This window comes from Ktedonospora formicarum (assembly GCF_016587355.1).
GTDB lineage: Bacteria > Chloroflexota > Ktedonobacteria > Ktedonobacterales > Ktedonobacteraceae > Ktedonobacter > Ktedonobacter formicarum.
The window spans coordinates 1-57348 of record NZ_BNJF01000012.1; the positions used below are offsets into that span (position 1 = coordinate 1).

Sequence of the window (57348 nt, forward strand, 5' to 3'; positions counted from 1 at the left end):
TCAGCCAGTTATAGAGCTTTTGAGCCATGCCCGTCAATGCGGGGCGCACGCGGTTGCGCGCCTGCTCTCCTCGCAATGTTGCCAGAACGTCCTGGTGGCGCGTTCCAGCAGATCATAGGGAATCGGTCCTGGATCAAGCCGTGTTTTCGCGCGTGCAGGCAATCATGGCATACAGGGTGCGAATGTTCTTTTCAGGTTCACTGCCATCATCTGGATAGAAGCGCCAGAAGTGGGCGTCCACCGAGCGCTCATAGCGACGAAGATACCAGGCCGAGCATCCCGTTGCGATGTACCGTTTCCGCTGTGGATGCCCTAACGTATTTCAGCAACGACGCGCTCGCCGATTTGTTGAAATATAATTGATGAGTGGGAACTTCATTTCCTCAGTTGATACCAGCTTCTGCTGGCGCTCCAGATCTTGCAGCAAAGTTCTGGTCGTTACGATGCAACTGCCGTAACTGCTCCAATGAGCGCTGCGAAATGACCTCACCCAGGACACTTCGCATCCAGTCCCACTGTTTGATCGATTTGTGCAATGCGTGTTGAGAGTTTCTGTATCAGACCAAGTAGACTCTCCAAATCCGCCTCTGGAAACACGTTGTAGAGCATGATGTGTGCGAAGGAACTGCCGATACGGTCAACGCGTCCAGCTCGCTGGATGAGGCGCACAGGATTCCAGTGCAGATCATAGTTAATCACGACGCCTGCGTCTTGCAGGTTCTGTCCTTCAGAGAGAACATCAGTGCTGATGAGAACCTGGATTTCTGCCCCATCTGGTTGCCAGAGTTGATCACTGGGATCTCCGGCGGGCGGTTCGCTATTGGTGCAAAACGTTCGATCAATTTACGGCGCTCCTCAGGCTTCGTGTTCCCACTAATGAGGCCAAGCACAGGCTTTCCTGCCTGTTCCTGCCAAGTAGTATCGTCAAGGAGCTGCTGATGCAGATAGGCCGCAGTGTCATGATAGCTGGTGAAGATCAACACCTTTTGCTCCTTGAGCGTACCAGCCAGCACCGTTTTCACCTGACGGACCTTATCGTCACCGTTCCCACCAGACCCATTCTCGCGTACCCTTTTGAGCATCAAGAGAATACTGTTCAGGACCGTAATGTCACGATTGACGCCCTCCTCGATGCGCTGCATATTGTAGTCTTGCGTGAGACAACAGGGAGCGCACTGATGATTTCATCGGCGCGTTCTGCTCGCTCCTCACCGGCTTCAATTGCGAGCAATTTTCGGTAGCTTGCAGCATCCAGGAGCTTCCCTTCGCGAAGCATTTTGAGAAAACCGCTCTGGAAGAGTGCCTGGCGTTTGACGCTTTCCTCAAATGCTGCGGCAGAGCTTTCGAGGCGCTTGAGATAGAGCATCTTCATCAACGCAATGAGTGCGTTGTTACGCTGCTCGTCTTGCTCACTGGCTTTTGTTTTATTGTGGGCATAGGCGGCGAGGTTATACGTGACAAGATGCAGACGGTCCAATGCACTTGTGATTTCGTGATAAAGCCCTCTATAGGTGCCATCCAGGTCGTAATCAATCCGTTCTAGCATACGCTCGGGAAAGCGTACGGGCTTTCCGCTAACAACCACTTCTTCACCTGCATCCTGGCGGCGGCGAATATCGGCCCTGCTGCGTCGGACAGTTGTCTCCTCCAGGAGATCAAAGATTTCTAGCCCTCCCTCCATCGCGGCTTTGAAATACGAGCGGAGATTGCTAATACCCATCTGTCTATAAAAGTGTTCTTCGCCTCGTGCCAGCAGAAGCAACTGGTGGTAAAAGTCGTAGAGGCTGTTGTTCACCGGGGTGGCAGTCATCAGGATCACGCGTTTGCGTCTTCCCCCGGTCAGCAATTTCATCAGATTGCGATAGCGGTTGGTGTTGGGGTTGCGAAAATTATGGCTCTCATCTACCACCACCACATCGAGATCGCGATAGCGTTTCCAGTCAAAGTCAGCGCGGCCAATCTCTTCCTGACTCAGGACGTCCACAACTGGAATCCCATATTCGACCAGGCGTGGTCGCCAGACCAGATCGCGTAGTTGCGCTGGACAGACAACTAGACCACGTGGTATCCGCCCGCGCTTGCGCTTGGTGAGTAGTTCTCGCTCCAGCAAACTCAGGCCAATATAGGTCTTTCCCAGGCCGACGGCATCAGCAACAAGCACGCCACCCCATTTGTCCAACAGCCGGAGAGCCTCCGCTTTTCCTTCTTCCTGGAAACGGGCTAGATCCACTGTGGCCACGCGATCCTGCTCGAGCAGAATGCGCTCTTTGAAATACTCATAGAGTGCTTTCATGAAGACTTCAAAAGGAGTATAGTGCTTCGAGCCGAATTTAGAGGCTCGGAGTGTCTCGATGAGATCAGGCTTATAGTCCTCACTCTGCAACCATTTGCCATCAAACCACTCACGTAGTCCTTGGCAACTGCCTGGCTCATACTGGTCAGCATCAATTCGGAGTTGCGTGTCAGACCAGAGGGTGTGAAATTGCTAGAGCCAACAAAACTGATCTGGTCAAAGATATACGCCTTGGCGTGCAGGAATGGGCCACTGAATAGCCGTACCTGGACCTCATCGCGCATGAGAAACGCTAAGAGTGTATCCACTAACTCGGCGTGCTGACGATCAAAGTTGAGGCGGGCCAGATCATCAGCAATCTTGGCGCGATAGTAGCGGCGCAGATCCACGGTCTGTGGGCCTCCAGTTGGTACATCTGGGCGTTCGCCGAGGAGCAGACGAAACGCATACAGTTCGGCAAAAGCATTACCGACAATGCGCCAGACATCCGGGGCAAAATACCCAGTGGCAATGTCCAGATGTTGCTGCTCTGCCTTCAGGATGGTCTGAGACAATGCTTCGGCAAAGATTGTCGAAGCATTGTCAATAATATCTGGCGGAAAATAGGTCATACCTCTACCTCCTTGTTCACAGCGTCCCGCTGCCCACGCCGTCCTGCACCTAACTGTGCCCGGCGCCCTGCATGCCAGCGTTCAATTTCAGCAATCTCTTCTTCCGAGAGACCGTAGGTCTGATAGACAATCGTGTCCACTTCACGTTCCATCACAACGGCTTCAGGTCCCTGCCCCTCTAGCGCTTGCAACTGATCTACCAATGCTGCCAATCGCGTCTGATCCTCCAGGGTTGGTTCGACAATGGGCAATTGCTGCATGTACAAATTCTTATATCTAAAGAATCCCCCACGTATCACTGGCGATATTTGCATAAGCACAAAATCTAGTAGGTTAGAGTTGAGCATAGCTGTAAGATAAACTGCATGTGTGGGGATACAAAAAAGAGTTGCATCGGGATAGGCACCTGATCTATCAAAGCTAAATTCCGCTCTCGGCGCGATGTCAGGATAAATAATCTTCGGCATCTTAAAATGTCCATAATAGTCCACTGAATCTTGAATTTCATACCACTGATAGTTTCCCGGCTTGCGTCCTAGGCCTTCTTTTCCTGGCTGTCGAGGTTGTAAATCTTCTCTAAATTGGCTCAAGTAGCGCTCAATAGCTGGATATTGTTTGATGTCAATTCCTCGGCGGGTGAAGATCAGTGACTGTCCCATTGAATTGATGACATAGCGTCCCACATTGCGCCCGCGCAATAATGGCTTGATTATCTCAGCACTACGTGGGTCTTCAGCAACGAGACGATTTCTTGTTTCCTGATCGATCATAAATGCTTTATTCAGGCCAGTCTTGATGCCAAAATACATTTTGTTGTTGACATAGCGGCCCAATGGCGTGCCCATCAGCATTAGCTTTTGTACCAATGCTGATACCGCACTGTTACTCGCCGGAGGCTGGACACCTTGGGCCTGGAGTAGCGTCTGGGCTGAGCTTTCAAAGATAGTATTCAGCCTTTCCAAATCAATGTGGTTATCAGTCACCAACCCACGATAGAAGTAATCCGGTGCTGGCTTGCCCTTGGTTGTTAGCACGATGCAAGGATAAGCGGCAGCATCAAAGACAGGAGCATCACCAAAGTCCAGAATAATCTGCATCTGCGTCTGACTGGCCAGTAGAGCACGTAGGCTCTTGCCATAGCCAGCACGGAAGAACTTGTTAGAGGAGATAAAAGTTAATGTCCCCCCATCGTGCAACAGTTCCAGCGCGCGGGCATAGAAATAGACATAAAGATCAGCCATGCCATGTTGTACATTTGGATAGGTGGCCTTCAATGTGCGCAATGTTTCCTGTGGTATACGTTCGTGACGCACATAAGGCGGGTTAGCGATGACAATGTCAAAACCATCCTTCTCCTCAAATATGCTCGCAAAATGTAGTCGGTAGAGGAAGAGTGGCAGCTCCTTGCCTGCCTCCAAGTTAGCCATCGCCTGCTGAGTGATCTGGATGATGTGGCGTAGTGCCTCGATCTCAGCGCGGTTAGCCTGTGTAGACAGGACATTCACCAGCGATTTGCTCAGGTGGTCGAGCCGCTCCTGATTCTGCTGTTCTCGCTCTCGTAATGCTGCTAATACTATGGCACGCTCTGTCTGTACAATTTCTTGCTTGATCACGTTTGCCGATCTGCTCCCTGATGGCTGAAAATACTCCTCCTTCAATGTACGCAGGTTGTGTATGAGCCGCTGCGTCTCACTCTCTACCAAGGAAAGCTGATTCGCCTTGCGATCAGGGCGCGTAGGATAGATTGCTGTGCCATCGATCGTCTCGATCAGGGAATCGCCAGCCATCAGTTTGAAGTCGAGGTTAGGCAATGGCTCCATCTCGAAGGGGTCGGCATCCACCACCAGCGAGAGCCAGAGCCGTAACCGTGCAATCTCGATAGCTTCATGTCTGACGTCTACTCCGTACAAACAGTCACGGATAAAATTACGCTTCCAGCCTTCTACCAGTGGCGTCTGGTGCTCTACCGAGACACCACCCACACGGAAGAGCGCTCTGCGTACGCCCACAAGCAGCGCCAGCATGCCCAGCGGAAAGGCACCTGAGCCCACGGCAGGGTCAAGCACACGGACCTGCTCTAGCGCTCGGTCTACCTGTTCCCGAAGGGAGCGCGGAAGGCTATGGGTGTTCAAGAATGGCTGACCGTTTTTGTCACGTACGGGTTCACCCGTCTCAGCCTCATCCAGTAGCCAACCTAATGGCTCATTGGCAATATGAATCTGACGAGTTAGATAGGCAGCCAGGGCCTCGCGACACATAAAAGTCACAACCGGGCGCGGAGTATAGAACGTACCACTTTTGCCACGTTCCTCTTCTTCCAGCAGGTTCTCAAACACCTTGCCTAGCATTTCTGGATCAAGGGCTACCTCTACCTCTAATGGGGTATCCTCCTCAATCGTAAAGTTGTGATTCTCCAAAAAGTAGAGCAGCCCATCCTGGTGGCGGATATCAAAAAGTTCGTTTGCAAGCACGACTTGACCAACATAGTCTTCTTCATCTGGAGCAAAAAGACCGCCATTGAGATAGGGCACCCGTCCAAAACGCGATCGTGCTTCTAGCCGAGGCATATTCAACGTTTGAAAGAATAGTGGCTCCAGCACAAAACGATAGAAATTCTCTTCCTGCTCCCATGCTGCTTCATACCGGCTCTTGATAAACTGGTGGTCGCCATTGAGCGCGCCCTTCTTCTGCAAGAAATAGAGGAACATCACTCTACCAAAGAGTCGTTGCGTGAAGGTATGTAGCCGTGTAGGTTCAGCAAACGCTGCAATAGTTGGGTTATCCTGCCTGATGCGTTTCTGTGCCAGCTGGAAACGCCGGGCATATTCGTGGTAAAAGGTATTCGTGAGTCGTTCAACATCGAATGCCTCACATTGCAGTTTGTAGAATTGTCCAGCGGAGATGCCATTGGCAGGAAACACGATACGGTTGAGAGTATCAAGGTCATGACGTGTGGGGTTGCTCCGTTCCACCAGTAGCTTATGCAATTTAACGCGCACATGTGCCCTTCACCCAGTCGTCGTGTGTTCACAAAGGCTAAATGCTCAATCACCTGTTGACCACGTGCATCATTCATCGTAAAGACCAGCAGATGCTCACCAGTGAAACGTCTCGTCCAAGCCTGAGCGACTCCACGAATGATAGCACTTTTACGTGCTCCACCTTTCAAGTCAAAAAGGGTGACCGAAAGCAGTGACTCGCCAGGTTGCGAACCGCCTATCTGAGCGACAGGATAGCGTCCATGAATACCATCGCGCAGGTTTCCAGGTAAATCACCTATATCAAACGGAACATGAATGGGCATCGCTTCGACAGGATAGCGCAGTTTGCGAAATAAGGTAAAAACGGAGGTTATATCGGTGCATGTTTCCAAGTCGCGTTTGGTAAGGGTGGGAGATATAGAAGAGCGGGCTGCCATAATAAAAGATCCTTCTTCTAGTGCAAAAATAGCTCTTGGGGATATAGATAGAGTGAAGCACAATAGATGAACGAGTGTCAATATTGGAATTTGTATAGTAGTATTTATGTGGAGAGGCTAGGTCTAGCTGGATAGATCTGATAGCATATATTCAGTATCTGGTGCAATAAGAGGTTCGGGTAGCTCTCCATTAATTGGTGAACGTTCCCAGCCTTCTCGCCTCAGCGAGGACCTGAGCCAAAACATACTTGGTAGGACGCCTGCGTGAGCGTTTCGGGTGAGTCTGCTGAGCGTTGGCTTGCTTTCGAGGACGACCACGTGGCCGTTGAGGCTTGGTTGCTGACCCTTTACTCCAGCACGCAGGAGCCACTTTGTACCAGAGCAACTCATGGACACTCCAAAGATGATCGGTGAGCGCAGCAGCCATGGCAGGCGTCGTCGAACATCCAAAATAGGCTTTCTTGGAGAGTTCCTGATGGGAGAAGCAGAAGTTGTAGGTACATCCAACCAGATACATTCCCTCTTCGAGCGTTTCCATGCGAGCTGCCCCATGGCGGCATTTGCGCGTCAAAAACGCAAGGCGCTCGCGGAAGGTCCCATTCAAGCGCTCGATAAAAGCCGTATTCAACTGGGTACCTCCTTTGCTCATCAGCAAGAGCTCTCTCGCTTTCTCCTGGGTTCCTCTGGTTACCTTCCGTGTGATTTCTACGACGCGTTTTTTCTCGGTGCGCTTGATAACGGTGGCGATACACAGATCAGGCCACGTCTCAAGGCGGCATCTTCCTCGCCCTACATGCGTTTTCACTTTCTCTCGAAACGCTCGGACGATACTTTTGGGATAGGCTGCAAACCCATCGGTGCACACAAGCAAGCCTTGGATGAATTGACATCCTGCACGAACCTGCTCAAAGAGCTGATCAATGAGACTTCGATTTCGGTGGTGGCTCACAACGCCAGCCAGCCACAGGCGCGACGTGACCTCCATCGCCAGAGCCATCTATATGATCATGCTCCTTCCTTTGGCTCGGATCTCATCGGCTTGAACATGCCGAGCGTTGACCCGCCCTTGCTCCACGACGGCACTCTGCACCCGTTGGCACTGTTTGCCTGCCCGCCGTCGCCATGCAGCTACGGTTCGTTCGTCAAGTTCAAATGCATGGACAATGGCTTGAGAAGGACATCCATAGGCAAGTAAGGTCACCACCTGCTCCACCTGGCATTCCTCGGTACGCAGCCCTTCCAGCATCGTCCCTTTACGGGCACTAAAGGTCTTTCGACATATCTGACATCGGTATCGTGGCCGCTTGCGTCCATGAATACTGATGTTTCCTGCCCCCTTTTTGCCTCTTGCGGAACACGTCTCGTTGGGGCAAAATTGAGAGGACGCGTCCATTGGCTCTGTACTCTTTTGCATAAGCACAGCATGTCTTTGGACGCTGACTTTTTCAAGCCCCTCTGACCTTTTCACCAGTTAGCGCGGTGCTACCGAGGTTCGTAAAGCCGAATTTAAATTCGTATCTTAAACAAAGAAATTGGCTCAAAATCTCCTATTTTTTATTGCAAAGGAAGCTGCATATAATGTCCATACTCATGTGGTTGAGCCTGGGGAGATGCAAGTTCAGCAGAAACAATCGCCACTCCCTGATCATGCTTGATCGCAGTAACGATTGCTCGCTCTGTTTACTGTTTACCTGTTTACCATATCGGTTTATAAATGTTACCTGTGTTGCGGAACCACATTTGTAGCCCGTTCACTTTTATCATCAGATCCAGACGATGTATATCTCCCGAGAAGGTTAGTATCACGGGGGCAAGATCAGTAGGTGGGGACCTATCAGCAGGTGCGTATGTTCCGCGCCTCCCCCTGGCACCTCAAAAATAGAGATTTGCCCTTTGAGGTTGATTGCCGTGAAATGGGTTGGAATCGCTGCATCGCGTTCATGCCCCACTAAGTGATCGAGCGGGGTGGTGCGCGGTCGACCATATTGTATATCGTCCTTGAGCGTTATGCTCCACTCCATCAGGAATTGCCCGCCTATAGCAAGAAGGAACGCACAGAGCATTCCTATCCCTATGGGTAGCGGCCAGGAGCCGCTTTGCTTTCGCACGCTCGTGTGCGAGGAGGATGTGGTTTGATGTTGCAAGGGAGGAACGTCGAGGGATGACGTTGGTCGCGGCTTGGTCTTTGTCAGTTGAGATGCTCGTGCGACCTGCACCTTCTCTGCTTTCTGTGTCTCGCTCACAGGCTGGCGACGAATGACCAGGCTTCGGGGAGCGAGACGAGTCTCCTCTTCAATGGCGACGGGCATGGCAGGTCCTCCTTCAGGCTGTAAGGCACAACTAGACAAGGTAAGAAATAGAGGGGCCGGAAACGCATCAGGAGAGATACGGTTTAACAACGGAAACATACCTGATCCGAGAGAGATGAAGCAAACCCAGTTATCCACGACCTTTCCAGGCAGATGTGGAAAGGATGTGGATAATTCAGCGAAGAAATGAAAAGCAATCGTCACTACCTAGTGCGCGGCTCAGCAGCCCAGCGGCTAGGAGGCTGACAATGGCTAACGTGAGGAAACGCTAAAATTAGTGATAGAGGAAATAACACTAAGGTTTCTTGGCAAACTCAACTCTCACCACGGTCTCACCTTGGCTGTACACGATATACACTTCATTCCCATTCGTTTTGACCAGACCTGCATCAATCGCATTTCTCATCCGCTGAGGGACGGAGCTATGGAACCGCTTCTCTGTCGCACGAGGAAACGGCTTATTCCCCTTGTCAGCAATCCAAGCCCGTGCTAGCTGATGACGCTTCTCTTTGTCCTGCTCTTCATAGGCCGATACCTTGCCCTTCTTACTCAGAGCATAGAGATAGTTATCCAGAGTACTCCAACACTTCACGCACAACGTCAGATCATCAGGCGTCACATCATGCATCCCTGCATAACCGTACCAAATATGCCCACAGTGTACACACTCAAAAGGCGCGATGGTGCTACGATGCTTCGTTACCTTCTCTGTCTGGTTCATATGCATTCCTTTCGTTCAAATACCTGGTGCTTCCCTTCCAGATGTACGAATACCTTACCAGCTATCTACCCTACGGTGGAAGACCATCCAAGCTCTTAATGTAATATTCCAACTCATTAATATTCAGCAGTCCAGCGCTCCTCTATCGCTAGAGGAGTAGTGTTACCCCTGTATTGAAGCAATATTCTTAGCTTTCCTCGTTTGGGAATGGTTACGAAAGAAACTTTTCCCAAGTGCTCTCAAAAGTGATGGAGCGATCTGGTTGGAGCACCACATCGGCATACCCTTCTTCTTTTTGAGCGCTGATAACAATAACCAATTTCATCTGATGCGCCCCGTGAAGAGATAACGCTTTCCCAGCCGCCTCCGGCGCAGTAGCGGCTTCAAAAGCATACTCTGGAATGGGGCTATTGATTGGCCGCACACGGGAATCTTGGAGCTGCACTCGATACGAAATCAGTTTCTGGAAAGCTTCCTCTGGTGACCCGCTAGCGTGTTGATCGGTCTGGGCTTCAATGTTTTCGGGTTGAAGAATCCGCAGAAATTTGGCACCTAACGACTCTTGCGCATCTCCTTGCTCAAGAATATCTTCAAGTAGAAGAAGGAATGAAAGGTAGTGTTTCGAGTGTCCTTGTGCTTGCCAGATTCGTAAAACGCTTTTCAGTTGGCTTAACGCCGGGCCTGTTGGTTGGTCGAGCTGTTTTCTATAATAATCGCCTGAATTTTCCATTTCACGCTCCTTGTACAATGCAATGCTTACATGCTGGTTTCTTATACGCGATGCATATCAGCATAATGACGTTTCCGAGTCTCTATTTCGTGAAGAGCATAATAGACAGTACGATATTCATCGGGCATACCGAGGAAAGAAGCGTCATAGGTCTTCAATCCTTGCTCATCCTCTACAAGAGGGTGGACATGACCAAGCCTCGCATCCAGTGACAACCAGAAGCCCGCTGTCCCCAGGAGTGCCTGTGCCTGCTGCTCTGTCAACTTCTCGTCGACTAGGCACACATGGGCGCGATCTAGAATCTCCCACAACGCGCTGTAGAAACCCCCTTGTAGGAACTTCAAAAAACTAAAGGCATATAATAAGTCGGAGCGAGCAGCATCAACATCGATGATTGACGCGCCATCAACAATTTCGGCCAGAGAGGTGAGTTTCGTAGCAAGCGGCCCATTCTCCAATTGTTGTGTACTCATATGACGTTTCTCTCCGAGTAAGGCCATATCGAGCTTATCGGCCGCATAGGCGAGACCTGAAAGAGCAGTGTTAAGGCTGAGTTGTGTCTCTTTGTTCATAATTTGCATCCTTTCTTTTGCTGAGTCAGCGAATCTCAAGGCGGTCAAAGTACGCGAAAGAAGCGTTCGAAGCGATACCATTTCCAAAGATGATACCCTGACCAGAGCAGGGTAAGCACAAAACATGCTCCCGTAACAATCGCGAGCCATACCAGGGGTGGAGTGAAGGTTGCTGTCACCAGGGACAGAACATCGGGCAATACGGGCAAAGAGAAAAAATCTCTATAAGTTCCGCACTTCATTTTGGAAAGAGTAATTCACCCTTTTTGCCTATTTGTTTTATATATTCTTGTGCTTGAAGCATGAAGGCGGGTATGCTTATCTTTGAGGAAAAAGTGCCGACTCCATCACTTCTCGGTACTTTTCCTATCTAAGTGGCAAGGATGTGAATTTACCTCATGAAACGACAATGGCAACAAGAAGAACTTCTCCATGAATGGACGCTCCACCTCGAAGACAAGCTGCTCCTTGAGAACAAGTCAGGAGCCAATCGCCTCGGTTGTGCCCTCTTGCTGAAGTATTTTCAGCGTATGGGACGTTTCCCCCAGCACAAACATGAGATTTCAAGCAATGTCATTTCTCATGTCGCTGCGCAAGTTGGGGTTCCTGCTGCTGACTATCTCCAATACGATTGGGCTGGGCGCAGTATTAAAGAGCATCGCGCACAGATTCGCACAGTGCTCAAATTTCGGGAAACGACCGTTGCTGATGGAGAAGCAGTAAGCGCCTGGCTTGCTGAGCATGTGTTACCTCATGAACATCAGGAAGATGCCGTTCGCCAAGCATGTTACCATCATTTGCGCACCCAACGTCTCGAACCTCCCACCCCTCAGCGCGTCACACGCATTGTCCGGTCTGCCTATCGAACCTTTGAGACAGCCCTCTATGAGCAGACCTATGTCCAACTTGATGAGACAACACGTCAGGCGATTGACGCCTTGCTGGTTGATGAAGCACCAGCGCCCGATTCGCTTCAAGAGGGACGCGAGGATGAACCGACCACCCTGCATGAATTGCGTATGGACCCTGGGCGAGTCGGGGTGGAAACTATGTTGACTGAGATCGCCAAGCTGCGGCGTATTCGTCGGCTGGGCTTGCCTGCTGATCTCTTTCATCATCTCTCTCCCAAAGTGGTTCGTGTGTACCGCCAGCGCGCAGGGACAGAAACTCCCAGTTTGCTTCGTGCTCACCCCGAGCCAATTCGCTTGACATTGCTGGCTGCGCTTTGCTGGCAACGGAGCCAGGAAATTACGGATAGCCTGGTTGACCTGCTGATTCAAATTGTGCATCGAATAGGGGCGCGCGCTGAGCGGCGCGTTGAAGACGTGTATGTTCAGGAACTCAAAAAGGTTGCAGGCAAGGAAAGTATTCTCTACCAGATTGCTGATGCCTCGGTCAGAAATCCAGATGGGTTGGTGCGTGAAGTGGTTTACCCTGTTGCCAGCGAAATGTTGCTGCATGATTTGATCAAAGAGTATGAGTCAAAAGGGCCTCTTTTCCGTCGCCAGGTCCATGTGGTCATGCGCTCTTCCTACCGATCTCACTACCGCCGTATCCTTCCCCATTTGCTCGATGTCTTAGATTTTCGCTGTAACAATGACCAGTATCGTCCCATGATTCGTGCGCTCACGCTTGTCAAGGATTATGTTCATAGCCCTCGGCAGTTTTATCCCCAGGAGGAAATCATCCCCATCAAAGATATTGTGCGCCCTAAGTGGCGTGATCTGGTCGTGGAGAAGGATGAGGATGGGGTGGAACGGGTGAACCGGATTAATTATGAGGTGTGTCTGTTACAGGCACTGCGTGACAAGGTGCGGAGCAAGGAGATCTGGGTCAAAGGAGGCTCGCGCTATCGCAATCCTGATGAAGACTTGCCCAAGGATTTTGAGGAGCAACGCCTGGAGTATTATGAGGCGCTCAAGCAACCAACACAGGCGCAAGAGTTTACCGATACGCTTCAAGCTGCGATGCAGCAGGCGCTTTCTTCTCTTGATACAGCCATGCCTCGCTTAGCTCCAAAGGTCAGGGTTTCGACGCGCCGAGGCGGCTGGATTCACCTCTCTCCCCTGGATGCCCAGCCTGAACCAGTGAACTTGTCACGGCTCAAGCTGGAGGTGAGCAGGCAATGGCCGATGACAAGCCTGCTTGACATGCTCAAGGAGACCGATTTACAAGTGAATTTTACTGAGCAGTTGACCAGTATTAGCCAGCGTGAAGTGCTCTCGCGAGAGGTGCTTCAGAAGCGCCTCCTTCTTTGCCTGTACGGGTTAGGGACTAATACGGGCTTCAAACGGCTCACCAGCGCAGATCCTGGAACGACTGATGCGGATTTGCGCTATGTGCGTAGTCGCTATATTCACAAAGAGCAGTTACGCAATGCGATCTCGACAGTCGCGAATGCGATTTTTCAGGTCCGCAAGGAGGAAATCTGGGGGAAGGAACAACCGCCTGTGCCTCCGACTCAAAAAAGTTTGGAGCCTGGGACCAGAATCTGCTCACCGAGTGGCATATTCGTTATCGCGGCCCTGGCATCATGGTGTATTGGCACGTCGAAAAGAAGTCCACCTGTATTTATTCGCAGGTCAAAAGTTGTTCTTCGTCAGAAGTAGCAGCCATGATTGAAGGGATTTTGCGCCACTGTACGGATGCTGAGATCCAACAGAACTATGTAGATAGTCATGGGCAAAGTGAAGTTGGGTTTGCCTTCTGTCATCTGCTTGGGTTTCGTCTCCTCCCTCGCCTCAAAGATATTGGCTCCCAGAAACTGTACCGGCCAGAGCTAGGCAAACCAGAAGTTTATCCCAACCTTCAGCCGGTGCTTTCGCGCCCGATCAACTGGGACCTCATTCGCAACCAGTACGATGAGATGGTCAAGTATGCAACAGCTCTGCGCCTGGGAACCGCTGATGCCGAATCCATTTTGCGCCGTTTTACCCGCAACAATGTACAACATCCTACCTATCAGGCCCTAGCCGAATTAGGAAAGGTCATCAAGACCATCTTTCTCTGTGAATATCTCCAATCCGAGCAGCTCCGACGCGAGATTCATGAGGGTCTTAACGTCGTTGAGAATTGGAACTCAGCCAATGGCTTCATCTTTTATGGCAAAAGTGGAGAGATTGCGACCAATCGTCTTGACGATCAAGAGGAGGTAGGGCTAGGATCACTGTAAAAATCGATCATAAAACAATTTGTTATATTTGTTCAAGAACAGGATCGCCGCCAGGGTTGTTCTGGCCGCGATCCTCCGTGTTTGCCTCATGTAGAGTGTGCCACTCTCATGGTTCTTGAACAGGCTCGATGGGAGCAGGTTCTGTCGGCGCTTCCAGGGGAAAAGTCAAATCGTCGGCAATGAGAGCAGGAACGGCTGAGAAATCAATCTCATAATTGCCAAAACGCTTGATGTGCCGGGTCTGGTAGGGGGAGAGAGCAGCCAGTTCATCAATGGTTGGGATACACCCTTCACGTGCCAGGGTATTGAGTGCAGCACTGATTTCTAATGTGTTATCCAGAATAATACAGCTGGTGAGCAACCCGGTATACTTGACAAGTTTTTCTTGCTCCTCAAAAGCGCGTGCATACATGGTTCCGCCTTCAGCGAACCGCACCCAATCTTCGAGCGCGTTATATTGCTCCACTTTATTGGTGGCGCGGTGAATCACCTCCCGCAGTTTCACATCAGAGATGAGCGTGAGCAAGAAGACGGTCCGATTGACACAACCCAGTGCATGAAACGCCTGATAGAGACGGTTCTTGTGGCTGGACGTAGTCAACTTGCGCAGCAGCATAGATGGCAAGACTTTTCCTTCCTGGATCGAAATGGCAACTCGTAGCAGATCTTGCCAGTGCGTCTGGAGGAGATTCCAGTCAATCACGTTGTCATGGAAGAGGGCATCAATATGTTCGTAGACGGCCTCTCTGGAAGGACGGTAGAACTTGAGATCCTTCCAGTTGCGGATGCGGGGCAAGAGCTTGATCCCCAACATGTATGAGAGTCCAAAAACGGGAAGGTTCTGCCCCTGGGTATCCGCATGAATCGTGGTTGGCGACACATCGGACCGGTTACGGATCAAACCATCGAGGATATGGACGGCCTCCCAGACCCCGCAGGCGATGAATTGCGTAAAGAGCATGATATACATATCGCTGACATGATGGTAGGCAATTCCGCCGAACCCGCCATAGCGAATGTGCTGCTCTGCCAGAAGATTCTCCTCTGCCAACTCGTACTGGGTTCCATCCGCAGCAGCACGTTTCTCATCGCCCCAGTAGTGCGGGAGGGTATAACGATTGAAACAATTAATCACATCGCGCAGCGCGGCATCCAACTTCTCAGCGGTCATATGTCGGCGGTCAATATGCGCAATCTGATCGGCAGAGAGCTGGCCTCGCAGATGCCTCGCCATCTGCTGCGGTCCCAAATTTGTTCCATACGCAAAGATCGCCAACGCTTGCCGTTCCCAGGCATCGTCCGTTTTGGGCTCATTGCCAGAAAGTGGCCCAAGATGACGACGAAAGCCGGTCAAGTGCTCAATACGCACAATCACATCCAGCAAGTGCCGCTCTGGAATCTTTTCACGCAATGCTTCTTCTAATTGGGCCAGCCCGTCGGGCGGTCCTTTCGTCCGCGTTCTCCTGAGTGAGGGTTCACCCTTTTCATTGATCATCAGGGAGTGATTCTCCGGTCTGGTCCGGTCTACTTCGGCGGCCATTTCCGTCAGCCAGGTGCGTAGATGGGAAACAAAGCCTTCCGCCGTTGCGGGAAGATTCAACTGATGACAGTAGGCCACGACTTTGGGTTCACATGCTTCCCAGGACAGCAACTGGTCTCGGTAATCCGCAAACTGCTCTGAACCCGCCACACAGAGATCGCCCGATTTCAGCTCTTCCGCCAGATAGGAAAAGACGCAGGTCTCCAGATGGTGGCGTGCGAACCACGTTTTCCCTTTGCGCCTGGCCAGGACCGTTCGTTGCCATTTCTTGCTGGCAAAGGGAAGATCAAACGTTGCTTCCAGATATTGTTTGGGATTCTGCTCGTGGGCTATGATGAACTGCATCGCCTCGATTAATGTGAGATCTGAGGTGGTTGAACGAAAATCCAACGTCTTGATTACTTGGAAGAGAGCACGGCGATGACTGCCATAAAATTTTTTGAGAAAGGGCTGGTAGCGGTCCCCATGATGGGCGCTGACCTGCTCACATTGCTCCAGGAGTAACGCTTGGCCCCCAGCTCGCTCCAGAATCGAGCTGACGAGACTTCCTCGGTCTGCTGCATCTTTCGCGTCCGCGCTTGCCTGCACCACGTCAGCTAGGACCTCGACGAGATGTTCGGTGATGGTTCGTTCCTCTTTTCGCAACCGTTCCAGTTCCTGCTTAGTGGTGCATCCACCAAATTAACGGACATTGGCCGGGATGGCAATCCCAGATGAACGACGATGGCGATGACGCCGCCTTCGCCCCCAAACGAAAGGATGACGATGAGCGTTCCAGTAAACTGTCGCTCGATCAATAGCATCGCAGACCTGTTCCCAGGTCTCGAAGCGCCGCCCTTTGAGCGCCAGGGAACGCAGCGTTTTCCACCAGGGCTCAATCAGGTTCAAGTAAGCGGCATAGGTCGGCTGGAAGACGAATTCCCAACGCGGATACTGCAAAGCAAACAGCAGAACATCGGTTGCCCGATGCATTGCCAGATTATCCAAGATCGCGTAGATGCGTTCGACGCTTTGGGGAACCCACTGCTCAACCAGGTTGAGAAAATCGATCCAGTTTTCCGTCGTTCGCCGGTCGTAGGGCCTCGTCAACGCCTCGCCAGTGGCAGGTTGAAAGGCACCAAAGATATACCCCTTGGCCCGGCGTCCATAGTCGATCTCCTGGCTGGCCCGCTCGGCGGGCTTGCCCTTCTCTGGAGCGGGATGAGCATGAACCAGTTTCTTCCCCAGAAAACTTTTCGCCGACTCAGGGCCCATTTCATCGAGATTCACGACGGTGCTCCTCTTTGGTGGAACCGTGTAGAGGGTGGTAATGAGCCCCTTTTTTTGGCGAAGTCGGGATCGACCCGTTCGCCAAACCAATGCTCATCTTTGCGCCATCGCAGCCCTTCCGCCTGCAAGATTTCGTTGATCCAGCTACGCTTGATGGCGATCCCTTTTTCCTCATTGAGGTACACCTCAAGCCGATCTAGGGTCCAGTGCCCAAAGGGCAAACCGAGGTCATCGGGCTTGGTAAGAGCGGTCGCCACCACGACTGAGACCTCCTGGGGACTATATGTTGGCGGTCGCCCGGTTCGGTCCTCATCAAAGAGTCCAGGTAATCCTGCCTCGTTAAAGCGATGGAGCCAGTTGCGCACGGTATTCTCCGCGACTCCTAACCGGGTTGCGATCTGGGGAACACGCTGTTGTTCGCTCGCCCATTGCACTATCTTGGCTCTTTCTACCTGCCTTGCTGGCGCTGTTCTAGAACGGCTCAAATGCTCTATCATCTTGCTTTCTTCGTCAGTCATCGCTCGTACTTGTAAAATCTTTGGCATGGAACACCTCACTTTTGAGATGTTCCTATTTTACCATTACTTGGTGGATGCACCACTTAGCCTTCTCGGTGAGTCGTGCGATTCGTTTGAGAAACATCTGGACAATCTCGTCGCGCGTGGAGACGGTAGACTGAAAAATAAGGCACGCCAGCAGGGTGAAGCGCTTGGCCTCGGCGAAATCCAGCAGGTCAGACGGGTACAAGCTGCTCGCTTCTTGTGCCAGATGGGTGATTTTCGCAGGGCGCACCTCTTCTAGCAGTGGCTGCATATTTCCCAGTGATTGAAGCCAAAGCAGACGACTCAACCATTCATCCAAATGAGTCAGGGTCGCGCTCTTAGGTGCTTCTTTGATGCGATCGAAAGTGGTAAAGGGAGAGGTTCCATCTCGTTGGAGTAAGCGCGAGAAGATCTGCTGCTGCTCGGTGGGAGAGTGTGCAAGGACACGCTGATAGATGCCAGTATTGACGAGGCGACGAATGCGCCAAGCCATACGGTCCAAGGTGCTAAATGCGGGAAGCTCATAGTGCTCGATGAGGAGCGTTTGTGTGGCTGCATTAATCAAGTCAGCAGGACTCTCCATCACCTGAGCGGCTTGGTGCATGGCATGGGCAGCACTATGGCGCATCTCCTTTCCCTGGCTTTTGATTTCAAGATGGGTCCGAATTGCAGCATAGTACCGATAGAGCGTGGCAGAAGCGATATCGGGTACAACATCGGGAGGATACTCCATCACCGAGCGGATATGACTGATGACGGCTCCAGGGATCGTCTGCAAATCAGGAAAATACTGTAATCGTTGATAGACCTTGAGTAAGATCATCAACGCGAATTTCTGTGCCGGTCCACGAGCATGGGTAGCGACAAAGGCAACATCTGTTGGCGTCGGAGTGAAAATAGTGCGCAGTTCTTTCACCGAAGGGGCGCGAGTGAAACGAGGATAGGCGGTTCGTTCAATCGCCGTCATAGGCGCATCTCCTGCCCGTCACAGATTTCTATGAGACTGGCCCATAGATGCGGGCGAATACGCTTATCTTAACGGAAAAACTGCCTCATCAACCAAAAAAGGCATACCACGCTAGGACCATCAGCTAGGTACCTGGCTATCCAGAAAACGGGCATTTGTTGGACTCTGCCATACTCTGCACTCTCCACGCACGATCTCCCCGCCTGATCTGTCCAACAATCCGTTCATCAAACAATGTCCAGCTACTTGTCGAGAAAGATAAGTTCCTGTACACTCTGGACAGAGAACCGAGACCCAGGGAACAAGGAGTGCAGGCAATGAAGATTGGCTATATCCGAGTCAGCAACGATAAGCAGACAACCATCTTACAAGAGGACGCAATGAAGCACGAGGAATGCAAGCGTGTGTTCACGGACAAGATGACCGGGAAGCGGTTTGACCGCCCGGAATACCTCAGGATGTTGGACCTTGCGCGGCCTGGAGATGTGATTGTCGTCTGGCGGCTTGATCGTCTTGGCCGGAGTCTCAAAGAGTTAATCGAAACTGTGACGGATCTGGCCGCGCGTGGCATTGAGTTGAAAAGCCTGAAGGAAAATATTGACACCACCACGCCTACTGGCAAGTTCATGTTTCACATCATAGCAGCGCTGACGGAGTTTGAGCGCGATCTCATCAGCGAACGCACCCAGGCCGGATTGGAGGCCGCCAGAGCGAGAGGGCGTAAGGGCGGCAGACCTGCCGCCACCAAAAAGATGAGCGTGGCCAACCTAGAACGCGCAAAGGAGTTCTATGCCAGCCGAACGATGAGCGTCACAGAGATTATGAAACGTACAGGGTTTCGCAGTCGGACCACATTTTATAAATACGTTGTGCATGTTTGAATCCCATGGCTGATCTGGACCAAAAACCAGGAAACAATATCACGAAAAAGGAGCCAAAGAGATACATGCTTGCTCTCTCTGATCTGCGTCATGCCTGGAAACTCTCACCTATTCTCTCCACATGGACACCTGCAACCGGGACCATCCATCGCACACTCTTGCTCAAGACATCTAATGGGAACTACGCGCTACGTGCCTATCGATATACATCTGATGAACACTGGCGCATCCTCTGCGAACATGCCCTCACCACTTATGTGAAAACTCATGGCCTTCCGGCTCTCACCCCTTTACCTTTAGCAAATGGAGAGAGCATTCTTGAGCATGGAGGGTGTTTTTATGCGCTGTTTCCGTTTGCTCCAGGATACCAAATTGCTCGTGGTGACCTCACGTTACATGAGGGAATGCTTATGGGGCGCTTCTTGGGGCAACTTCATCAGATTCTTTCTGATTATCCTCATGACCGAGTTCCCCACCGTTCGTTTTCAATCGATCTCACAACGACGCTCACAACCATGGAGGTCATTGAAACGGCGATTCGTTCCCAATCACATAAAAGCGATGAGGACAGACAAGCATTATCTCGCTTAGCCGAGCGTCGTGCCTACCTGGCAACCGCGCCATCAATCAATATGGAAGATCTTTCATCGCTTGAGCAGCAGGTCATTCACGGCGACTATCAGGAGACCAATCTGTTCTTTGAAGATGGCCAGGTGAGTGCGGTCATCGATTGGGATCAATCATACGTAGCTCCCCGTGCCTGGGAAGTTGTACGAACCCTCCATTATGTTTACAAACTTGAGGGAAACGCATGCAATGCCTTTCTCGACGCGTATCGCTGCATCTTCCCGCTCACCTCAACAGAATTGGAAGTGGCGGCTAGCGCCTATGGGTGGATGCGGGCACATGATCTCTGGCATTACAAGGCCATCTATCTCGAAGGGAATCAACGCGTACGAGCGTTTTTACAGCCGGGGCCTTTCCTTCCTTTTGCGCAGCGATGGGCCGCACTCCGAGATTTCTTGCAAGAGAGATAACAGAAAGACGCATGGACTACTCGTATCTCGGCAAAATGGGATTGGTGAGGAAATGTACCTCTCTCTACACAAACAGCAAATGAAGAAAAGTCCGCTTCCCTCCAGTCAAATGAGCCAAGAGGACCCAGAAATATAACAAATTGCTTTATGATCGATTTTTACAGTGATCCTAGCCCTACCTCAAGAGGTGGCGGTGCTCTGCTTGCACCTCTTGCAGATTTGCCTCGTCTTTGTGAACACCCTAATGATCCAGCAGGTCTTGGGGCGACCAGAATGGACAGACAAGCTGACGGTTGCAGACTATCGGGGCCTCACACCGCTCTTTTACACCCACGTCAACCCCTATGGAACCTTCCGTTTAGACATGAGCGAGCGTCTTCGCCTGGGGCATAATCGATGAATGAAGAGCGCATGCAACGAACACCTGCACAGAAGAAAGCAAAAGAGCTTGCGAAGTACCTTCGTAGTGAGCGACCAGATTATCACTATCTCAAAAGTGTGTTTCGTGAATTGCGCCAGGAATTGGACATTGAAGTTCCACACGCTCCCAAGCGATTGCCCTCCATTCCCACAGAAGATGAGCTTCAACGGTTTTATGAAGTCGTTTGGAAGTGTCGGCACTTCAAAGATATGATCTTGATCAAAACCCTGTTTTACACGGGCATCCGTGTGAGCGAGCTGGTTTCGTTGCGTTTGGTAGATGTAGACCTCTCTCGCTGTCAAATTCGGGTGAATCGAGGGAAAGGGGACAAGGATCGTCTGGTTCCCTTTCCTTTGGCATTCCGTGAGCTTCTGGGCTTGCATATGCAACAAATGCAAGCAATATCAGCAACCTATCTCTTTGAATCTTCCCGCCGCCACAAATACAGTGACCGAGGCGTGCGCAAAATGTTGGAACGTTATGCTCATGCGGCAGGCATCACGCGCTCCATGTCGGCTCTCCGCTACGTTGCGTGTCACCAGCCGCAAGGTAGCGGGCATGGAATGCGTAACCTGTATATCCGTATAACCTTAGTTCCTCTTGTCGTTGGAGTCGGCACTCTTCACTTACGGCTGAGTATATCGAGAGACATTCATGAGCACAAGGGACTAAGAGAAAAATAGCCAAAAGAGGGAAAGTTCACTTTCCCATGAAGAAGTCGGCACTCTGTTCTTTTCCGATGCTACTTCGCGGCTGGTGACAGTAACCTTAACTCCACCCCATATGGCTTGTCCATATGTGGGTCAGTTTCGGAGAACGGAATAGTGAAATAGGTGTGAATTCGCGTGGTGAATGGATGTTCTTCAACTAGATAGAAGGACAACAAGGGCATAGCTAGATGCTACGCCCTTGTTGTTTTAATCTTCCACGTGCTCAGGCACTACCGACACCTGTGAAAGTGTCAGGAGCAACCACAGTGACCACTTTCGTCGATCGCCTGCCCGCACGAATAGCAGGTGCCGCCAGGGAGAACGACGCGACGGTTCTGGAGCTTCGTGAAATGCGACAAAGCAAATCCTCCCATAGAGAAGGGATAGCTACTTTGGGCATAAGGCCCACTGCTGGATCCCAGAAATCTGTTCTCCAGCCTTAACATGCTTACATCATTGGTAAGAGATGTCGCATGCCAAGTCGTTGTGCCATGTAGGCAAAATGTCCTCATCCCTGACTGGTTCAGCGAGCCTCAAGGTGAGAGGCGCGATCCATTGCGGGAAAGAACAGTTCTCTCAGCAAGCATCGGTTCAGCGAGCCTCAAGGTGAGAGGCGCGATCCATATGCTTCACAGAGAAGCAGAACTTCAATTGATTCCATGCTTGATCATTGAGCAGATCACCAGTGCGCGATCCTAAGGCGTACCCTAGGTTCAAGCTGCGAACCCAATGAACTGTTCACAGAGAGCAAAATCAATCTTCGCTTCTGCCAGATTGTCAAGTAACTCTAGTATGCAAGAAAAAGAACTTCATTCCCAGGACAGACCCAGGACAGAGATAGGTCACTTCCCGGTCAAAATACATTGATAGCCCCTCAATCTGTTTTTTTTCGGTTGTACTTCTGATGTTTTTACTAAAAATGAAGGAGGCCAATGGGGAAGAGTTACGTTTTCTCCGGTAGGAGGGGTGGGAAGAGGAACAACCATCACGGGATCGTGAGCTGGGGTGCGGCAAGTTTTTTTGCGCGAGGAGCCTGGTCAAAGGCTGCTTTTTTAGCCCGCTACGTTGCGGCTGGTGACACGCAACGTAGCGGAGGGCCATGTCGCCACATAAATGGCGGCATTTTCTCTTTACCTGGCTCAAGAAACAAGGGGTCGATGATGCCCTTATCCAACCGTATTCTGGTCATGAAAGTCGCCAGTCACTGGAAATCTACTCACGCCTCTCCCTTGTCGAAGCTCAAGAGGCTTACGAACAGGTTATGAAGCAGTTTCCTCTCCAATAACAGTGTTAAGATGTGATAACATCTAAACACCAATAGGGAAGAAAGTTTTCAGGTAAAAAATGAAAACTTTCATTTCTAGAGAGGAAATAGAATGAGGCTCACCAGCTGGGCTGATCCCAGCCTAGATCAAGAAATGTTGCGGTCTTTCATCGACACAACCTTTTCAGCCGACGTGACTTCTGTTCAAAAAAAGGCTGAAGGAGCTTTTGGGATTATCTATGTGGTCCAAACGACCCGCGATCCTGGGCAAGTGGTGATCAAAGCACATAAATTCCCAGGCCGTGGTCTCGTAGAACAACGACAACTTGAAGTATTACGTAAATATGCTCCTGTCCCAGTCCCGCACGTCTATGCTCTTCACATCGCTCCAGATACCTCCTATGAAGTCCTGATCATGGAGCATCTCCCTGGGGTTGAGGGCGGCAACTCGGAGAGCTTAATGAGAAGGCACGTGAAAAGGTTGCGCGTCACATGATCGAGGTCCAACGCGCTCTCCACACTGTTCGTAGCCCCAACGGGTATGGACGTTTCGATGGGCCTTACTATGATACATGGTGGGACTATTACGGTCAACGGGTTAGAGCCATTAATCAGCTGATCCAACACCCTCTCTCTCCCGCAGAAAAACTTCCCACTCTTATTCGGGAGGTCGCTCAGCATGCACTTGATCGGGCGAAAGATATTCTGGGTCATCGTCAAGGGGAAGCTGTGCTTATTCATAGTGATTATTGCCTTGGCAATCTCCTCTTTCATCCCTCAACCTATCAGGTAACTGGTTTGATTGATCCTCTTGATGCCGAATGGGCAGATTATGAGCTTGATCTCATTCACCTAACCAAGAGTCACGGCAAGAGATTTCATTTACTTGAAACCTACCAGCAGATGATCTCTCTGGATCAGGACTTTGAGCTGCGGTATTGGTTCTATATGTTCTGGACATGGCTCTATTACTATGCACTTATTGGCCTCTATGATGCACAATGGTACCCTATTTGCGCAGAACGATTGAAAAACGTGATGATGGAAAGAGGACTCATGTAAAGATTATGTGAGAACCTCAATGTTGCAAATCAGGAAGGAATCTATTATCCATGATCGTTTCTCCGGAACAGGTCACGCCTGTGTGGTTGACGAGCATACTACGCCAGGCTAGCCTCCTCTCACGTGGCAAAGTGTTGGCGATTGATCAACAGCCAACTGGAGCTTTTAACTCGGCTACCATACGTTTATTGGTCACTTATACCCCAGACACGTTGGAGGGAGTACCACACTCTTTCATTCTCAAGTGCAGTAATGGTACCGCATGGGGCAATCAGGCTAACCGCAAGGAGGTGCAATTTTATCAATTTATTGCCACACTACCAAACTATCCGCCACTGATGGTGCCTTGTTACGGCGCAGCCTTTGACGAGATGAGCGATGCATCATATCTTCTGCTTCTTGATCTCTCGCCTACGCATCTGGTGCCGGTTCCCCGAGATCAGCAGATTGCGATTGAGAAAGGGGAGAATGTGCCGGCCGAGGTCTATATCGAGCGAGCTATCGATACGCTAGCGGCTTTCCATGCCTACTGGTGGGAGCATGAACTGCTGGGTAGCGAGCGTGTCCCAATTGATTACAATGACATAGATTTCGTAGGCTACTGGCAACGGCGGCGTGAGGCGGTCGAATGGTTGTTGCATCATGAGCGTGAGTTCCTCTCTCCCCAAGTGCAAACCATGTGTGCTCAGACAGCGGCTCACTTTGATCACTGGTGGACCGACTATCTTGCACCACGTATGCAAGAGAAGTCGCGCATAACGATGATCCACGGCGACGCCTATTTTGCGAATATGCTCAGTCCACGCGAAGGCACCATGGGCGCAACCTACCTTATCGATTGGCAGTCAGCAGAACCCCACGTGGGGGCATTTGATCTGGTCAATCTCTGTGCCACATTCTGGACGCGAAAACAACGTCATGAGAGACAGCGTGAACAGCGCATCCTCCAACGCTACTTCACCCAGCTCCAAGCGCGCGGCGTGCAGAACTATAGTTGGGAGAATTTGCTCCTTGATTATCGTCTGGAGATTATCGAGTGGCTACTGATTACTGTTCAAGATGCCCGTAATGGCTCGAAACGTAGCTACTGGCAGCCCAAGCTACAATGCATGACAGAGGCCTTTGAGGATTGGCACTGTAGCGATTTGCTGATTCCTGGCATGCAATGATGGCAAGATAATTGCCATTCAAGTCTGATACATGCTCAGAGAAAGCTTTTTAAAGCAGTGTATTCAATGGCTCCGTTTTAACACGACCTGTGACACTTCCTTCAACACGAAGACGCGACTCAATTTGCTTGAACGATCTCAAGAACGAGGGGAAGCTCAAATAATATTTTGTTCTTCCTCTCTGTTTATACATTTTACGCCCGATACCCCGCCCCTGGTGACAGCAACCTTCACTCCACCCCTACCACGGGGAAGACATTGAGTGCGAAAAGTTCAATAAGCACGATCGGAGCAGGGAGAGGTGAATGCTCCTTTTGTGGTGACGGCTTATGGCCAGGAACGCTCTTCGCGTTCCTCTGCGACCGGAAGAGAAAGCAGCGGCGCATCCTCTTCCTGACGTTCTTCGCGTTCTTCCTCCCAGGAAGGAATGGAAAAACCAAGCTCCAGACGAGCCTCACGAACCTCAGTGCGTGAGGGTTTACGAGACACGCCCGCGATACCTCGTTTTTCGTCGTCCTCTCGCTCTTCCCGTGACTCATCTTCAAGTGCCAGCAAGGTGCTGCGCATCACGGTGGCAATCTGGCGCAGGCGTTGGTCAATCAACGCAAGGTCACGTTTTTCCCGCGGCCGATCCACCAGGTCTTTGATGAGGCGCATAGCAATCTCCACATCGCGATCTCCATAAAAGTTGAGCTGCTGGAGATGCTCCACCAGATTCTTGAGCTGGACGACAGCACGCGGCTGAAGGCGCTCACGCGTTTTCAATGAGGCTAAGACATTGGTCGTAGCATCATAGAGCAGCCCACGCAATTGGCTGATGATGGTGGTAAAGAAGAGGTCAATCTGTTGTTCTTTCTGTTCGCGGGCGCGCCGTACCACATCCTCATTCATTTCACGCATCATGCGCTGTCGCTCTTTGGTTCCTGCTTGCAACCAGCGTAGCTCCCGCTGCTCCTGCGGCGTGATGCCTTCAATCGTCACTTTATCCAGTGGTGCTTCCGCCCCTGGCATTGCCTCCATCTCCGCTCCGGCCAGGAGTGGGAGATCAATATAGGTTGGGCTGACGGTAAACTCAAAGGTGTTCATAATGTCCTCGGCCGAGGGAAGCATCTGACGGATCTTATGGCGCACGCCAGCAAGATAAAATATCTCGCGCAGCCGCTCCCGCTCAGTCAGAGCATCTGGATGGAGTTGGTGCAATATACGATACGACTGCCGTGCGGCTAGCACATAGTCAGTCAGAATCTGCTTACGGATTGCAGGATAATCGCGCAGTAAATCATCACGTACCTGGTAATAATCGAGCTCAAGTTGGCGCATCTCTTCGCGCCAGGGAATATAGGCAGTAACAGGGATAAATGGCCCCCAGATGGTCTCATAGGAGCGCGCGGTGACGAGTTTGCGAGCACGGTACTCGATCTGCTCAATGCGGTCCAAATAATTGCGCGGCAAGAGATTCTTCATCCCCAGGCGAAACATCTCATGCATTTTGTGGCTGATCTCTTCTGTCGGGAAGTGCAATCCCAGATCGGCAAAGGTGAGTCGCTTGCGGAAGCGTACTCGTCGGATATGAACGCGCACCACCACCCCCTCGCCCATGAGTGCGGCCCAATCCACCGACTCCATGTCAGGTTCATCGAGAATGGCAGCTATAATCTGTGCCTTGGTTGGCTGAACGTCCTCCACCGCTGGCTGCGGCGTCTGCTCACGATCCTGGATCTCGCTTGTCTTCTTCATCACGCTTCCCCTGGAGCCAGTCTGTGAAAATTTCATGTTCTGGATTTTTTCATTTACCAGCTGCGATCTTCGCGATCCTCACGCTCATCCGGCTTTTGCCCCACGCTTTCGGCTTCAGCCTGGCGGATCTTATTCTTCAGCGCGTTACGATCTGCCAGTTCGTTCGCATACTCTGGTGGTAATAACTCGGCATCATTGCAAGCGTCGATGGCAAGAAGCGTATATTTGCGCGCAATCTGTGGCGTCGCCGGACGAATATAACTGAGCGCCGCTCGCACATCGACAACGTCAATCTGGTCGCGAGCAGCGCGGCGAGCCAATTTCTTGGCTTTGGCAACGACCGCAGCGATGTCGGCTGCGCTATAATTGATGGTCCTGGCAGCAAGGTGCGCAACCGCCTCCTCGTCAATATCCATCGCCTGCCCTTTGGCTTGTGCTCTGGCAATACCTGCACGTGCGCCTTCATCTGGAAGAAGGACAGGAATGATGGCATCCATACGGCCGAAACGCAGGAGAGCACTATCGATCAAATCAGGCCGATTCGAGGCGAAAAAGGCAACCATCCGACCTCGTAGCGTCTCATCACTCATGAACTGGAGCATCTGGTTAAACAGGTTACTCCCAGCGGGATTGCCAGAACTATTGCCGCGGCTCGACATATCCGATTGGTCCAGCTCATCGAAGAAGACCAGGCAAGGTGTCAGGGCTCGTGCGAACGCGAAGAACTTTTTCAGCTTGGCCTCTGATTCGCCCAACCACTTCGAGAGAATATTCTCGCTGCGCAGCATGACCGCATTGAAGCCAACCTCCTTCGCCAACGCCCGCACAAAGTAGGTCTTCCCTGTTCCAGGCGGGCCAACAAGCAGCACTCCCTTGGGCACATCAAGACTCTGCCCCTGCGCCAGCGGAGCAATCAGTTCGGTCTGCGCCCAGGAAGTCAGGTGATCCATGCCCCCAAGGGCATCAAATCCGCCCTCTAATGGCTCGATCATCTCGGCGATCTCGCTATACTCACTGGTGATAATGGCATCTTTACGGCTCTTGACAAGCGCACGACTGACACCTCCACTGCGATAGGCGAGCAGGAGGATATCTTCTACATTACGCAGATTAAGACCAGCCGTCAGATTTGCCAGCTCCGGTGTCGTCAGATCCAGAAGCTCAATCGGCTTTTTCCGCTCCTCACGCTTGGCAAGATAGCGTGTGATGTAATCCTCGCGCTCCTCCCGTGTGGGCAGAGGCACATCGATGACTTTGTACCCGGAGCCACTGGAGCGCAGATCTGCATGCAGCTCCGGCAATTTCGCAACCAGGAGGAAGATCGGATTGTTGCACTTCCCTAGATTCACATCCTGCCCCCAACCCATTAAGATACCAAGGATGTCGCGATCTGACGGGCTCATCATGGACTTATCGCCGACGTTAGGGCAAAGCAGTTCGGCAAAGTCGAGGATGACCGCGACTTTGCCCTTTGCCTTGGGAGAGCGCAGAAGCGCTTCAAGGAGTCGAAGTGCTTCGACTGGTTGAGGCTGCCCACGAAAGGGATCATCGCTATTGCCCTCGCCCCACTCCACGCCTTCCTCACCAAAGAACGAATCAATCTCGTCCAGCATCGCCCGCCCATCTTTTGAAAGCTGCTCACGTTGCTGCTGTGGGGCAACGAGCTTCCCCGCTTTCGTACGCATGCTCTCAAGCACGAAGGAATAGCCGCGTGATCGGTCAAAGCGTACAACCACCTCACGCTTCTCCGCCAGCGCTTTTTCAAGGTAGCCGCGTTGGCTAACCCCCCCTGAAGTAAACCCATAAATGTCGCCATAGAGCACAAATCCATGCGCAGCCCCGGCGATATAGGATTCTTTATACTCGTCAAACCAGCTCGGCGCTCCATGCTCAAGGCTGTTTGAAACGTCCTGGGCTGGATCTGCTGTTTTTCGTGGAGTCATACCGGACCTCCTCCCCGTTGATGCGCCTGGCGAACATGAACGTGATCCACGTCGTCACGATGCTGCTCAACCTCGCTCGTCAACTGAACCTCCAGGCCCTGTGCCTGCAAATCTCTGAGGATAACGAGCGTTGCCGTCTTGGCCTGGTTGAAGGTACCAGTATCGACAAAAATCTGGAGTTTGCCCTGGGGGAGTACAAAGACACGTACTTTGAGGTTCGCGATCTGGAGCGAATAGATGGTCGCTCGCTGGGCTCCACCCGCATCCTCAACATCAGAGGTTTGTTTCGCGGTGAGTCTCCCTACCTGTCTCAGTACTCCCTCAACCTCTTGTGTGAAAAGCTGGTCTGCCACCAGGGTAAGAAAGGTACTGGCCTCCTGGCTCAAATCTTCCATATATTGGGCAGTACGCGAGGTTGATACGCCAGTGATCGACACTGTGCCCTGAGCAAGTTCGACCACCAGACCCTCGCCAAGGGTGAGCTTCCCTATCCTGGCCTGATTGCTATCAATCGCAAGCTGTGGATGCCGACGCTGGAGATAGCGCGCCAGCAACAAAGTCACCTGATCAAGATGCTGATCAAGGAGTGCTTTGAGTCGCTCATCTATGAGTGCCGCTTTTGTGATCGCGACCGCAAGATTACATGTCATGCCCTGTCTCCTTCCCGCCTGAGAAGAGAAAATGAAAAAATCTACTTCCTGAATTTATTATAACACCCGCCTGTAGAAAAAGCAATGCATGATAAAAAGAGCTTAAGAATAGACGAGATAGTACTAGGGTCAAGCACGCTCCAATCCGCCATCTTCGCTATACTTTGCATCCTCGCCTTCCTGAGGTATGAGCGTTCGTTGCAGGTGCTCTAACCGCTCTTTCAGTGTGAAGCGATGACAGGGACCCTCAGCTTCATGGCAGAGCAGTGTCACCACTCCATGACGCTGCTCCAGATCGAGCAAAAGATCCGTTGCGCAACCCTGGTATTCCTGGCGCGCAGCATGTGGCAATCGGAGCGTGCATGATGAGAGGAGCTCTTGCTCAAAAAGATAGACACACTCAAAGTCATGCCAGCTGATCCCTGCCTGCTGCCAGGTCTGTAACAACTGGAGCGTTGGTCCGGCCTCTGGAAGCCAGGCATCGATTTCTCGCCAGCTGATCCCCCGTGACCAACGTCGCATCACCAGGACGCGATACCCATAGGAGATACGTTCTTCTGGGGAAAGTGCTCGTAAAGCATAGATACTCAGTTCACGGATCATCTCGTTTGAAACCTCACTTTCGCTCTGCTTGCCGGGAGAAGAGCATCATCGGCGAGCAGTCTCCGCACAATACACACAGAGCCAGCGCGTGCGCAACCAGCGTTTGATCTGATACACCGTGCCCTGTTTTCCGCATCGCTCGCAAGTGCTCTGAAAACAAATACCTGGGATACTCTGTTTCTCTCGCGTTGTTTGTTGTCTCATCTACCTGTTTCCTGTTCCCTTTTGCGCAGGGGAGCTAGAAGAGATCCTGCACACTTGCGTCTGGTAAGAGGCAAGATCGCAGGATCCCAAGGTTACTCCTAAGAAAGAGCCTGCTCAGATGGGGAGCCAACCTCCATTGGCTCCCTGAAGCGCTGTGCCACTGAGGGGCATTGGCATAAACGCGTTTGCTGTCAAGCGGTCGGCCGGTCGAAGATCGCTCCCAGGACCAGCATCGCCAGGAACGCTAGCGCCATACAGGCATAGACCACTCCGGCGGCGCTTTGTCCCAGGTGGAACTGATATCAGGCCAGTGCCCCAAAGATGATGGCGACCAGAGGGCAGACCTTGAGCCGCCAACTGGCCCCTCGGCGCTTGATCATGTTCATACGCTGTTTATGCTGATCTAAAATCACGCCGATATTATGATCGCGCGTCTCTGTTGCCTCGCGGATATAGTCATCTTTCGCGGCCTGCGCGGCCCGTTCGGCCATCGCTTTGGTCAATATGTCGTTGGGCTGTAGGCCAGCATGTTCCAGCCCATCAATATAGCGCTCAGCGGCACGCTCCATGTGGCGCTCAAAATGCTGGTTGGGATTAGGGTACTGTCGTCGTCGCATAACTTGGGTTCTCCTTCTTATGAAAAGAAATGTGATGGTTGGTCAGGCTGCGCATCCTCCTCTGGCACACAGCCTGACGGCTCTTCTCGTGCTAGGATTGCATTGTCACCATGATGATCACGCCTGCCATCGCGACCCACACGCACACAAAGCTCACGCATAATGGATAGCAGGACCGGCACAGACCAGACACCAAGCACCCGATGCACAACCACGCGAGCAGAATCACCCCTATGACAACGAGTTCGCCATCGTGCCACGCATCCAACGTGTAGATCACCTGCCAGAACGGGATCATCATGGTGCGTCTACCTCCTTTTTGCCGTGGCAAGATGGCCATGGTGCTGCTGCCAATGCGTGAAGGCCATGGGAAACTGATTCCAGGTTTGCCCATCCAGTTCACGACCTCCGCTCTTTGCCGTTCTCCCACCCCACTGCTTATGGAAAAAGGCAATCTCACGCTCCTGGCAGCGGTCGCGGAGATCGCGCACCCAGTCTGGTTGGCAGGGTCGCGCGCCAGGCCCACTCTCGCCGCCAGTGATCACCCAGTGGATTCCCTCAAGATTGAGAGAGGGCAGCGGCCCCAGGAGGGGCTCACAGGATAAGAAGCGTACTGTGGCAGGCACCACTCGTAAAGCATCGGCACGTCGAACAACCTGGTCATTCTCAACGCTTACACCTAGCCAGACATTGCTCGGCCAATCGAGTGACGGGGCAAGCTTACGCAGACGCCCGGGGCGCTTGGTCAAGATCTGGAACACATGCCAGTCGGCCGCACGCATTGCCTCGAAGACTTGGCGAATGTAGTCGTCGGGGATCTGGCTATGAAACAGGTCGCTCATCGAATTGACAAAGACGCGCATGGGTTTCTTCTGCCGCAGCGGCCATTGCAGACGCTCTGGCAAGAGCTGAATACGCGAGAAGGGCTGCGCGTACTGTTTGGGCATGGGCTTGCCTGTTGTCTCATACACCCCTCGATATTTCAGGTAAGCCGCATGCCGCTGATCATGGAGCGCGAAGGCATAGCAGTGGTCGCACCCACGCGTCACGCGGGTACAGCCAGTGGTTGGGTTCCAGCTCGCGTCTGTCCATTCAATCGCTGACTTACCGCTCATCGCGTCACCTCCAGCTGGCTGCTCATCTGCTGCTGGATCTCATCCCAGAATGGCGCGGGAGGGGTCCAGTTCCAGAGCCAGAGCGCCCCCTGCACAGGGATCGGGGTCTTCAAGGGATAGATCGCGCTGAAACGCCAGGCGTAGCGACCTGAAGTATAATCCCCAAAGGCGACCTCAGATGCATCGAGATTGGCGACAATCTGTTCAGTGCGTACAATCTCCTCCAGCATGCCAATGGCAAGCACCTTGCCGACAGGAAACAATTTCCATGGGAACATGGTCTTCTCTCGGTAGTGCCCATGCTCCTTGAGCACCTTGGCGAATGCTGGCAACTCGCAAATGGCATCGAGCTGCTTGGGTAAGGTCTTCGCTGCGTGCAACGCAACCGGGCCACGGTACTGCGTGGTCCAGGAGCGTGTCTCGACCCCCTTGGCTCCATAGCGCATCAGGCTGCACCATGGCTCGGTCAGCGTCAGGGCTTTGAGGGTATCGCGCTGGAGGATCGAGGAGAGGAGCATGGTTGGCACCGGCTCCCTTTCCCCTCCTCTCTGCTGGAGCAGAGGATTAGTCATGGCGCAATTCCTCCTCGTGAGCTGAGTGGACATCAAGAGATGCGCTCTCCTGAGCCTCTGGTTGCACCAATAATTGATTGCTCCAGGCATGCAAGAGGAGATAGACCTGGTCCTGATAGCGGAAGGAATCACCAGAAGCCAATGGGAATTGGCCATAGGGATAATCGAGCGCCCAGGTCTGGCGCGCTCCGCCTACATTGACGGTCCAGACAAAGGAACCTCTGCGCAAGAGACGCCCTGGCTGATCAAGGCGCAGGTCACGAATTTTCTCCTCAACTGTGTTAGGCGACCACTGATGCTGGTCGGCGATCTGACATGCAGCCGCGCCAACATCCTGGCGCACGTCTGAGTTGAGGGCATAGAATGCCTCGTCTAACTCTCGCAAACGGTCTTTCGTCCATAGAAACGGGTGCTCCGGCTCTGATTCGACACGTTCCGGAGCGCTCTCAATGAACCCCACCTTCTTGATGCTGCGTGCCTTCCGTGGCTTACCTCGTCGAGCCTCGGTCCGCGTAGGATGCGAAGCGGTTTCTAGCGTCGCAGATTCCTGCTGGGGCTCCTCACGGGATGTCTTCTGCTCTTCCACTGGCTGCGCCTGGTTTGCCTGGCGTTCCGGTTCCGGCTGCGACCTTCCTCCATCTGGAAGCGCAGGGCCCTCTCCTGGCATGCCTCCTTCAGCAAGCTTATGAATTGCATCGATGGGCATACTGTCAGTGGCTTGCACGGGAGCCAGCCAGGCGATCTGCTTCCCTCGCTCTCGTAACCACTGCACAACAATAGCCGTCTCACAGCGCAACAGGGCAGCGATTGCGCGCACCTGAGCAGGTGCAACATTCGCGTCACACCGACCCAAAAGTTCTTCAGTAAATGGATCCAGCCGTGGGCGAGGAAGCGAGAGTTGGTAGAGCGACTGCTCCAGGGGCTCACGAAGTTGTGTTTGGATTGTTTGAAACAGGGAGCGCCAGTGCCGTAAGCGATCCCAAAGCAGCATATTCTCAGCGATCAACTGACCAGCGTCGAAAGGTTGGGGTTGGACCTGCTCCCCACCAAATGCCCTCCAGAGCGCGTGAGGGGTGCAAGCGATGACTCCTGGGTGACCGACAAAACGGATTGAGTCTGGCTCCTCGCTCGACACCTCGATGCTATAGGGCAACCCATCGATAAGGAGACCATCCGGTTGAAATTCGAGTCGCCGGAGCATATCACTACTATCGCGCAATTCCCAAACATAGTCATACATGTCCTGGCTAAGGATGGTTTCTTCCCAGGTGCGTATCTCTTGGCGCAACATCGTCGTTATTGTCCTTTCCGAGTCGTGAGAGCGGATTTTTTTCGCGCCCGGACGCGAGGTACCCAGGGGCACCAGGGCAAGATCGCAATCCAGATGAGGACGATCATTGTCACCAGAGCACTATAGCCTGCCGGGACCACAATCCAGGCCATAAGGGTGCAAACTCCACCAATACAGACATTCAACAGGAAATCGCTCGGCTGCTGCTCTAATAAGGAAGGGGAGAGAATGATCGTGACCCAGGATCCTGTCAGAGCTATGGCAAGGATCGTCAAGACGACCATGCGCGTTATCCACGGTGTCCCTACCTGCTCAGCCACCAGGAGCAACAGGGAGTCAGCCGCCAAGATGCAGAACAGCGTGGTGACGTGGAAGAGTATCACATCAAAGAGCCGAGGCGTCGTCTGCACATCCAGAGCAGCAAGGTAATCCATGAAACCCGGCTTGAAATGGTTGAAAAGCAACCAGCAGATACCCAAGCCCCAGGAGACAATCGTTGCCAGGAGCCGCTCGGGAAGGGCTGCGGCATCAGGCTGTACCCCTGGAAGCCAGACAATACCGGGTAACTGAACAAAGCACCAGAAGGCCACAACGGCAATGGCCCATCGGCGACGTGTACTTCTGGTCATGATCGCGCCCCTCTTTTCTCCACCACGCTGAAGAGAAATGCCTCACGAAAACTCGCATGCACTTCGCTCCATGTCGGGCGCTCCTCAAGCTGCTGATAACTCTTCGAGGCAACATACGTTCGCGCTGCCTGCTCAGCCACCTTCAGACGCTGACGCATACTGGACTGATGCGACACTGCGACCCGCTTTGATCGTCGAGCCAGAGAAAAGAGATAGGCGGCTGCAGCGATCTGGGCATGCAACGCCACACTGGTATGTGTCTGCTTCTTGCGCACCTGTTGAAGCTGTATCTCAAATGTTCGTTTGGAGCGTTTAATCGCTTGCTGGGTAGCGCGCTGTTCATCTTGAATCATTCTCTCAATCAGAGGGCGTAGTTCCTCTGTTCGCTGCTGGTGTTGTCGCTGTTTCCATACCAGGAAGCGCCTTATCAGCGATAGCATGACTTCCCTCCTTCTCTCTCCTCGATCAGGGCATAGATAAATGCGGCCTGGAAGAGTGCTTGAACCTTTTTCGTCCCAAGCCGCTCTATGACTTGTGGAAAATGATCTGCAAATTCTTGCTCTTCCCGGCTTGCCTTCTCGCGAAACTCGCTCGTCTGCTGCCACTGTGACTGAGCAGCACAACCAGGTGGGAAGAGCGGCAACAGAACTAATGCAACTTTGTAGGCGTACTCCGTTACTCCATGCTCCAATTCTTTGGTCAATGCCTGCTCGGTCTGCTCCAGTAGCTTTTGCCAGATTTTTTCTCTTTGTCGTGCTTGCCGACGCTGCTTCCAAAGCTGGAAGCGTGTGAAAAAGCGAAGCATGGTAGTCTACCCCCTCCCTTTCCTTGGCAAGATGGCGCGAAACTCGCGCTTGAAGATCTCCTCAATGCGTTGCATCCCAACCACCTGAAGGACTTCGCGCTGCCGCGGAGTCCCATAGCGCAGCGTATGGGCGTAATCCTGGGCCGCCAGACGTGCCTGCTGCTGCACACGGGGCAAGGATGGGCCAAGCCTGTCATGGGCAAGTCCCTGACGGCAAGCTTCAGCGGCGCGACGAGCCTTTGGCACAACGCTACCCTGCTCTAGTTGGTCCCGATGCTCGTTCTGAAAAAACTGTTCGAGTTCAGCGCGAGCCTCTCGCTCCAAACGAGGATATTGACTGCGCTCCCAGGCCGTGCGTAGCACATTCTTGATCCAGATCATTGCCACCACCTCACAAGATCTTGCAGGTCGGCGGCGTGCCGCAACGGAAACTGTTCGAGGACATGGGCAATGATCTGCTGATGATCAAATGCCAGGGGCGGCAAATGCTGAACGGCATGCCAGGTTGCAGCCGCAGCGTCATCTCCTGCCTGCGTCATCTCTTCGGAGCGCTCTCGGCTGATCAGGCCAAGATAACTCACGCTCACATAGCGCCCCCGCGGATCACGACTTGGCGTGCTAAACACATGGATCTGTTCCAATGAGATTCCTGTGATCCCTGTTTCCTCCGCAAGCTCGCGAGACGCGGCCTCGTCAACGGATTCTCCCTCGTTCACTTTCCCGCCGGGAAGCGCGTACATCCCGGCAAATGGGGGTCGGCCGCGCTGAATGAGAAGAATCTCACAACCTTGCTCTCCGGGGCGCAAAAGCACCATGTCTGCGGTCAATATGACCTGTGCTGGGGTTGGTTTCTGCATCCATTTGATCCTTTCTGGGCAACCTCTCGGCTGCCCATCTGCTGTCAACGTCCTGGCTGACTGAGATACTGTTGCAGATCGCCGACGACCTCCTGGGCGAAACGGCGGGTAAACTGCTGCCGTTGCTGCGCTTCCTGGCGGGCTTCCTCATCATCGTTGGTTGCCTCATCCAGCGATGACGCAGAAGGGAGTCCCTGGAGCTGGGCATGCAGCTGCGAGAGTTTGCGCATCAGATCCTGTACAGATCCAGATACAACTGACTGTTTCATGACTGATCTCCTTGGTGTTGGCGTAAGTGATAGATGGCGTCAGCGACGGCATTGATCGCCGAGGTGGCATGGCCGGCAAGATCGTCAACCTGCCAGGCATACCCTCTCTCGGTCTCCTGGATCTGGAGACCAGCAACCCCCATAGCCTTGATCAGGCGATCCGTGGTCGTGAGGCGATATCCTCGCCGACGGGATGTTTTACGTGTCTGCGCTTCCGCCTGCCGGTCCATGCGCATATGGCAAGATGGGCAGAGAGCGCGAAGATTGCTCAGGCGGCGATCTCGGGGAGAATCCCCAAGATGCGCGGCATGCAGGTAGAGGATGTAGCGGCGACCGGTGTGCCGACTGGTCGCGAGGGTGCCATCCGTCACCCTACATATTTCGCAAGAACTATGTGCTCGCTCGATCACGGCTGCGCGGATCTCGGGCCAGTTTCGCGGATAGAGCTTTCTATCCATGCCACTCCCCTTTCTCGAACCGCTCAGCCTGATGCAGTCGTCGTAAGAGCAGGTGGATCCGCCGATCCAGGCGCTGGAGCTGCCAGTCCACCCGTGTTTTGCCCCGAAGGGTATGGCTCCTGCGTGCGCCTCGACGGGCACGCTTGAGAATGCGTTTGTATCGCGTCAATTGCGCCAGAATAATGCGAAAATTTCTAGATGTGGAATTTATCATTTAAGCATGGCCTCTCTAGGTGTGCTGGCCTCAATCGGCGGCGCGAGAGATCGCTGGCGCTCATACTCAGCCAGGGCAACGGCCGCCAGGTCCACGCGAGTCTCTCGCTCGTCGGCACGCCAGTCTCGTGTGGTATGAGTCCGGCTCAGGGCTGGCACGACCGACCAGCGGAGGCGATAATAGCACCTCCAGATCCATCCCCTCCGGCGAGGCAGCTGCCTCACCAGAGAGAAAAGCACGACCAACAGCGCAGCAATGAGCAGTAGCGAAAAGAGCGCCCATAGCAACAAGAGCTGGCAGAGGATGGCAGTGCAGTTCATGCAACACCTTCTTCCCGTAGAGCCCTACGCGCTCGGCGCGCCTGCATCTGGGCTTGGAGCTGCAATCCCACCTGCGCCTGGATAATCTCCTCCAGCGATGCCTCAATGCCATAGCGCTCTTGCATGGCCTGGATGAGTGAGGCGACATCCGAAAGGGTAACGGCACGGACCTGCTGGCTCGCCGACCCGGTTGCGGTGCTCATCAGGAGCTGGACCTGCTGGAGCTCCTGCATGGTACTGGTGGGAAGGAGGGTCATCATGCCACCACCTTTCCGCTGCGCCAGGTCTCCACCGTCCGAATCACAATCTGGATATAGCCATCAGGATCATTGCTATCTGCTTTGGGAGCATACACCTGGATAATCTGCTCGATGGTGGTGCAGTTATGGCCGACAATCCCCTGGGTGACCCGGCCCTCCACATAGCCATACCGAATCAAGCGATACCAACGCTCCATTCCCTCTGCCCAGGACCCCATGCGAGCAAACCCCTGATCGCAGGCAAGCCCCTCCATACAGCGAATATTGCCAGGATTAAGCGTCTCCTGAGCAAGTGGGCTCTTGCCAAGGGCACTTTCATGGAGCCAGATCGCCAGCGCGTAGTCAGAGGAGATCGTATATTTGCGCCCGAGGTCATAGACCAGTTGCCCCTGACCCGCAAGTGGAGACCCATACGCCGCCAGGATCGCGTTCAGCTGCAGAACCGTTAGCTGTGGATCACCCACAATGCTGTGCTGCCGAGATTGATTGGCAGGCTCATCATGGCGTTGAGATCCCTGAGCGCTTGTCGTGGGAACCGGGCGAGCAAAAGTCAGCGCGCCACTTGCGACGACCAGCCAGGCAACAACAATCAGGATCCCAATGAGGCAGTAGCGGAATGTATTGCTCATTGCTGGCCTCCTTCTGCGGGGGTGAGGACGACCGCAAAGCCGCGCCAGTAGTTTGTAAAAGCGGCAGTACTGAGGGAATACCAATTCCGACTGGATGAATCGATAAGCTGGACTTGCTGCGCATCGCCACCAGTAACGACGAGGAGATGTCCACCCGCTAATGTCTCAGGAGGGAATCCTACAATCACCGGGAGCCCTTTGTTCGCGACCTCCACCAGGCCAGCGACGGAGGTGTGTAACCAGGTAGTCTTCAGGTGGAATTTCGCGACCGTCCGGTCGATGCCAGCCGGTTCGAGCAGGCCCAGTTCTGGCGTAATGGCATGGACCGCAACCTCTTGGGCGAGGATATCCGTGATACGATAGCGCTGCTCACTGCCCCTGGCAGCATTGAAGGCGTTGATGACTTCGGTCATGGCTGCCGTTGAGCAGGCCGAGTACGCCCAGGTGTCATATTCTTGCTGGGACGCATACTGCGCACGAGCGAGCTGATCGATGCGCTCAATCACGCGCGACACCTGGTGCGTCGTTGGCATCTGCTTCGTGGTCAATGATTTTGATGAGCCGTTGCCCGCGGCTCTGGCGGACGAGGATGACGGCTTGGCCTGGCTCAGATTATAGGTACCAATAGCGCCAAGCACGAGAAGGAGCAAAACCGCGTAAAGCATGATTTTTTTCACAAAAGACCTCCCCAGCGCGAGGTCTGTGTGTTATACTAGGTAGATACACACGCAGACCTCTGCGGCAGATGGCGCGCTTTCCTGCTTGTCAAGTTTCCGAGGCTTTGGTGGCAGGGATCGCGCTTTCCTGTGCTCTCAACAGACCGGACACCAGGGTTCTCACCTACAAGAGCTACATGCAATACTGGATGAAACAGTGGGAACAATACGTCTGACGACTTCCAAGCCGATCCACTTTGGCACACTTTCCGCATAACTTCGCGCCACATTTGCAGCAGGTATGAACTGCATGATTGCGACCGCCGCAGTTAAAAAGACCCGTACTCTCGCACTTGTCTCCCTGGCGCTGCTTGCTTCCAAACAAGCTCATGGACGAGACCTCCTTTTGCCGCTAGGATGCCTGGCGGCCCACAACGGAGGCAGGTTGCGCTTGAAACTTCTTCGCGCAGGCCGTACACAACTTGCCAGCGACACGAGATCGTCCATGGTTGTAGCGATACTCGCGCACGTGCGTCATCTTCTGACAGGCTCCGCATGCACCAGTCCCTTTGCGGCGACCAAAGCGGACGATGAGGCTCAAGACCAGGCCCGAGATACTAACGACTGCTCCGACTCCAAGCTGCGCCTGCCACGCAATCCCTGCCTGTGTGGTTTCGGCAACGGGGGACGCGGGAGCGGGCTGAGAGGCGAGAGGAGCCTCCTGCTGATGCTGCTGGCGGACAGCAAGCGTGGTGGGGAGGTGCTGCGCGGGCGTGTCCTGTCCTGTCTTACTGACAGGCGTATGTATTATCGTTTCTGGCTGCGCATGAGCTGTTCTGGACGTGCCCATGAGGTGTGCCAGGAAAGGCCACTGCCAGACCACGAGGACCACAAGCACAATACCAAGGCCAACCAGGAGGAAACTCCGCGGGCTAACACTCTTGAACACGAATGGTGAGAGAAGCAGAAGCAGAATCGCCACGCCTCCGGCGACGAGGGGGTTGAGAGTAAGAAGTTGATTCATCATTGGGATCCCTAGAGGCCCTTTCTGAGTCTCCCCAGAAGGTGTGGGGAGACTCCTTTCTGAACGGAAACACAACACGCGATGTATCTAGAGCACATGCATTGCATAGTGTAGAATGATCCAGGCCAGCATACCCACACCAAAAACGATGGCTGCGAACCCAAGAAACTGCATCCCATCAACTGGTGGTCGCCGACGATAGGTGCGACGATATGGAGTACGTGTGGTCATACGATTGCTATCCTTCCTGCTACACGGCGACAGGGTGGCCTTGCTTATGTGCCGCGAGCTGCGCTTTCCGTCGCAGGTAGCGGTAATAGGCCGCGGGAGACTCCTCACGAATCTGCTCCAGGATCTGGTACGCCTCGCCATGTCCGGCGAGGAGGGCTCCGGTGAAGACCTGCGCCCATGCTCGACCACCCCGTTGCTCAAAATCAAACCAACTTGGAGGGGTAAACGCGTCGTACTCGCGCCCAGAGGGAGAGCTGAGTTCCAGCACGCGCTTGCTCACAATGCTGTCATGTCGGTAGCAGATCACGAGATCAACCTGCTCCGCCAATGGATGCAAATCGACCCGATGCTCCCAGTACTCACGCGTATATCCCTCGATGACTGCCGTATACAGCTTGCCTTTGATCTGGACCTCGTAGACATATCTGCTTCGTGCCGCGACTACTGTCGACTGCAATGCATACAGCTGTCGGCGGAAGAGATCAAGCGTATTATCGCGAGTCCAGACCTTCATAGCGCTACCTCCTTCTAAGATTCACTGCGCGACCGACTAGCGGCGAAGCCGGCGAACATTGCGACCATCGTCATCATCATCCGCGTCGACAATACGACCTGGCGGAAGCTGCATACGATCAAACATCTGGTCCGACATCTCCAACATCTTGGTCCCCATCTTGCCCATCATCTCGGCATTGACAGTATCCATCTTGGACTTGAGTTCCAAGAAGCGCTCGTTCTCCTTTTGCCGCATCTCGGCGCGCGCCGCAGCCTCCTGCTGTTTGTCAAATGCGTCCGAAATCTGCGTGATGGCAAGCGTGACCTGGGCCTGCTGCTTAAGAAATTGATCCAGATTTTTCGTCGTTTGATGAACTGCAAAGACACACGCCGGATCGATGGCAAGCGTACCAATCACACGCAAGACGACATTGATCATAGTCGCGCTCATGCTATAATCGACCACCGCATGGGCACCCTCGGCGAGCTGGTCAACCGTCAACGTGTGGTTAGCAATCGCCAGATTGTCCGCATTTTGCTGCATAAGGAACATAAAGAGCGCGAAACCAGAGACAGCGCTCAGAATCCCCCAGGCCAGCGCCTGCGACTTCGCCCGGTCACGCATCTTGCTTTTATCAGCAGCCTGATCGGTAGCGTTAGCATCATGGACAGTGTTTCCCCATGCATTCGTGACGACCGCTACCGCAACCTCCAGCAGTGCCGTCATCCCGTAGATGCCGACAATTTTCCAATCTTTCATGTCAAAGGGCTTGCCAGCGAAATACTCGCCGACGTCGCTCGTGAGAAAAATGACGAGGAGCCAGGGAATCACCGCGCAGGCAATGCTGGAGATCCAGCGCTTGATCTTGTGATCAAAGGTTTCCTTAACGTCAGTGAATTCCGAAATCATGCGGATGCGCTTATTGCGCTCCTGCTGGAGCAGTTCCTCGGATTGCTCGGGATCGCTTGTCTCCCCAGTATCCTTGGTGAGATCCTGCTCTAGCGCCTGTTGCGCGGTCACCTTCGCTCGCTTCAATTCGCGCTTCATCGCGCGATCTTGCTGCCATTCAGCCACCAGGTTCCCCAGCAGCCCGCTCAAGAAGCCAGGCTTTTTCTCCTGCTCCTCAGCATCGGCCTCCAGGTCAGGGGTGGCTTGCGCTCCTGTAGGCCCCTGTGTCGGCGGCGTTTTTGGCGTCGCCGGCGATCCACTCGCCGCTGGCCCAGACATATTTCCAGGCATATTTGGATCGGGCGGCGTGAACCCACTCTGATTGGAGTCAAAAGGAGTGGTGTTTGACATTCAGTTAGCCTTTCATACGGTCATAAGGGTTAATAAAAATCATCTACGCGCTACAAAGATGGCTAAACCCGTGCGGTATTCTCACTTGACTTCACAAAGCTTCGTCGGATGTACGGAAGACTTCGCTTGCCAAGTGAGAATGATGTGGGTGCTTGCCGTTAGGCGACGCCCTCTTCCGATGCAGTTTCACCTGAGCCAGAATCAGTGGCCCCAACTTCGATTTTGAGTTCGTCCAGGCGCTTGCGGTACGAGGCCAATTTGTCGCGCTCGCGCATGTTGTGGGCCTTCTTGAGCGAGGCGGAGAGATGGGCGCGATCAGTAATAAAGATGTTCGCCATGCGCACGCTTTTGCGTCCCAATGCATCCTCGATGACTTTATCCAGGTTATCGCGTTGGTCACACATATCGTTCCAGTCTTTTTCGCTGATGCGAGCACTGGTGTTCTGAGCTGTTGTCTGCTGATCTGCCATAAATTGCATTATCCTTTAAGCATTTTGAGGGGAGGGAACGCCGCAGGCAGCCATCCTACCCGCGGCCCGGTCATCACTACAAAACTGGCTTCTACAGAGGTTGTACTACTATCGCTGACCTACAAACCAGGGCTACTCATCCGCACTACGAGTTGTGTCTATCTGCTGAGGGTCGGGAGTGCTTTTTATGGCATCCCAAATGAATGCGAACACATCGTTAATGGTGCGAATCCCCAGAGCTTCGTTATGCGTCAGGGGGCGCTCCTCAGCCTGCTGCTCGTTCTGCTCTTGCTCGCTCATAGCCATCCTTTCGGGATAAGCATGTGCAAACCACATTACAGTCGATCGCGCTACGACAGAACCTATAAACCAACATCAAGAGACAAAAGGAGGCAGAATCTGGCTAACACGGCGACTGATACTGCGAACATTGAGGGTTATGGCATGCCCCGCAGTACGAGCACTGGAAATACCGGCAGCTCGTACAGGGACCTGACAGGTGAGAACGGTAGGCACACGAAGATGGGTAAGAGGAGGCCGCAAAGGCGAGCCTCGCATGACGCAGAGAGTGGGCGCGCTGATGGGCGCATATTGCCAGTAAAGCGATAACGAGGGGAATCATCCATGACGCCATGAGTCAAATCCTCCAGATGAGACTTGCCCCCGGCGTTCAGCACTATCTTTGCTGCATTTGCCGCAAAGATGATATACTGAAACGCTGGGTGTTGTAACAGACGCTTGGTAAAGCAAGAGGGGGAGCGTGTCCGGTCGCCAAACTAGAGCATGCTCTCTCTCAAGCCACAGCCACTCAAAACTTCAAAATTCCTGCGCTACAAGATCTACTCTACAATTCTCGCACTCCATATTCCTTACTACAGATACCCACTACAATTTGGTCCTGGCCTAATGACTCTCACATCAAGCCAGAAACTCCAATCCAACATGTTCGCAACCATTTTTAAACTAATTTAAAACTAGTTTCAATCTTGTTGCAATTGGTTTTTAACATATTAATTCCTTGTTGTCAATGGTTTAGCAATTAGTTTGAAATCTTTGCATTATCATGTATAATATGTTTGCCAGAGGATTAATACTTTTAACCTACTGATATTTCAATCAATTAAAAAAAGGGTTATACTATTATAAATAATTTGCTCTGTGGAGAATACATATGTCTCGTGATGGTTTCATGACAATAAATGAGGTTGCTTCTGCACTCAAAGTTCCAGTAAGCAAGATCCGTACAATTATCGCTAGGTTAGACATTCAGCCTCGAAGATTTCCTGATGATATGCGCCGCCTTTACTATAGTGAGGCTGATATTCAACGTATTAGAGCTGTGCTGGGTCTCCAATAAAAAGCATTTATCTTGTCAAAGTTCTAGCAGTGCAACAATCACATGCGGCTTCTGCCAATAATGATACTAGGGCTGAACGCTTAAAAGAAGGTCAATCTGAGGGAACACTAAGGGAATATTAAGAGGTAAATAACAGGTAATTATGAGGTAAACAATTTATGAGGCCGTGAAAAGGCTTGTAAAGCGTAACTGATGCCATGTACAATCGAGTTGTAGATCGTTGAGATAGCATCCCTAGATGGAGGTACGGGATGGATACCAGTAAAACTCCAAACGATCTTTTGAGACAGCTCAGGCGAGAGCGTGGATGGTCTCAAAACAAATTGGCAGATCTACTTCAACAAAGAGGGGGATTTGCGGATGCCTCACTCCTGCGAAAGTGGGAAAGTGGTAAGCATGTCCCTAGTCCTTTTTATCAAGAGAAACTTTGTGCCATCTTTGGCCTTACAGCCTATGAATTGGGTTTTCTACCAGAAAAACGCTCGCCAGCTAGCAATTCCGTTGCTGATACTCAAATCACGCAGGCGACTAAATCATTCCCTGCACAGCGCTCTCCAATTTTTTTAGGGAACGAAGATATGGATAGACGCCGCCGCGAATTCTTACAATTTTTAAGTTTTGCCGCCACAACTCTCGTCCTGCCATTGCCTGATTTGGATTGGGATAGGGTACAGACGGCAACAGCAAAACCCCAGCATCTTGATGCTCAGGTGATTAATGACTTAGTCGCCATTAACAAATATTATTGGAGTCTTTATAACGCTGCACCAAACAAAAACGTCCTCCTTGAGGGCGCTCTGGGTCAGTTAAAAACGCTTACCAGTTTTCTCAATGAGGGTCCTTGTGAAGCCGACCACCAAAAGCTGTGCATACTTGCCAGCGACCTCAGCCAGCTAATTGGAGAGATCCATTTTGACTGCAATCAATATGATACCGCTCAAGCTAGTTATGTCTTTGCTGCAAATGCAGCGAAAGATGCTAAACATTATGACCTCTGGGCTTGTGCCCTAGTAAGGCATGCCTTTTTACCCATTTATGAGTCACATTTTCAGGATGCCTTGCAGCTGCTACAGGGTGCTCAACAGGTCGCGCGTCACGGAGATACCGAACTAGCAACGCGCTTCTGGATAGCAAATGTTTCGGCTCAAGCTCAAGCGGGAAATAAGAACCTTTTCGCATGTCGGAAAAATCTTGACCTGGCAGAAGAGGTGCAATCAGTAAGCCCAAACGGCATGAATGGCATGTGGTTACGTTTTGATGGGACGCGATTAGCGGAAGAGAAGGGCTCATGCTTTGTTAAATTGGGGCGGCCAGATCTTGCTATGCCGGTTCTTAATGAAGCTCTTACACAGCATCCAAAGGCTACTCGTAGGCGAGGGATGGTTCTCACAAACCTTGCAATTTCAGCACTACAACTTGGAGAGTTGGATCGCGCTTGTACTTATGCAAGTGAAGTTACTCAGATCGCTGGCAAAGGATCTGGCATGTTACTTAGAGGTCTTCACTCATTACAGGAAAAACTCATACCGTATCAAGATTCACAATTGGTCCAAGAACTGGATCAGCAGATTGCTCTTATCAATTAAGGAAGAGGGAAAATGGTCAATACAGAACAGGGAGGCCAACGCTTCCGCAATACCTGGATAGCTGGAGTAAATCAATACTACCCAGGGACACCGAAACCTGGCTACATTGCACCCTGGGCAGAGATGGCTAAATGGGAACAGGAAAGCGCTATTGCGGTCTATGAGCAGATCCACCAATTTGTGGCCGCAACGGCTGGGAAAACCACGCAGCTCAGTCGTGAACAGAAAGGGCGATTCGTTTGTCTGTGCTGGATAGGGCAAATCTACAAGCATTTTGAGTCCCCAAAAGCCTCATATGTCGCCGACTGGACTGAGTTGCCAGAATGGCAGCGTGAAACTGACGCAAACATTTTTGAAGCCATCGAGAGAGACTGGTTTCAGGAAATGTAATATATGAGGAAAAGATGAGATGACGCAAGAAATTCAGCTCTCAATTAGTTCTGACCTAGATACTCACCTGTATCAAGTGTCAAAGTTTCCAGGAACAGGATTTTGGCGATGGATCAATATGGATTGGCACACCAATGTCTCACCTGAAGAACTTGATTGGCTCAAAGCGCATGGGTGGGAATTAGTTGAGCCAAGAGGGTCTCGTTTGGCTGATATTTTTGCGCTCCATTCGCATCTTGCTCCATCATTGATGTTGTTTGCACATGATACGCCGTACGATTTTACCATAAGCGGCCAATGGGTTATGACAAATGATTTAACCTATGCAGAACAGTATCCTGTAGTCCTTACTCACCAAATACCTGTTGCTGCACATTTGTCAGAAGAAGCAGTTAAACAGATTGCTGCACCAAATGCTATGCTTGCTGGAACCGAAGCCCTAATTTTTAACAAGGCAACTGCCGATGTATCTCTTTATCATCTGGAGAGCCTAGGAGATACCGGAAAGAAACTCCAGGAAGAAATACAAAGTAAAATTATCCCTCTTCCCCATTCACTCAATGGGCTGCTTCTCTCAGAAAGAGAAAAGTTACATCGAAACAAAGCTTGGCAACAGGCGAGGCGCGCTGCACGCGAGCTAGCACAACTCTACTGGCAGCATCATCTAGATAAACAACATGCAACCAAACATTTGCAAGATCTGCCTTGCATTTTTCCACATAAAACGCAAGAGGGATTGACCTTGCCTATCATTATTCCAGCGGCACTCTCGGTCCGAGGAGCGCTCAGTGCCTTTAGCAATGGGCACAATGGAGCTCAGCCCTGGTCACCCAAGCAGCAAATTCCTTCATTCCTAATAAAATCAGCATCAGATTCAGCTCTCATCCAATACAAGCCAGAGGGATATACTCTTCAAGGAGTAGAAGATCTAACCAAAGTGCTCTGGGATCAGGTCAATCAGCTCTCTGATATAGATGGGGATGTTCTACTGGCATGTTTGGCACAATGGATGAATGAGCATGATAGCGAAGGCTTGGTATGGATTACATCAGATCATATTCTCAATTATCGTGGGATACAGCCGCGCCAGTATATTGACGCTCAGGGCACAAAACGAGCTAGCACACATCGTTTGGAAGATTTACAAAGCATTCACAAGAGTATGCAGCGTATCAGTAACCTTTTTGTGACAACTCAAGAGTGGTCGGCAGAACCTCGAACCCCTGGCAAACGTGGACGTCCCAAGAAACGACAACTTCAGCTTCAGGATAAATTACTTCACATTGAGAAGCGATTCGTTGACTCAACTGCTTTTGATGACGGCAGAAACGAGGAGCTTGCTATCGCTTGGCTTATTCGTCTTGGGAAATGTGTGCCAACTCTTTCTACAAATACCAATCGGCAGGTAGCCTATCTCTTTCAACAGGCACTCATCTACGATCCATTCCGCGAGAAGTGGGAAAAACGCTTAGCACGCTATTTTATGATGCGCCTCCAAGATTTCACAAGTCAAATAATATTATGTCTCATACAGGATATGCTCTTGGAGCTTGGCTTTTTGATTGATGCGAAAAACCCCGACCGTGGTAGACATCGCTTTGAACAAGCTCTGGATCGCCTTGTCCAGGATCAGCTCATCGGATCCTGGTGCTATCAAGAAGATATTCATGCATTGCCAAGCAAAAAGTGGGTCCAACAGTGGCAGTCATATCATTTGCAGGTAGAAGCTTCTCCACTCATCAAAGAGCTCGAAGATCAGAGGAGACAAAAAATTTCTCCAGCAAAGAAGGAGAAACGTCCCCATTCTGATGTATAATCCTGGCGCTATCTTGTGGCATTTCTGGCGCTATCTTGTGGCGTTATTTTTCATTATGAATTTCATAGAACGGCTTCTAGAGCCATTGCATGACCTATATAGGTGATATTAAAAGAAAGCAAAAAAATCCTTTTTTTACCAAATTTAATTCGACATAGGGTGACAAGCCAGAAAAGATCGTTTACAATTGGCTCAGCCGGAGGGAACGGTGTTTCTTGCGGCGAGCGAAGGAAAGAGGCGTCGTGATGACGTAGTAACAAACAAGCGATACAATCGCCAAAAATGAGAAAAACCAGCGCGCCAACGCTGGTCACTCTCATCCATCGGATTTGGTATTCGATTGGACCAGGACTGGAAAAATAGGGCGGCCCACCAAGCTCTCCAAACACCAGTCACAGGCTTTTGTTGCTCTCAACGCATGAAAGCAAATATCTACGTCTCTATAATAGCATACTCATCTCGCAATATGCTAGGTGCAAATTACCAACGGTTGGTAATTTCAACTGTATAGATCGAACATGAGCAGCGCTAGAAGAGACTACATAGTACTTGCTTTCACATCCTGACAATGGAAACACTCCGGGATACCGCCGGAAAACTGATATTTCGTTCGTAGAAAGCGAGTACTTGTACTATGGCAGACCTCCTATTTGAGGGCAATGATTCACGTAGTCATCCTCCCTCAGACGCCCATACTGCTATGCCATCGCCAGCGACGGGAGATGCATCCGTCGATCCACCTGGCATCGTCACACTGTCTGTAGCTACAGACACTTTTGAGCGAGTCGACCCGCGCACCCTCCAGATCTTCCAGGATCTCTTTCCAGGTGAGCATGGGGTCCAGTTCCTCGCCAAGCTCTTACGCCATGCACAGGTCAAACAACTCGTCCTTCCCCAGCTCGGTATCTCCACGGTCGCCGACGTGGCTGTGATCAGCGCGCAAAGCCTGCGCGCGCTGGCTCGTCTCATGGATTTTGGCTATGACACGCTCGAAAAATATATTGTGACGCTCAGCCAACTCAAACTAGTGCATAAACAACGGGCGCGCCGACAAATCGTGCTCCACTTTCCGCTCTCGGCCTCTCAGCTCCCCGATCCAGACGCGCTGGATCATCTGGGTGAATACCGACATAAGGTCGCGCTATTTGCGCGCCAGGTTAAACGCCGATATCTCAAGCTGCGTGCCTCCAAAAAAGGCGACTTTTATGCTGTGCGGTCGTCCTCTGTCTCAAGCGAGCCACTGGTCCTGGTACCAGCGAGCGCTACCGTCGATACTGCTCCACTTACCAGCCAGGTCCTGGACTTGATCCTCGAAGACTTCGACCAGGTGCTTAGTACAGAACCAATAGTAGACTCTAAGACAAAAAGTCGCCTTTTGGCGCGCATGGAGGATGCGCTGCACATGCGCTGTGCTCGACTGGAAAGGCAACTTTCTTCTCAAAAAGGCGACTTTTCTGAAAATCGTAAAGACACATTGCCTTCCCCTCAAAAGAGAGAGTCGCCTTTCCTCTCCCAAAAAGACGACTCTCTCTCTTCACAGACACCTCTTATCGAGAAAGAGAGTCGCCTTTCCCACAAAAAAGGCGACTCTTTGAATGAGGGGCTTCCTATGGTGCCTATACGAAAAAGGCAACTTTCTTCCCCAAAAGACGACTTTAACACTGATGTTGTCGAGCAAAAAGGTGACTCTGACGCACACAAAAGGCAACTTTCTCTTGAAAAAGGCGACTCTCTCTCGCCAAAAGGCGACTTAGAAGCTTCTTTTGTCAATGGAGATCTTGCTAACGTTAACGTAATAACGTTTTTTAATAAAATTACGTTAAACGTTAGCATCGGAAGCCATTTCTTCTGTCAGGCATTTGGGGAGAAGCCCACCAAGCGAAATATCTACCGAAAAGTTTTTCAGGATGTTAATCAGGATACCCAAGCTATCTTAGGAGCCTACCTCGTTACATTGGCTCACCAACATGATGGGACGATTAAGAATCTCGCTGGCTTTTTCCTAGCTCGTTGCAAAACGTTTCATCAAGAACTTTCAGACGAAGCACAACAACTTATTACTCACTACAGTGCCTACACCTATGCTCAGGTGCAAGAAGCTCTTTCCCATTCGCAACCAGTTGTGCCAGCTCCAGGTACCCAGCCTTCGTCTCTCCAGACGTCATCCGCACCGCCTTCACATGTGCGTACTGGACCGCGACCGCCATCGGTAACCATACGTGTTCCGGTGCAATCTGGTGGTGGAATGGATCTTCAAACAGCCGAACGATTGCGCCGAACGATAAGTGCTGACCAGCGTATGCTATTCATTCCTCACGTCAGGAGACTGTTGCTGCGCGACGGATCATATGCCGTTTTTGTGGGGACAGATGATTTCCAGAAGATCCGTCAGGTACTCTTGTACTCTGAAGAAGAGTGGTTGGCCAACAGCACTACCATGACAAGCGGCATGCAGTTGTTTAGCAAGTATCAGAAAGAGAAGTGAGATGGCAAAACAGCATGAACGCCTGCTGCCGCATAATGTCGTTGCTGAAACAGCTGTGCTTGGAAGCATCATTATCGACCCTGAGGCATTGGTTGGTATTGCCGACTTTCTTCGTGCAGAAGATTTCTATCGTGACGCGCATCGGCTTATCTACGAAGCGATGCTGGATCTTTATAACCGACGGGAGCAAGCAGATCTGGTAACTATCAGTGATGCACTCCAACGTCGACAACGCCTGGAGGAAGTTGGCGGCGAGGACTATTTGACCTCCCTCATTAGTGGTGTGCCTACCAGTGCCAATGTTGTGTATTATGCTCGTATCGTGGAGCGTACCGCAATTCTGCGTCGATTAATTCATGCGGCAGGGGATATTGCAGGGATGGCATATGAGGCCGAGGAAGATGCGACCGATGTCGTGGATCAGGCGGAGCAGCGCATCTTTGAGATCAGCCAGCGTGCGATTCAGGTGGCAAGTGATCTTTCAATTTCCGAGTTACTGGCGTCTTATATGGCGAGGCAGGAACAGTTGATGAGTCGGGGTGCCCAATTGATGGGTGTGCCCTCTGGATTTCAGGATCTGGATCGCTTGACAGGAGGCTTTCGCAAGTCTGATCTCATTATTCTGGCTGCCAGACCCGCCGTAGGTAAAACAAGCTGTGCGCTCAGCCTGGCCTATCAGGCAGCGGTGCAGTATGGGCAGCGTATTGGTATCTTCAGCCTGGAGATGAGCCAGGAGCAGCTTGGGGATCGGCTCATCTCCATCGCGACAGGTATCAACCTCCAGCGTGTTGGAGCAGGATTCATTGAGGATGCAGAGTGGGAGGAGATGGTCAAAGCTTCAGAGACGCTTTCTCAGGCCCAAATTCGCATTGATGGTTCGTCCTCGCTTTCACCTATGCAGCTACGTAGCCGGGTGCGGCGCTGGGTATTGGAGGAAGGTATTGATCTGGTGATCATTGATTACCTCCAGCTGATGCAACCCTCGCAGCACCAGAAACAAGAAAACCGAGTGCAGGTGATCGACGAGATTAGCCGTGAGCTCAAGATTCTGGCGCGCGAATTGAACATTCCGATTCTGGCCTTGGCGCAGCTCTCGCGAGCGGTTGAGTCGCGCCAATCGAAAGTGCCGCAACTCTCTGACCTACGAGAATCTGGCGGCCTGGAGCAGAATGCGGATCTGGTCATCTTCATTTACCGTGATGAAGTGTATAATCCGGAAACGGAACGTAAGGGCTTCGCGGATCTCATCATTGCCAAACACCGCAATGGGCCAACTGGGCAGGTGGTACTACGCTTTGAGGCCCAGACGACACGTTTCCGTGACCTAGAGGAGATCGACCAGGATATTGAGGCGTTGGTTATGGAAGCTCAGGAAACGTTTGAGGAGGACGGCAACGATGAGTAAAGAGGGTTATGAGGAATAGAGGGTTCGTTTCCGCGTAATGGAGAATGAAAAATCCACTACCAGACACTGTTGTTCTAGCGTTGCCTGTTCCAGACTCTTTGGATTGATAACTGAAAGGATTCATGATCAATGCAGCACAACGAGGGCCGGAAAAAGGAAATTATTCGAGATGTGGAGCCACTTATTGAGATGCTGAAAAGCGATAATCCGGTTCGTCAACAACAATCTGCAAATGTTTTGGGGCAGTTGAAGGATACCCGCGCGGTAGGACCACTTATTGAAGCATTGAGTGATATGAATAGTGGCGTCCAGGAGACAGCAGCGAAAGCGCTTGGTCTGCTCGGTGACATTCGAGCGGTGGAGCCGCTTGAAGACACACTGAGAGATATAAATAATCGGGTACGCAGGCAAGCGGCAATAGCGTTGACGCAGCTGGATTGGCAACCAGCAAATGAGGAACAAGCTGCCTTCTTGGCGGTTGCCCAGCAAGATTGGGATCAAGCAGTGAGTTTCGGTTTGGCTGCAGTAGAGCCGTTATGCGTAGCCCTCGAAGATTTTTCAAGTGGAATTCGAGAACAAGCGGCGATAGCACTGACAAAGTTGGATTGGCAACCAGCAAATGAGGAACAAGCAGTCTTATTGGCAATTGCCCAACAGGATTGGGATCGCGTGATCAGCTTCGGTTCAGTCGCAGTAGAGCCATTATTAGCAGCCCTCAATGGTTATAAATTTAGGATGGATTCCAGGGATATTATCACAACCTTAGGGTCGATAAAGGATGATCGTGTCATCGACCCACTACTTCAGTCACTAAGAGATATGGATTGGATGGTTCGGAAGGCGGCTGCAACGTCTCTAGGTCAACTTGGAAATGTTCGTGCGGTGGAGCCATTAATAGATGCATTGCGAGATGATGATAGTTTGGTTCGAGAGCAGGCAGCAGTAGCGCTGATACGATTAGATTGGCAACCAGCAAATGAGGAGCAAGCTGTGGCGTTGGCAATTGCCCAACAAGATTGGGATCGAGCGATCAGATTTGGTTCGGTCGCAGTGAAACCGATGATACAAGCATTCAGAGAGGATCCTTTGTCTGAAGCAATTCAGGAGGCATTGCGAAAATTAAACGATCCACGAGGTCTCGCGGAGATCGAAAGCTATTCTCGGAGACCTGTGCTTTCCGCGCCATCTCCTCCTCCTCGTTTCATGCAAGAAGAACAAGCATATTCGCAGCTTGAATATTCTCCACAAGCTCCTGTTAGATCCCCAATTTATTTCTCTGAGAAGCCATCTCTTCCACCAGATATATCTTCTCCCCCACAAGGAAAATCCTCTGTTGTGAGGGGGTGGGGAGGAGTCATGTTTGCATTTCTGGTGTTTCTCGTGCTGATTGCTGTCGTTGCAACCATCATTGTAAGGATGACACCGTCCGGGTCTGCGCAGCCTGCTGCGAGTATGTGGAACGGCTTTTTGTTCGTCTGCCAGATGCTCTTGTTGACAATAGTTGTGTGCTTTACTCCCACATGTGTGTCGTTGTTTGTGCATCGAAGTAGGCGTATCGTGTCCTTGCTGATAGAGAGTACGACCTATCTCGTCGTCTTCTTAGGATTTGCTTTCTGGATGCTTGGGGCGAGGGCTTTTGGGAGTTGGCTTGTCTACGCAGCAGCTTTGGTGCTCTTGGTCGAGGTAAGTGGCCATTCTATGGAGTGGTATAAGCAGAATACACTTAAGCGTATCAGGCGCGCAGTCTCGTATACGTCTCTTGAAGTTGATGTCAAAGCGCTTGAGAAGATGACTCGGAATGAAGTGATTCTCTACATCTCTGTTCCCGTTGGACTTGTTCTTGGCACCGTTCTTGGTCTGATACTCCGTCTGACAACTGTGCAAATCCTTGTTCTGTGCCTTCAAATCGTTCTGCTGCTTGCCTCCTGTGTCCAGTTGTATTTTCTCATTATTGGGTTTCGGCGTATGGCAGATCCTTTATTCAAAACTATTCCTAGATATGTGCCAGCATTAACGAAACCGAAGCAGAAGGGCAAGAGGAAGGCACAAGCCCCAAAGGTCTCACAAGAAACAGTTGATCAACAATATATTGACGTTGCAAGTGATGTCAGTGGATTACGTATGGTCTATAAATATGACGCGCTTCTCAATACGATCTTGCTCGTTGCCTTTCTACTTATTGAGATCAAGATGTGGTTGCTTCCGATCGATCTAAAATGGCTGATTGCGAGTGTGGTGATTGCAACATGTGTGTGGAGCGAGCTTCCATATGCGATTGGACAATATCTCCTCCATACCAGAATCCTAGAGGAGTATACGGGCGGAAAATATGTTGAAATGGCAAAAAAGTTGCAGGAATATGCTCCTCTTTTTCCTCCTAAAGCTTTTATCGGGGCACTGTTAACTTCCAGTGCGGCGGGGGGGGTTCTCTATGCGCTGCTTAGCCAGATGGCGCAAGGTGCCATAGCCACATTCATCAAGTAAGCAATGACTGTATCCATAACGGAAAATTGTTATTAGAGTAGACACAATCCAGGCTAGATGGCCTGGCGGGTGGAAGGACTCATAGTATATGCAACAAACGATAGAACAACCGTCACAGCAGGAGCAACAGGCTTCTTCCGTTTCCATCTCTCAACGAGGTTGGTGGAAACGGAAAGAAATTCAGAAAAAAAATAGGCACAAGGAAACGCCACTGGATATATTTGACGCCACGAGGACCGAACCAGAGAGCTTCTACGAGCGGGCTATCGAGTGGACGCACCGGGCCGATAAAATCATCAATCTGATTCTGGGATATTTCCTCGCAGTTGCCTCGGTCCTGGGGTTCATGGATGTCTTGAGCAATGGCGAGGTGCTGGGTCATGTCCCTTTTCTCTTCTATATCTGGCTCCTTATCATGGGCCTGGGTGTTGATTTCCAGATCCTGCTGGTGATTGGGCGTGTGCCTGATCTGGCGCGTATGGTTGGGCATCCCGTCGGAAAGTGGATACTGGTGATGTTCAACATTGCCTTCCTGGCGTTCCTGGCCTATGTTTCAATAGTCATTGGTGCGGTGTTTACCCAACATCGTGACGTGCCAGGGACGATTGCGCAGGCGATGGGCATATTGGGCATCAACTCAACAAATTTTGTCTATGAGCGTGCAGCACTTGCCACCTTTCTGCTAATTCTGATGGCGATAGACAGGACGATGGAACGTTGGCGTATGCAGATCGCCGCATCGAATCGTCAGCAACAACAAGGCGATGTGCAAGTTCAACATGAAGAGCGTCAGGAACAGGTGAGCAGTGCATCACAAACCGAGCAGCGTGTTCAGACAAGCGAACTTACCCAGGTCATTCAGGCGATGCAGGAGATGAACGCGCAGAACTTGGCCGCATTGCATACCATGAACGACAAAGCGATGCAACAGTTCTCTCAAGTCACGGTCGAACTGGTACGTGAGACGATAGAGCGAACAGTTGCTACGATCATGTTACCAGGTGCAACACCTCAGACGCTTGCTGTGCCAGCACGTACCTCTCAGAATGCACACAACCGTAGACAGTCCATATCACAAGAGGGCGAACAGCAGCGTAGTCAGGAGCGTGATACAGAGGCTATGAGCGCGCTTGAGAAGCCCGAAAGGGGCGAACAAGATATGCGCTATTATGGCGAACTCATTGAAACCATGTATCGAGGAAACAACAATCTGACAGTGACAGAGATTGTCGATCAGGTTGGGTGTTCGCGTAGCACGGCGTCAAAATGGCTCAAGCGTGTGAAGCCAGTCGAAGCATGAAGTATAGACAAGGAGAGTGTCTGTAGCTACAGACACTCTAGGGCAAGAGCTGAAGAATCACGGTCCAAAGTGTTTTGTCGCCATATGTCTTTGGTACAGTTATGTATTGTGGGCGTCTGGGAATTATGAATGAGATCATTGATTTGGTTGGCCATCATGCAACAGTGGTTATAGCTTCTTCATAAAGAGGTAAATGGAAGTGAATAACAAGGAAGGTTTTATGGGAACTGGCCATAGCATTGTTTTTTATTCCTGGCAATCTGATCTTCCCAATGCAACGAATCGGGGGTTTATTGAAGAAGCCTTGAAAAGGGCTGTCAAGACGATACAAAACGATGATTCTATCATAACTGCTCCGAGATTAGAGCGTGATACTCTTGGTATTCCTGGTTCTCCCGATATCTCGCAAACGATCTTCGACAAAATTGAGCAGGCAGATGTTTTTGTCTGTGATGTTTCTATCATTAACACAAAGTCTTTTAATGAGCGGCAAGACCGTCCAACTCCTAATCCTAATGTACTGATTGAATTAGGTTACGCTTTGAAGAAACTTGGGCCTCATCGCGTCATTATGGTGTTAAACGCGGCTTATGGTGAGCCGGAGTTATTACCATTCGACTTACGGATGCGTCGAGTACTTCGCTATTTGATGCCAGATAAGGCCAATGAACGAGCCTCCGAACGAAAGCGTTTAGAAGGAATCTTGACCGAGTCTATACGGACCATTCTTCGGGAGTTAAGTGTAACAACGTCTAGCAAAATTCTTGAATCAAAACCCCTTGTTGAACAAATATGTTTAGCAATTACAGAGGGGCATTCCACTCAGGAATGGCTGTGTCGGCAATACATGAAAGATTTTGCCAAACAGATTGTAGTATTAGCTCCCCAACTTCGCGTCGCTTCTACAGTGCCACAGGACGAACGGCTAATTCAATCTATCGGGAACTCTACTTCACTTGTTTTAGAGTTTCTTAAGCTAGCACAAATCATTGCTATTGTTGAGACTTCTCAGAAAGCGGCAATGGCTTTGTATAAGGGTTTTGAGAATATTCTAGCCTTGTACACCTATCCTCCTTCTTCGAATCCGTCAGCAGTAAATGAAGGAGATCATGATTTTGCAAAATTTTTAGGTCATGAGGTATTCGTTGCTTTTTTTGCATTCCTTATCCAAGAGGAGCGATGGGAACTCATGGCAGATCTTTTTGAAGAAGATTTTTATGTACGCATCGCGCATTTTGGCCAACCTGAGCATGTGAACTTTACTGTGTTCTCTCAACCTATCAGGTTATTACGGCGTCGTGCTCATCGGTTAAAGCTACAGAATGTATCGCCTCATTCAGATCTGCTCATGAAGCGATATAGAGAAGGCAAGCTAAAAAATGCTCTATCATTTGAAAGCTTCATGGCTTCAGATTATTTACTTTATTTGCGAGGAGCATTTCAGTTAGATGAACAGTATCAATTACCTGATGCGTTTCTTCCTGCATGGCCTCCTTGGAGCACCTTCTATATGCATCGATTACCTGATTATCTGTACAAAGCAGAGCGCCGTAAATATGCGGAACAACTGCTAGTTTCTTTAGATATTCAAGACATTCCGTCTCTAAGTAGACGGGTGAAAAAAGCAACGGAAGATTGGGAGAACTTGTGGGGCAAGACAAGACGTTTAGAAGCCTTGAATTTCAATGCAATTGGAAGTAGGCCTTAGCAAAGAAAAGAGCATTCGTATGCAAATGGACAACTTCCCAATTGTCGATGACATGATTGAGATTATCAAGGATATGGCAAATACCGAAGAGGAGACCTTAGAAGAACTTCGACAAACTGGCTGGACTCCTCGCGCATGAGCTAATGAATTGCTCGTGCGTCGCAAGAAAGTGCAGCGCCGGCAGTTGCGTGAGGACTTTGCATTCATCCCTGAATTACAATATTTGTGTATTGTGCGAGGCAGATCTGCGAGCTTGTGCGACGGAGCAATGCACCCGTTGCGGCCGCCTCTTTGAGAAGACGGGTGTGCGTGATGATCCCTGTCCGTTTTGTGCCTATTGGGATTGGCGAGTGCGCAGCGCGCAAGGGCAAAAGAAACATCGAAGGTAGCGCTTCTCTTGCCAGAAAGTGTCTGTAGCTACAGACACTTTCTGGCAAGAGAAAAGTGGATAGTGTTCAAGGAATCTGGCACAGAGACAACTGAATTTCCAGACTGGTCTCAAGAGGAGCATTGAGAACATTGTTTTGTAGGTTGTGAGTTAAATGGGTAGGGCCATCAATGGCAGGTATGTGCCTAGTTGGGAACGTTCTCGCTAGACGCTGGAGGAAAAACAATGGGACAGTCACCAGACTTTGACAAGATCAAGCAAGAAAATGTGTATGGTATGGAGCACTGGAGCGCCCGAGACCTTGCTCCTCTCTTGGGTTATGCCAAGTGGGAACGGTTTGAAGGCGCTATTAAACGTGCTATGACAGCATGTGAGAAGTCAGGGAATCGTGT

Annotated in this window: 59 protein-coding genes and 3 pseudogenes (1 of these 62 only partly in view); 19 read left to right on the forward strand and 43 right to left on the reverse strand. The window is 51.5% G+C overall.

What is annotated here, in order from left to right; all coding sequences use genetic code 11:
* Positions 1 to 486: 486 nt before the first annotated feature.
* The 12 genes from K3T82_RS46685 to K3T82_RS46730 form a co-directional block, all read right to left on the reverse strand.
* On the reverse strand, positions 487 to 762 hold the full coding sequence (locus tag K3T82_RS46685; protein WP_307811446.1) for a C-terminal helicase domain-containing protein: 276 nt from the start codon (positions 760 to 762) through the stop codon (positions 487 to 489).
* Positions 696 to 1142 carry a hypothetical protein gene (locus tag K3T82_RS48840; protein WP_236031960.1) on the reverse strand — a complete coding sequence of 149 codons (447 nt, stop codon included), beginning with the start codon at positions 1140 to 1142 and terminating at the stop codon, positions 696 to 698. The genes K3T82_RS46685 and K3T82_RS48840 overlap by 67 nt, the downstream gene beginning before the upstream one ends.
* On the reverse strand, positions 1097 to 2293 hold the full coding sequence (locus tag K3T82_RS46690; RefSeq protein WP_220200297.1) for an SNF2-related protein: 1197 nt from the start codon (positions 2291 to 2293) through the stop codon (positions 1097 to 1099). Before K3T82_RS46690 ends, K3T82_RS48840 begins: the two co-directional genes overlap by 46 nt.
* On the reverse strand, positions 2290 to 2904 hold the full coding sequence (locus K3T82_RS46695; RefSeq protein ID WP_220200298.1) for a phospholipase D-like domain-containing protein: 615 nt from the start codon (positions 2902 to 2904) through the stop codon (positions 2290 to 2292). The genes K3T82_RS46690 and K3T82_RS46695 overlap by 4 nt, the downstream gene beginning before the upstream one ends.
* Positions 2901 to 5903, reverse strand: a complete 3003-nt coding sequence (locus K3T82_RS46700) for an Eco57I restriction-modification methylase domain-containing protein (protein WP_220200299.1) — start codon at positions 5901 to 5903, stop codon at positions 2901 to 2903. The genes K3T82_RS46695 and K3T82_RS46700 overlap by 4 nt, the downstream gene beginning before the upstream one ends.
* Positions 5904 to 6512: 609 nt before the next feature.
* Entirely contained in the window at positions 6513 to 7319 is an 807-nt protein-coding gene (locus tag K3T82_RS46705; protein ID WP_236031961.1) for a hypothetical protein, read from the reverse strand.
* Positions 7320 to 7715, reverse strand: coding sequence for a hypothetical protein (locus K3T82_RS48845; protein WP_236031962.1), 396 nt, complete (start codon positions 7713 to 7715; stop codon positions 7320 to 7322).
* Positions 7716 to 8124: 409 nt separating this feature from the next.
* Positions 8125 to 8631: a hypothetical protein gene (locus K3T82_RS46710; protein WP_236031963.1), complete on the reverse strand. Its 507-nt coding sequence runs from the start codon at positions 8629 to 8631 to the stop codon at positions 8125 to 8127.
* Positions 8632 to 8926: 295 nt separating this feature from the next.
* Positions 8927 to 9352, reverse strand: coding sequence for a hypothetical protein (locus K3T82_RS46715; protein WP_220200300.1), 426 nt, complete (start codon positions 9350 to 9352; stop codon positions 8927 to 8929).
* A 211-nt stretch (positions 9353 to 9563) separates the two neighbouring features.
* On the reverse strand, positions 9564 to 10082 hold the full coding sequence (locus K3T82_RS46720; RefSeq protein WP_220200301.1) for a hypothetical protein: 519 nt from the start codon (positions 10080 to 10082) through the stop codon (positions 9564 to 9566).
* Between the two features lie 41 nt (positions 10083 to 10123).
* Positions 10124 to 10654 (reverse strand): hypothetical protein, encoded by a 531-nt coding sequence (locus K3T82_RS46725; RefSeq protein ID WP_220200302.1) that lies wholly within the window; start codon positions 10652 to 10654, stop codon positions 10124 to 10126.
* Between the two features lie 44 nt (positions 10655 to 10698).
* Complete coding sequence (locus K3T82_RS46730; protein WP_220200303.1) at positions 10699 to 10863, reverse strand: hypothetical protein; 165 nt, start codon at positions 10861 to 10863, stop codon at positions 10699 to 10701.
* 189 nt (positions 10864 to 11052) lie between these two features.
* Here K3T82_RS46730 and K3T82_RS46735 point away from each other — a divergent pair.
* Positions 11053 to 13802: pseudogene (locus tag K3T82_RS46735) on the forward strand (Tn3 family transposase); the annotation flags it as partial.
* Between the two features lie 130 nt (positions 13803 to 13932).
* Here the strand turns inward: K3T82_RS46735 and K3T82_RS46745 are convergent.
* The 4 genes from K3T82_RS46745 to K3T82_RS46760 are packed head-to-tail and all read right to left on the reverse strand — an operon-like array spanning position 13933 to position 18144.
* The gene (locus tag K3T82_RS46745; RefSeq protein ID WP_220200305.1) at positions 13933 to 16011 is read right to left on the reverse strand and encodes a Tn3 family transposase; all 2079 of its coding nucleotides are present in this window, start codon (positions 16009 to 16011) and stop codon (positions 13933 to 13935) included.
* Positions 16012 to 16047: 36 nt separating this feature from the next.
* Positions 16048 to 16635: a transposase gene (locus tag K3T82_RS46750; RefSeq protein ID WP_220200306.1), complete on the reverse strand. Its 588-nt coding sequence runs from the start codon at positions 16633 to 16635 to the stop codon at positions 16048 to 16050.
* Positions 16632 to 17180, reverse strand: coding sequence for a helix-turn-helix domain-containing protein (locus K3T82_RS46755; RefSeq protein ID WP_220200307.1), 549 nt, complete (start codon positions 17178 to 17180; stop codon positions 16632 to 16634). Before K3T82_RS46755 ends, K3T82_RS46750 begins: the two co-directional genes overlap by 4 nt.
* Positions 17181 to 17205: 25 nt before the next feature.
* Positions 17206 to 18144 carry a DUF4158 domain-containing protein gene (locus K3T82_RS46760; protein ID WP_220200308.1) on the reverse strand — a complete coding sequence of 313 codons (939 nt, stop codon included), beginning with the start codon at positions 18142 to 18144 and terminating at the stop codon, positions 17206 to 17208.
* Between the two features lie 317 nt (positions 18145 to 18461).
* Between K3T82_RS46760 and K3T82_RS46765 the strand changes: the two genes are divergently transcribed.
* The 8 genes and pseudogenes from K3T82_RS46765 to K3T82_RS46800 all read left to right on the forward strand — a co-directional run bounded on the left by K3T82_RS46765 (position 18462) and on the right by K3T82_RS46800 (position 24688).
* The gene (locus K3T82_RS46765) at positions 18462 to 19025 is read left to right on the forward strand and encodes a recombinase family protein (protein WP_220200309.1); all 564 of its coding nucleotides are present in this window, start codon (positions 18462 to 18464) and stop codon (positions 19023 to 19025) included.
* 65 nt (positions 19026 to 19090) lie between these two features.
* Positions 19091 to 20062, forward strand: coding sequence for a phosphotransferase enzyme family protein (locus K3T82_RS46770; RefSeq protein WP_220200310.1), 972 nt, complete (start codon positions 19091 to 19093; stop codon positions 20060 to 20062).
* Between the two features lie 181 nt (positions 20063 to 20243).
* Positions 20244 to 20462 (forward strand): annotated as a pseudogene (locus K3T82_RS46775) (Tn3 family transposase); the annotation flags it as partial.
* 11 nt (positions 20463 to 20473) lie between these two features.
* The gene (locus K3T82_RS46780) at positions 20474 to 21166 is read left to right on the forward strand and encodes a tyrosine-type recombinase/integrase (protein WP_220200312.1); all 693 of its coding nucleotides are present in this window, start codon (positions 20474 to 20476) and stop codon (positions 21164 to 21166) included.
* A gap of 1123 nt (positions 21167 to 22289) precedes the next feature.
* Positions 22290 to 22478 (forward strand): annotated as a pseudogene (locus tag K3T82_RS46785) (tyrosine-type recombinase/integrase); the annotation flags it as partial.
* Positions 22479 to 22569: 91 nt separating this feature from the next.
* Complete coding sequence (locus K3T82_RS46790; RefSeq protein WP_220200314.1) at positions 22570 to 22953, forward strand: phosphotransferase family protein; 384 nt, start codon at positions 22570 to 22572, stop codon at positions 22951 to 22953.
* Positions 22950 to 23519 (forward strand): aminoglycoside phosphotransferase family protein, encoded by a 570-nt coding sequence (locus tag K3T82_RS46795; RefSeq protein WP_220200315.1) that lies wholly within the window; start codon positions 22950 to 22952, stop codon positions 23517 to 23519. Before K3T82_RS46790 ends, K3T82_RS46795 begins: the two co-directional genes overlap by 4 nt.
* 50 nt (positions 23520 to 23569) lie before the next feature.
* Positions 23570 to 24688, forward strand: a complete 1119-nt coding sequence (locus tag K3T82_RS46800; protein ID WP_220200316.1) for a phosphotransferase family protein — start codon at positions 23570 to 23572, stop codon at positions 24686 to 24688.
* Positions 24689 to 25015: 327 nt separating this feature from the next.
* On the opposite strand, the gene K3T82_RS46805 is transcribed toward K3T82_RS46800, so the two are convergent.
* From K3T82_RS46805 to K3T82_RS46935, 27 genes are all read right to left on the reverse strand, one after another.
* A complete protein-coding gene (locus K3T82_RS46805) occupies positions 25016 to 26461 on the reverse strand; it encodes a hypothetical protein (RefSeq protein WP_220200317.1) in 1446 nt (481 codons plus the stop codon).
* A 17-nt stretch (positions 26462 to 26478) separates the two neighbouring features.
* On the reverse strand, positions 26479 to 28368 hold the full coding sequence (locus tag K3T82_RS46810; RefSeq protein WP_220200318.1) for an ATP-binding protein: 1890 nt from the start codon (positions 28366 to 28368) through the stop codon (positions 26479 to 26481).
* Positions 28365 to 29018 (reverse strand): hypothetical protein, encoded by a 654-nt coding sequence (locus tag K3T82_RS46815; RefSeq protein WP_220200319.1) that lies wholly within the window; start codon positions 29016 to 29018, stop codon positions 28365 to 28367. The genes K3T82_RS46810 and K3T82_RS46815 overlap by 4 nt, the downstream gene beginning before the upstream one ends.
* Positions 29019 to 29147: 129 nt before the next feature.
* Entirely contained in the window at positions 29148 to 29621 is a 474-nt protein-coding gene (locus K3T82_RS46820; protein ID WP_220200320.1) for a DUF488 family protein, N3 subclade, read from the reverse strand.
* 506 nt (positions 29622 to 30127) lie between these two features.
* Positions 30128 to 30442 carry a hypothetical protein gene (locus tag K3T82_RS46825; protein WP_220200321.1) on the reverse strand — a complete coding sequence of 105 codons (315 nt, stop codon included), beginning with the start codon at positions 30440 to 30442 and terminating at the stop codon, positions 30128 to 30130.
* Between the two features lie 17 nt (positions 30443 to 30459).
* A complete protein-coding gene (locus K3T82_RS46830; protein WP_220200322.1) occupies positions 30460 to 30657 on the reverse strand; it encodes a hypothetical protein in 198 nt (65 codons plus the stop codon).
* A 93-nt stretch (positions 30658 to 30750) separates the two neighbouring features.
* On the reverse strand, positions 30751 to 31557 hold the full coding sequence (locus K3T82_RS46835; protein WP_220200323.1) for a DUF5131 family protein: 807 nt from the start codon (positions 31555 to 31557) through the stop codon (positions 30751 to 30753).
* Positions 31554 to 32129: an ASCH domain-containing protein gene (locus tag K3T82_RS46840; protein ID WP_220200324.1), complete on the reverse strand. Its 576-nt coding sequence runs from the start codon at positions 32127 to 32129 to the stop codon at positions 31554 to 31556. The genes K3T82_RS46835 and K3T82_RS46840 overlap by 4 nt, the downstream gene beginning before the upstream one ends.
* On the reverse strand, positions 32122 to 33420 hold the full coding sequence (locus tag K3T82_RS46845; RefSeq protein WP_220200325.1) for a hypothetical protein: 1299 nt from the start codon (positions 33418 to 33420) through the stop codon (positions 32122 to 32124). Before K3T82_RS46845 ends, K3T82_RS46840 begins: the two co-directional genes overlap by 8 nt.
* 5 nt (positions 33421 to 33425) lie before the next feature.
* Positions 33426 to 34049, reverse strand: coding sequence for a hypothetical protein (locus tag K3T82_RS46850; RefSeq protein WP_220200326.1), 624 nt, complete (start codon positions 34047 to 34049; stop codon positions 33426 to 33428).
* Positions 34046 to 34489, reverse strand: coding sequence for a hypothetical protein (locus tag K3T82_RS46855; protein ID WP_220200327.1), 444 nt, complete (start codon positions 34487 to 34489; stop codon positions 34046 to 34048). Before K3T82_RS46855 ends, K3T82_RS46850 begins: the two co-directional genes overlap by 4 nt.
* On the reverse strand, positions 34477 to 34854 hold the full coding sequence (locus K3T82_RS46860) for a hypothetical protein (protein WP_220200328.1): 378 nt from the start codon (positions 34852 to 34854) through the stop codon (positions 34477 to 34479). The genes K3T82_RS46855 and K3T82_RS46860 overlap by 13 nt, the downstream gene beginning before the upstream one ends.
* Positions 34855 to 34860: 6 nt before the next feature.
* On the reverse strand, positions 34861 to 35235 hold the full coding sequence (locus K3T82_RS46865; RefSeq protein WP_220200329.1) for a hypothetical protein: 375 nt from the start codon (positions 35233 to 35235) through the stop codon (positions 34861 to 34863).
* Positions 35232 to 35711: an NUDIX domain-containing protein gene (locus tag K3T82_RS46870; protein WP_220200330.1), complete on the reverse strand. Its 480-nt coding sequence runs from the start codon at positions 35709 to 35711 to the stop codon at positions 35232 to 35234. Before K3T82_RS46870 ends, K3T82_RS46865 begins: the two co-directional genes overlap by 4 nt.
* Positions 35712 to 35755: 44 nt before the next feature.
* A complete protein-coding gene (locus K3T82_RS46875; protein WP_220200331.1) occupies positions 35756 to 35980 on the reverse strand; it encodes a hypothetical protein in 225 nt (74 codons plus the stop codon).
* Complete coding sequence (locus tag K3T82_RS46880; protein ID WP_220200332.1) at positions 35977 to 36438, reverse strand: hypothetical protein; 462 nt, start codon at positions 36436 to 36438, stop codon at positions 35977 to 35979. Before K3T82_RS46880 ends, K3T82_RS46875 begins: the two co-directional genes overlap by 4 nt.
* The gene (locus K3T82_RS46885) at positions 36431 to 36652 is read right to left on the reverse strand and encodes a hypothetical protein (protein ID WP_220200333.1); all 222 of its coding nucleotides are present in this window, start codon (positions 36650 to 36652) and stop codon (positions 36431 to 36433) included. Before K3T82_RS46885 ends, K3T82_RS46880 begins: the two co-directional genes overlap by 8 nt.
* Complete coding sequence (locus K3T82_RS46890; protein WP_220200334.1) at positions 36649 to 36972, reverse strand: hypothetical protein; 324 nt, start codon at positions 36970 to 36972, stop codon at positions 36649 to 36651. Before K3T82_RS46890 ends, K3T82_RS46885 begins: the two co-directional genes overlap by 4 nt.
* Positions 36969 to 37232 (reverse strand): hypothetical protein, encoded by a 264-nt coding sequence (locus K3T82_RS46895; protein ID WP_220200335.1) that lies wholly within the window; start codon positions 37230 to 37232, stop codon positions 36969 to 36971. Before K3T82_RS46895 ends, K3T82_RS46890 begins: the two co-directional genes overlap by 4 nt.
* Positions 37229 to 37861, reverse strand: coding sequence for a glucosaminidase domain-containing protein (locus K3T82_RS46900; protein WP_220200336.1), 633 nt, complete (start codon positions 37859 to 37861; stop codon positions 37229 to 37231). The genes K3T82_RS46895 and K3T82_RS46900 overlap by 4 nt, the downstream gene beginning before the upstream one ends.
* Positions 37858 to 38538 (reverse strand): cysteine peptidase family C39 domain-containing protein, encoded by a 681-nt coding sequence (locus K3T82_RS46905; RefSeq protein ID WP_220200337.1) that lies wholly within the window; start codon positions 38536 to 38538, stop codon positions 37858 to 37860. Before K3T82_RS46905 ends, K3T82_RS46900 begins: the two co-directional genes overlap by 4 nt.
* A gap of 391 nt (positions 38539 to 38929) precedes the next feature.
* Positions 38930 to 39544: a hypothetical protein gene (locus K3T82_RS46910; protein ID WP_220200338.1), complete on the reverse strand. Its 615-nt coding sequence runs from the start codon at positions 39542 to 39544 to the stop codon at positions 38930 to 38932.
* An 84-nt stretch (positions 39545 to 39628) separates the two neighbouring features.
* Positions 39629 to 39772 carry a hypothetical protein gene (locus tag K3T82_RS46915; protein ID WP_220200339.1) on the reverse strand — a complete coding sequence of 48 codons (144 nt, stop codon included), beginning with the start codon at positions 39770 to 39772 and terminating at the stop codon, positions 39629 to 39631.
* A gap of 19 nt (positions 39773 to 39791) precedes the next feature.
* Complete coding sequence (locus K3T82_RS46920) at positions 39792 to 40286, reverse strand: hypothetical protein (RefSeq protein ID WP_220200340.1); 495 nt, start codon at positions 40284 to 40286, stop codon at positions 39792 to 39794.
* Positions 40287 to 40322: 36 nt separating this feature from the next.
* The gene (locus K3T82_RS46925) at positions 40323 to 41567 is read right to left on the reverse strand and encodes a hypothetical protein (protein WP_220200341.1); all 1245 of its coding nucleotides are present in this window, start codon (positions 41565 to 41567) and stop codon (positions 40323 to 40325) included.
* Positions 41568 to 41725: 158 nt separating this feature from the next.
* The gene (locus K3T82_RS46930) at positions 41726 to 42037 is read right to left on the reverse strand and encodes a hypothetical protein (RefSeq protein ID WP_220200342.1); all 312 of its coding nucleotides are present in this window, start codon (positions 42035 to 42037) and stop codon (positions 41726 to 41728) included.
* A gap of 132 nt (positions 42038 to 42169) precedes the next feature.
* Positions 42170 to 42337 (reverse strand): hypothetical protein, encoded by a 168-nt coding sequence (locus tag K3T82_RS46935; protein ID WP_220200343.1) that lies wholly within the window; start codon positions 42335 to 42337, stop codon positions 42170 to 42172.
* Between the two features lie 889 nt (positions 42338 to 43226).
* Here K3T82_RS46935 and K3T82_RS50825 point away from each other — a divergent pair.
* From K3T82_RS50825 to dinD, 10 genes are all read left to right on the forward strand, one after another.
* Complete coding sequence (locus K3T82_RS50825; RefSeq protein WP_420799434.1) at positions 43227 to 43394, forward strand: MerR family transcriptional regulator; 168 nt, start codon at positions 43227 to 43229, stop codon at positions 43392 to 43394.
* A 251-nt stretch (positions 43395 to 43645) separates the two neighbouring features.
* Positions 43646 to 44980: a helix-turn-helix domain-containing protein gene (locus K3T82_RS46945; RefSeq protein ID WP_220200345.1), complete on the forward strand. Its 1335-nt coding sequence runs from the start codon at positions 43646 to 43648 to the stop codon at positions 44978 to 44980.
* A gap of 12 nt (positions 44981 to 44992) precedes the next feature.
* Positions 44993 to 45370: a hypothetical protein gene (locus tag K3T82_RS46950; protein WP_220200346.1), complete on the forward strand. Its 378-nt coding sequence runs from the start codon at positions 44993 to 44995 to the stop codon at positions 45368 to 45370.
* Between the two features lie 19 nt (positions 45371 to 45389).
* Positions 45390 to 47186, forward strand: coding sequence for a hypothetical protein (locus K3T82_RS46955; protein ID WP_220200347.1), 1797 nt, complete (start codon positions 45390 to 45392; stop codon positions 47184 to 47186).
* 634 nt (positions 47187 to 47820) lie between these two features.
* Entirely contained in the window at positions 47821 to 49671 is a 1851-nt protein-coding gene (locus tag K3T82_RS46960; RefSeq protein ID WP_220200348.1) for a hypothetical protein, read from the forward strand.
* Between the two features lies 1 nt (position 49672).
* Positions 49673 to 51076, forward strand: a complete 1404-nt coding sequence (dnaB, locus tag K3T82_RS46965; RefSeq protein ID WP_220200349.1) for a replicative DNA helicase — start codon at positions 49673 to 49675, stop codon at positions 51074 to 51076.
* Positions 51077 to 51205: 129 nt separating this feature from the next.
* Entirely contained in the window at positions 51206 to 53560 is a 2355-nt protein-coding gene (locus K3T82_RS46970; RefSeq protein WP_220200350.1) for a HEAT repeat domain-containing protein, read from the forward strand.
* An 88-nt stretch (positions 53561 to 53648) separates the two neighbouring features.
* Entirely contained in the window at positions 53649 to 54860 is a 1212-nt protein-coding gene (locus K3T82_RS46975) for an MFS transporter (RefSeq protein WP_220200351.1), read from the forward strand.
* Between the two features lie 193 nt (positions 54861 to 55053).
* Positions 55054 to 56568, forward strand: a complete 1515-nt coding sequence (locus K3T82_RS46980; protein ID WP_220200352.1) for a nucleotide-binding protein — start codon at positions 55054 to 55056, stop codon at positions 56566 to 56568.
* Positions 56569 to 57181: 613 nt separating this feature from the next.
* A protein-coding gene (gene dinD, locus K3T82_RS46985; protein WP_220200353.1) for a DNA damage-inducible protein D crosses the window boundary here: on the forward strand, positions 57182 to 57348 show its 5' portion. Its footprint extends 700 nt past the window's final position; 167 of the gene's 867 nt are visible here — the first part of the coding sequence; its start codon is at positions 57182 to 57184; its stop codon lies off the right edge, out of view.

Excerpts from the sequence above, each read along its gene's own strand:
- K3T82_RS46890 (WP_220200334.1), bottom strand. The coding sequence starts at position 36,972 with ATGAACTGCACTGCCATCCTCTGCCAGCTCTTGTTGCTATGGGCGCTC.
- K3T82_RS46935 (WP_220200343.1), bottom strand. The coding sequence starts at position 42,337 with ATGAGCGAGCAAGAGCAGAACGAGCAGCAGGCTGAGGAGCGCCCCCTG.
- K3T82_RS46770 (WP_220200310.1), top strand. The coding sequence starts at position 19,091 with ATGCTTGCTCTCTCTGATCTGCGTCATGCCTGGAAACTCTCACCTATT.
- K3T82_RS46855 (WP_220200327.1), bottom strand. The coding sequence starts at position 34,489 with ATGCTATCGCTGATAAGGCGCTTCCTGGTATGGAAACAGCGACAACAC.
- K3T82_RS46820 (WP_220200320.1), bottom strand. The coding sequence starts at position 29,621 with ATGATCCGTGAACTGAGTATCTATGCTTTACGAGCACTTTCCCCAGAA.
- K3T82_RS46870 (WP_220200330.1), bottom strand. The coding sequence starts at position 35,711 with ATGCAGAAACCAACCCCAGCACAGGTCATATTGACCGCAGACATGGTG.
- K3T82_RS46795 (WP_220200315.1), top strand. The coding sequence starts at position 22,950 with ATGATCGAGGTCCAACGCGCTCTCCACACTGTTCGTAGCCCCAACGGG.
- K3T82_RS46760 (WP_220200308.1), bottom strand. The coding sequence starts at position 18,144 with ATGACGGCGATTGAACGAACCGCCTATCCTCGTTTCACTCGCGCCCCT.
- K3T82_RS50825 (WP_420799434.1), top strand. The coding sequence starts at position 43,227 with ATGACAATAAATGAGGTTGCTTCTGCACTCAAAGTTCCAGTAAGCAAG.
- K3T82_RS48845 (WP_236031962.1), bottom strand. The coding sequence starts at position 7,715 with ATGGACGCGTCCTCTCAATTTTGCCCCAACGAGACGTGTTCCGCAAGA.
- K3T82_RS46915 (WP_220200339.1), bottom strand. The coding sequence starts at position 39,772 with ATGACCACACGTACTCCATATCGTCGCACCTATCGTCGGCGACCACCA.
- K3T82_RS46885 (WP_220200333.1), bottom strand. The coding sequence starts at position 36,652 with ATGATAAATTCCACATCTAGAAATTTTCGCATTATTCTGGCGCAATTG.
- K3T82_RS46845 (WP_220200325.1), bottom strand. The coding sequence starts at position 33,420 with ATGTTGCGCCAAGAGATACGCACCTGGGAAGAAACCATCCTTAGCCAG.
- K3T82_RS48840 (WP_236031960.1), bottom strand. The coding sequence starts at position 1,142 with ATGCAGCGCATCGAGGAGGGCGTCAATCGTGACATTACGGTCCTGAAC.
- K3T82_RS46910 (WP_220200338.1), bottom strand. The coding sequence starts at position 39,544 with ATGATGAATCAACTTCTTACTCTCAACCCCCTCGTCGCCGGAGGCGTG.
- K3T82_RS46710 (WP_236031963.1), bottom strand. The coding sequence starts at position 8,631 with ATGCCCGTCGCCATTGAAGAGGAGACTCGTCTCGCTCCCCGAAGCCTG.
- K3T82_RS46850 (WP_220200326.1), bottom strand. The coding sequence starts at position 34,049 with ATGACCAGAAGTACACGTCGCCGATGGGCCATTGCCGTTGTGGCCTTC.
- K3T82_RS46805 (WP_220200317.1), bottom strand. The coding sequence starts at position 26,461 with ATGAAATTTTCACAGACTGGCTCCAGGGGAAGCGTGATGAAGAAGACA.
- K3T82_RS46720 (WP_220200301.1), bottom strand. The coding sequence starts at position 10,082 with ATGGAAAATTCAGGCGATTATTATAGAAAACAGCTCGACCAACCAACA.
- K3T82_RS46925 (WP_220200341.1), bottom strand. The coding sequence starts at position 41,567 with ATGTCAAACACCACTCCTTTTGACTCCAATCAGAGTGGGTTCACGCCG.
- K3T82_RS46930 (WP_220200342.1), bottom strand. The coding sequence starts at position 42,037 with ATGGCAGATCAGCAGACAACAGCTCAGAACACCAGTGCTCGCATCAGC.
- K3T82_RS46765 (WP_220200309.1), top strand. The coding sequence starts at position 18,462 with ATGAAGATTGGCTATATCCGAGTCAGCAACGATAAGCAGACAACCATC.
- K3T82_RS46895 (WP_220200335.1), bottom strand. The coding sequence starts at position 37,232 with ATGATGACCCTCCTTCCCACCAGTACCATGCAGGAGCTCCAGCAGGTC.
- K3T82_RS46755 (WP_220200307.1), bottom strand. The coding sequence starts at position 17,180 with ATGCCAAAGATTTTACAAGTACGAGCGATGACTGACGAAGAAAGCAAG.
- K3T82_RS46875 (WP_220200331.1), bottom strand. The coding sequence starts at position 35,980 with ATGAAACAGTCAGTTGTATCTGGATCTGTACAGGATCTGATGCGCAAA.
- K3T82_RS46695 (WP_220200298.1), bottom strand. The coding sequence starts at position 2,904 with ATGACCTATTTTCCGCCAGATATTATTGACAATGCTTCGACAATCTTT.
- K3T82_RS46825 (WP_220200321.1), bottom strand. The coding sequence starts at position 30,442 with ATGCGACGACGACAGTACCCTAATCCCAACCAGCATTTTGAGCGCCAC.
- K3T82_RS46790 (WP_220200314.1), top strand. The coding sequence starts at position 22,570 with ATGAGGCTCACCAGCTGGGCTGATCCCAGCCTAGATCAAGAAATGTTG.
- K3T82_RS46865 (WP_220200329.1), bottom strand. The coding sequence starts at position 35,235 with ATGATCTGGATCAAGAATGTGCTACGCACGGCCTGGGAGCGCAGTCAA.
- K3T82_RS46800 (WP_220200316.1), top strand. The coding sequence starts at position 23,570 with ATGATCGTTTCTCCGGAACAGGTCACGCCTGTGTGGTTGACGAGCATA.
- dnaB (WP_220200349.1), top strand. The coding sequence starts at position 49,673 with ATGGCAAAACAGCATGAACGCCTGCTGCCGCATAATGTCGTTGCTGAA.
- K3T82_RS46840 (WP_220200324.1), bottom strand. The coding sequence starts at position 32,129 with ATGACTAATCCTCTGCTCCAGCAGAGAGGAGGGGAAAGGGAGCCGGTG.
- K3T82_RS46970 (WP_220200350.1), top strand. The coding sequence starts at position 51,206 with ATGCAGCACAACGAGGGCCGGAAAAAGGAAATTATTCGAGATGTGGAG.
- K3T82_RS46920 (WP_220200340.1), bottom strand. The coding sequence starts at position 40,286 with ATGAAGGTCTGGACTCGCGATAATACGCTTGATCTCTTCCGCCGACAG.
- K3T82_RS46815 (WP_220200319.1), bottom strand. The coding sequence starts at position 29,018 with ATGACATGTAATCTTGCGGTCGCGATCACAAAAGCGGCACTCATAGAT.
- K3T82_RS46835 (WP_220200323.1), bottom strand. The coding sequence starts at position 31,557 with ATGAGCGGTAAGTCAGCGATTGAATGGACAGACGCGAGCTGGAACCCA.
- K3T82_RS46945 (WP_220200345.1), top strand. The coding sequence starts at position 43,646 with ATGGATACCAGTAAAACTCCAAACGATCTTTTGAGACAGCTCAGGCGA.
- K3T82_RS46880 (WP_220200332.1), bottom strand. The coding sequence starts at position 36,438 with ATGGATAGAAAGCTCTATCCGCGAAACTGGCCCGAGATCCGCGCAGCC.
- K3T82_RS46980 (WP_220200352.1), top strand. The coding sequence starts at position 55,054 with ATGGAAGTGAATAACAAGGAAGGTTTTATGGGAACTGGCCATAGCATT.
- K3T82_RS46780 (WP_220200312.1), top strand. The coding sequence starts at position 20,474 with ATGCAACGAACACCTGCACAGAAGAAAGCAAAAGAGCTTGCGAAGTAC.
- K3T82_RS46860 (WP_220200328.1), bottom strand. The coding sequence starts at position 34,854 with ATGCTTCGCTTTTTCACACGCTTCCAGCTTTGGAAGCAGCGTCGGCAA.
- K3T82_RS46975 (WP_220200351.1), top strand. The coding sequence starts at position 53,649 with ATGCAACAAACGATAGAACAACCGTCACAGCAGGAGCAACAGGCTTCT.
- K3T82_RS46725 (WP_220200302.1), bottom strand. The coding sequence starts at position 10,654 with ATGAACAAAGAGACACAACTCAGCCTTAACACTGCTCTTTCAGGTCTC.
- K3T82_RS46715 (WP_220200300.1), bottom strand. The coding sequence starts at position 9,352 with ATGAACCAGACAGAGAAGGTAACGAAGCATCGTAGCACCATCGCGCCT.
- K3T82_RS46960 (WP_220200348.1), top strand. The coding sequence starts at position 47,821 with ATGGCAGACCTCCTATTTGAGGGCAATGATTCACGTAGTCATCCTCCC.
- K3T82_RS46955 (WP_220200347.1), top strand. The coding sequence starts at position 45,390 with ATGACGCAAGAAATTCAGCTCTCAATTAGTTCTGACCTAGATACTCAC.
- K3T82_RS46810 (WP_220200318.1), bottom strand. The coding sequence starts at position 28,368 with ATGACTCCACGAAAAACAGCAGATCCAGCCCAGGACGTTTCAAACAGC.
- K3T82_RS46705 (WP_236031961.1), bottom strand. The coding sequence starts at position 7,319 with ATGGCTCTGGCGATGGAGGTCACGTCGCGCCTGTGGCTGGCTGGCGTT.
- K3T82_RS46900 (WP_220200336.1), bottom strand. The coding sequence starts at position 37,861 with ATGAGCAATACATTCCGCTACTGCCTCATTGGGATCCTGATTGTTGTT.
- K3T82_RS46690 (WP_220200297.1), bottom strand. The coding sequence starts at position 2,293 with ATGAAAGCACTCTATGAGTATTTCAAAGAGCGCATTCTGCTCGAGCAG.
- K3T82_RS46950 (WP_220200346.1), top strand. The coding sequence starts at position 44,993 with ATGGTCAATACAGAACAGGGAGGCCAACGCTTCCGCAATACCTGGATA.